This is a genomic window from Gordonia alkaliphila (genome assembly GCF_039542465.1).
Taxonomy (GTDB): Bacteria; Actinomycetota; Actinomycetes; order Mycobacteriales; family Mycobacteriaceae; genus Gordonia; species Gordonia alkaliphila.
On record NZ_BAABIE010000014.1, the window covers coordinates 57,672 to 98,692 of the forward strand.

The following is a 41,021-nucleotide window of genomic DNA, read 5'->3' on the forward strand; positions in this document are numbered from 1 at the left end:
TGCACATGGACAACGCCGACCCGGACAACGACACCTTCGGTGCGGGCAAGATCGAGGACTTCACGTGGAAGGGCCTGCTCGACTTCACCACCTGTACTGAATGTGGCCGTTGCCAAAGTCAGTGTCCGGCGTGGAACACCGGTAAGCCGCTGTCGCCGAAGCTGATGATGATGTCGCTGCGTGAGCAGGCACTCGGCGTGGCCCCGTACCTGATCGCCGGCGGCAAGAAGGACATGAGCGGCGAGGAGATCGGCCTGCTCGATGCCGACGGCAATCCCGACGAGGCCGCACTCGCCAAGATCCCGGAATCCGCTCGCATCGCCGCCGACCGCAAGCTGGTCGGCGAGTCCGAGGGTCTGACCGGCGCCGTCATCGACGCCGAAGCACTCTGGAGCTGCACCACCTGTGGCGCCTGCGTCGAGCAGTGCCCGGTCGACATCGAGCACATCGACCACTTCGTCGACATGCGCCGCTACCAGGTCCTGATCGAATCGGACTTCCCGACCGAGCTGGCCGGCCTGTTCAAGAACCTGGAGAACAAGGGCAACCCCTGGGGCCAGAACCAGTCCCAGCGCACCGCCTGGATCGACGAGCTCGACTTCCACGTCCCCGTCTACGGGCAGGACGTCGAGTCGTACGAGGGCTACGAATACCTCTTCTGGGTCGGCTGCGCCGGCGCCTACGAGGACCGCGCCAAGAAGACCACCAAGGCCGTCGCCGAACTGCTGAACATCGCCGCCGTCGACTTCATGGTCCTCGGCCAGGGCGAGACCTGCACCGGCGACTCCGCCCGACGCGCGGGCAACGAGTTCCTGTTCCAGATGCTGGCGCAGCAGAACATCGAGACCTTCAACGAGCTGTTCGGCACCGCGCCGACCCAGCGCAAGAAGATCGTCGTGACCTGTGCACACTGCTTCAACACCATCTACAACGAGTACCCGCAGGTCGCGGCTCTCGACGGCGGTCAGGCCAGCGCCGGCCAGTACGAAGTGGTCCACCACACCCAGCTGCTCAACCGCCTCGTGCGCGAGAAGCGACTGGTTCCGGTGGCCCCGGTCGGCGGCCGCGAAGTGACCTACCACGACCCGTGCTACCTGGGCCGCCACAACACCATCTACGACGCTCCGCGTGAACTGATGGAAGCGTCCGGTTCCACCCTCACCGAGATGCCGCGCCACGGCTCGCGCTCGATGTGCTGTGGCGCCGGTGGCGCCCGGATGTGGATGGAAGAGCAGATCGGCAAGCGCATCAACGTCGACCGCGTCGACGAGGCGCTCGACACGCTGGCCAGCACGCCCACCAAGGACGACACCAAGCTCATCGCGACCGGCTGCCCGTTCTGCCGCGTGATGCTCACCGACGGTGTCGACGCCCAGACCGCGGGCACCGAGCAGGAAGACAAGATCGAGGTGGTCGACGTCGCCCAGATGATTCTGGAAGGCGTCAAGCGCGGTCAGCTCGAGGGGATCACCCGCGGCGACAAGTTCCACGGTCCGAAGCACAAGGCCAAGCCCGAGCCCGAGCCGGTGAAGGCGGCTGCTCCGGCAGCGGCCGTCGCTGCTCCGGCAGCGGCCCCGGCCACCGGTGGCGCAGCCAAGCCTGCGGCCGGCGGTCTTGCACCCAAGGGCGGCCTGAAGAAGCCGGGCGGGTTGAAGAAGCCCGGCGGCGCAGCCGCTCCGGCTGCTGCAGCCCCTGCCGCTGCCGCCGAGACGGCCGCACCGGCCGAAGGCGGCCTGGCGGTCAAGGGCGGACTGAAGAAGCCCGGCGGCCTCAAGAAGCCGGGCGGGATCAAGAAGCCCGGCGCCGCAGCCGCTCCGGCTGCGGCAACCCCTGCCGCTGCCGCTCCCGCCGCACCGACCTCCGACGAGGCCGAGTCCGGCGTGACCACCACGGCCTCGACCGAGGGCAAGGCGAAGGGCTTCGGCATGGCCGGCGGCCTGAAGAAGCCGGGCATCAAGAAGCCGGGCGCACCCAAGCCCGCCGCGGCAGCTCCGGCCGCTGAGACCCCCGCTGCGGACGCACCCGCGACCGAGGCGCCTGCCACCGAAGCTCCCGCAGAGGCGGCGGCACCGGCGGCTGCGGCCACCACCGCTGCCACGCAGGGCGCGGCCAAGGGCTTCGGCATGGCCGGCGGCCTCAAGAAGCCGGGCATCAAGAAGCCAGGTGCGCCCAAGGCTCCGGCCGCCGCCGCACCGGCAGCGGCGCCCGCCGAGGCACCGGCTGCTGAAGCGCCGGCTGCGGAAGCACCTGCTGAGGCTCCCGCTGCTGAGGCACCGGCTGCCGAGGCTCCGGCCGCGGCTCCGGAAGCCGCTGCCACCGAGGCGGCCACCACCGAAGGCACCGCCGGCAAGGCCAAGGGCTTCGGGATGGCCGCGGGCAAGAAGCGCCCCGGCAAGTAGTCAGCACGGCAGAAGTTCCTGCACCGGGCGGCCCCGCACTCCTCGCGAGTGCGGGGCCGCCCGCATCTGCGGTCACTGACTACGGTGGTCCGCATGACTGGGCAGACCACCGCCGCGCCTGCATCGAACGCGTTCCGCCTCACCGATCCGCGCATCGGTGTGCTGCTGGCCGCCTTGCTCGGCACCACGGCGCTGACCGCCGTCCTCGGCATCACCGACACCGCCGCGCCGCTGAGCTACCCGAGCCGGTTCCTGGTCTGGAATCTCTTCCTCGCTTGGATTCCGCTGGGCTTCGCTTTCGCGTTCGTCGGCGTCCGTCGGCGGATCTGGCTGGTGCCCCTCGGCGTCGCCTGGCTCGCGTTCCTCCCCAACGCGCCCTACCTGGTGACCGACCTGGTCCACCTTCGTCACGGCTACGAACTGTGGCGGCACGTCCTGCAGTACGGTTTCGCGGCCTGGACCGGGATCGTGCTCGGCGTGGTGTCCATGCGGCTGATCCACCGCCGCCTGACCGCCGAGTTCGGCCGCGCGGTCGGCTGGGCCGCGATGGCGGTGACGGTGGCCCTGTGCGCCGTAGGCGTGGTGATCGGCCGGTTCCAGCGCTGGAACTCGTGGGACCTGGTGCACCGACCCGAGGCAGTAGTGGCCGGCACCTTCGACTGGGTGCGCAATCCGTTCTCCCACGTGGAATCCACCGGCGTGGGCCTGGCGGTCGCCGCCTTCCTCGCCCTGGCCTACCTGACGCTCTGGGCCTACGAAGCGGTCGCCGCCCTGCCCCGCCGCACCCCTGACCTCCCGCACCAGCCCCTGAGCTGAGTTTCATGTCCTCGAAAGCACCCGTCAGGTGCCTCCGCGGACGCAAAACTCCCGGCGGGAACGCTGCCCGCAGGCAGACCCGCGATCAGCACCGCCCGCACGGTCCTTGGCAGCACACAAGAAGCCCGGGCGACCAGTACAGACCTGGCTCGACAGTCACCAGCGCGAACCACTGCCGCTGCCCCTATCCCCGGCCACCTCGCCCCCGCAGAAGTTCCACGTCCCCGGAAGCACCCCGGACGTGCCTCCGCGGACACACAACTTTCAGCTCGGACGGAACCGCAGCGAGGCCGCCCGCGTCTAATCCACATGAACGCCGATCTCCGCGCACTCCTGGCCGCCAACGACGGCGTGCTCACTCTCGCCCAGGCCCACGCCTGCGGCCTGACGCGTCGGCAGATCCAAGGGCACGTGAAGCGGAAGGACTGGGAGCGGTACGGGCGCGGCGTCTACCTCTCCACCTCGCACGAGTTCACCGACCGTGCGAAGGTGCGCGCAGTGGTGGCCGCTCACCTCTGCGGTGTCGCCGACCGGCTCACCGCGGCCTGGTGGTTCGGCATGATCGCCCCGCAACCCGGCTCGGACACCGCACCGCTGCCGGCGCCACTGACGGTGTGCGTTCCGCCTACTCGCCACCAAGCGCCCCGACTTCCCGAAGAGGTTAGTGTCCTGCGCCGGGCGATCGCTGCGGAGGACCTGACCGAACGCCACGGACTGGCGATCACCGCGAAGCCGCTCACGGTCTTGGCCGCCGCCGGCCTCATGCCCAGTCCCGCCGGCTTCCTCGACCGCGTCCTCGCCCAGAAGACGGTGACCGTGCCCGAGCTGACCCGGACCGCCGAACGCAATGCGCGCATGCACGGCCTGCGGCCGGCGCGCGACCTGCTCGCCTCGCTCCAGGAGGGCACGGAGTCGGAGGCGGAACGGATCTTCGTGGAGTTGCTGCGCCTGCACCGGATCACCGGGTGGGTGCAGCAACATCGCTTCGGGAAATGGCGGCTGGACGTGGCATGGCCGGCCGAGCGCGTCTCGGTGGAGATCAACGGGTGGGCCTATCACCGCGACAGCGAGCGCTTCGAGCGCGACAACGCGAAGGCCGCCGAGCTCGCCGCCGCCGGATGGTTGCCGCTGAGCTTCACCTGGAGGCAGCTCACCGAGGAGCCCGAGACCTGCATCGCCCGCGTGGCCGCGGCACTGGCACTGCGCCGCGCCTGATCTCACTCCCGGTAGCGCACCAGCAGCGGGGCGTGGTCGGAGAGCCGCTGGTCGGCCGCGGGTTCCTTGTCGACGCTCACCGACACCGCGCGCCGCGCCAACCCCGGGGTCGCCAGCTGGTGATCGATCCGCCAGCCCACGTCCTTGGTGAACGACTCCCCCGCCCAACTCCACCAGGTCAGCGGTCCGGGACGGTCCCCGTGCAGGCGGCGCACCACGTCCACCAGCGTCCGCGGACCGGTGACGGCACCGAACCACTCGCGCTCCTCCGGCAGAAAGCCCTCCATCTTGCGCGCCGCACGCCAGTTGGTCACGTCATGCTCGAGGTACGCCACGTTCAAGTCGCCGACCAGCACGAACTCCCGCCCCGCGCGCAGCGCCGCCAGCCGTGACCGCTGCAGTTCCCGCGCGAAGCCCGCGAGGAACCGCATTTTCCGAGCATGCTTCGCGCCGCCGTCCGGCTTCTCCCGCATGGAACCCGGCCGCTGCAGCTCGGCCGGCAGCCCGCCCTTCGGGAGGTACAGGTTCGCCACCGTGAGCGGACGGTCCGCCAGGTCCACCTCGATGTACCGTCCCTCGGCGGCGAACTCGCCGAGCCCGCGCGCCCGCGGCGGCGTCGTCGCCCAGGTGCGGACGGCCGCGGGTTCGTCGCGGGTCAGCACAGCCACCCCGTTGCGGCCGGGGATCGACCCCACGTCGACGGCGGCGACGTAGCCGGGGAACTCGCCCACCTTCTCTGCGCTGCACCGCAATTCCTGGATCGCGACCACGTCCGGCTGCCGCCGAGCAAGCCACTCGTCGAACCCCCGACGACGCGCCGCCCGGATCCCGTTCACATTGAACGACGCGACGGTGAACCCCGCGCCGGGGTCCGAATCCAGCGGCGGCGGCGTGAACTGCGTCATGGCGTTCACCCTGCCGCACCGGGTTTGCGGAATCCACTTGCGTCCGACTGACAGAATGGAACCCGTGAGCCGACCGTATGTATCCCACCAGAACCTGAACCTGCGCACCCTCGAGCAGTCCGACAAGCTCAAGAACGTGTGCTACGAGATCCGCGGTCCGGTGCACGAGCACGCAGCACGGATGGAGGCCGAAGGCCATCGCATCCTCAAGCTGAACATCGGCAACCCCGCCCTCTTCGGCTTCGAGGCCCCCGACGTGATCATGCGCGACATGATCCACGCCCTGCCGTTCTCCCAGGGCTACTCCGATTCGCTCGGCATCCTGCCCGCCCGCCGCGCGATCGTCACCCGCTACGAGCTCATCGACGACTTCCCGTACTTCGACGTCGACGACGTCCTGCTCGGCAACGGTGTCTCCGAGCTCATCACCATGACCATGCAGGCCCTGCTGAACGACGGCGACGAGGTCCTCATCCCCTCGCCCGACTACCCGCTGTGGACGGCCATGACGGCCCTGTCCGGCGGCACCCCGGTGCACTACCGGTGCGACGAGGACAACGACTGGAACCCGAGCCTCGAGGACATCGAAGCCAAGATCACCGATCGCACCAAGGCCATCGTGGTGATCAACCCGAACAACCCCACCGGCGCGGTCTACTCCCCCGAGATCCTCAAGGGCATGGTCGACCTCGCCCGCAAGCACTCGCTGCTGATCCTGGCCGACGAGATCTATGACAAGATCCTGTACGACGACGCCGTCCACACCTCCATCGCCACCCTCGCCCCGGACATGCTGGTGCTGACGTTCAACGGCCTGAGCAAGGCCTACCGCGTCTGCGGCTACCGCGCCGGCTGGGTGGTGATCACCGGCCCCAAGGACCACGCGCGCGGCTTCATCGAGGGCCTGCACACCCTGGCCTCGACCCGACTGTGCAGCAACGTGCCCGGTCAGCACGCCATCCAGGTGGCGCTCGGCGGCTACCAGAGCATCGACGCCCTCTGCGAGCCGGACGGCCGCCTGTACAGGCAGCGCACGGTGACCTGGGAGAAGCTCAACGAGATTCCGGGTGTCAGCTGTGTGAAGCCGATGGGTGCCCTCTACGCGTTCCCCCGCCTCGACCCCGAGGTCTACGAGATCCACAACGACGAGAAGTTCGTCCAGGACCTGCTCCTGCAGGAGAAGATCCTGGTGGTGCAGGGCAGCGGTTTCAACCTCCCCGACACCAACCACTTCCGGATCGTGACGCTGCCGTGGCGCCAGGATCTGGCGGAAGCGATCGACCGGATCGGTAACTTCCTGTCGTCGTACCGGCAGTGACCTGCGCGTATGCGGCCCCTCCCGGCCGCATACGCGCCACCCGACCCGGGTGCTAACTAGAGCTAGCAGTTCACTGTTACGAGTGGTAACGTGCATCGCACCAACTCATTCGGCAGAAGGTGAACGCACATGGTGTCGTGGAATCGCTCCTCGGTCAGCAGTGACGGAATGGACCTCGCGGTCTTCGAACTCGAGGCGCCCGACGCTCCAGCCGATCGCCCCACCGCGGTCCTGGTGCACGGCTGGCCCGACTCCCATCACCTCTGGGACAACGTCGCCCCGCTGCTGGCCGACGACGTGCGCGTGATCTCGTACGACACCCGCGGCTACGGCGAGAGCACCCGCCCCGACCAGGTCGAGGCCTACCGCCTCGAGCACCTCGCGCAGGATCTGTTCGCCGTGATCGACGCCGTGAGCCCCGGCGTCCCGGTACACGTGATCGGGCACGACTGGGGTTCGGTGCAGGCCTGGGAGGCCGTCACCACGCCCGGTGCCGAGGACCGGATCAAGAGCTTCACCTCGGTGTCCGGTCCCAACCTGGACTTCCTCGGCGAGTGGGCGCACGCCAACATCACCCGCCCCACCCCGGGCAACGTGGGTCGCGCGCTCTCGCAGGTCGCGTCGTCGGCCTACACCGCCTTCTTCCAGCTGCCGGTCCTCCCCCAGGCCTTCTTCTCCGCGTTCGGTTCGGAGAAGGTGTGGACCGAGTTCCTGCACGCGGTCGAGGGCACCCCGCGCGAGAACGTCTCGTTCGCGCCGACCCTGCGCGAGGACATGATCTCCGGCCTGCGCTTCTACAGCGCGAACATCCGCGAGAAGCTGGCCCGCCCCAACCCGCGACCCACCGTCGTGCCGGTGCTGGAAGTGGTCAATGAGCGCGACATCGCGCTGCGTCCGGCCATCTACGACCTGACCCACACCCACGCGAACAAGCTATGGCGCAAGAACTCCGCCACCGGCCACTGGCTGCCGTACACCAACCCGACCTACCTGGCCGACACCGCGCGCGAGTTCATCGCGATGATCGAGAACGGCACGTCGAGCGCGCCCAACACCATCGATCGAGCGCGTCGTCTCGGCCCGCCGCAGAAGCTCGGCGGCAAGCTCGCCGTGATCACCGGCGCGGGCAGCGGCATCGGTCGCGAGACCGCGTACGCACTGGCCGAGCTGGGCTGCGAAGTGGTCCTGGCCGACATCAACGTGGCCGGTGCGGAAGAGACCGCGACCGAGTGCAAGGCCAAGGGCGTGCTCAGCCACGTCTACGACCTCGACGTCTCGAGCACCACCGCGGTCAACGAGTTCGCCGAGAACGTCCGACGGGCCCACGGCGTCCCGGACATCGTGGTCAACAACGCGGGCATCGCCCTGGCCGGCTCCGCCCTGGCCGCGTCCGACGCGCAGGTGGACCGCCTCTTCGACATCAACCTGCGCGGCGTGATCAGCGGCAGCCGCGCCTTCGGCAAGCAGATGGTGGAGCGCGGCACCGGCGGGCACATCGTCAATCTGGCGTCGGCCGCGGCGTTCACGCCGTCGCGCGAACTGGGGCTGTACTCGGCCAGCAAGGCCGGGGTCCTGATGTTCTGCGAGTCGCTGCGCGCCGAATTGGCCGAGCACAAGATCGGTGTCACCGCGATCTGCCCGGGCATCGTGCACACCAACATCACCTCGGTCACCGAGATCGCCGGCACCGACGACGAAGAGGGCAACCGCAAGCGGATCGACGCCTTCTACGCCAAGCGCGGCTTCACCCCGGACAAGGTGGCCCGCGACATCGTGAAGGCCGTCCTCGCGAACAAGGCCGTGGTCCCGGTGACCCCGGAAGCCAAGTTCGGCTACCGCTCGTACCGATTCTTCCCCTGGGCCTCGCGGATCGCCGCGCGCCAGAAGCTGACGAAGTAAGGATGTCGACGATGACCACCACCCAGCCGACGCATTCCACCCCCGAGACCGATCCGGGCAAGGTGGAACTGCACGCCCGCAACGTCGAGTTCGATCTGAGCCAGACGCCGCTGCACTGGATCCCCGGCCACCCGGTCGCCTCCAACTTCATCACCGTGCTGAACCTGCTGCTGCCCGAGGGCGAGCGCTGGTTCGTGGAGACCTTCAACGAGGCACTGCCGATGATCAAGGACGAGGAGCTCGCCGCCGACATGCGCGGGTTCATCGGCCAGGAGGCCATGCACGCGGAGGCGCACGACCGCGCCGTCGAGGAGTGGCTGAACCGCCACGGCATCGACGCCAAGCCGTACACCGACCAGATGGAGTGGATCTTCCGCCGCGTCTTGGGCCCCAGGGAGGGTGGCACGCCGGAGCAGCGTCAGAAGCACCTCGTCGAGCGCCTGTGGCTGGTCGCCGCGATCGAGCACTACACCGCGATCCTCGGCGACTTCGCCCTGAACTGCACGTGGGCCGAGAACGGCGCCGACCCGAACATGATGGACCTGTTCGTCTGGCACGGCGCCGAAGAGGTGGAGCACCGCGCGGTGGCGCACGACGCCGCCGCCTACTTCACCGACACCATGTTCAACCGCGCCCGCGCCATGGGTCTGGCCCTGCCGTTCCTCGCGCTGCTGCTGGTCCGCGGCTTCCGGTTCATCATGAACGAAGACGGCTCGGTCAGCATCGGCCCGATCGGCAAGGTCGCCGGCTACTACCGCGGCGGTCGCGCCGGGGTGCTGCCGAAGATCCGGCACCTGCTGGGTGCCACGTTCAGCTACTTCAAGCCGAGCTTCCACCCGCACGACATCGGCGACACCGCCCAGGCCGTCGCGTACCTCGCCTCTTCCCCGGGCGCGCGCCGAGCAGCATAAGGCGGACGATGAACCACATCTTCCACGAGCACGAGACCTCGCTGACCACGGAGCCGCCGCACCTGTACGGGCGGTGGCGCCGGGACCCGCTGATGCGGGTCACCACCGGTCTGCGCAAGGTCTGGTTCCCGCTCTTCGCGAAGTTCGAACGCGTCCGGACGCTGTCGGAGGACGACGGCATGCTGACGCTGGAGATCATCGGCCGCGACGTGGTGGCGCGCGACGACAACGTCATCGCCCTCACTCTCGCCGCCCCGAACGGGGCCGTACTGCCCCAGTGGCACCCGGGCGCGCACCTGGATCTGCATCTGGACTCGGGACGGATGCGGTCGTACTCGCTGTGCGGCGATCCCGGTGATCGACGGTCCTACCGCATCGCGGTGCGCCGGATCCCCGACGGCGGCGGTGGTTCGATCGAGGTGCACGACACCCTGAACGTGGGCGACACCGTCTCGATTCGCGGCCCGCGCAACGCTTTTCCGCTCGCCCTGCCCGGTTACGGTTCGTCGGCGCGCACGCTGCGCTTCGTCGCCGCGGGCATCGGCATCACGCCGATCCTGCCCATGTTGGCGATGGCCGACCGCTACGGACTCGAGTGGACGATGATCTACTGCGGCCGCAGCGCCGAGTCGATCCCGTTCATCGACGAGCTCGCGCGCTACGGCGACAAGGTCACCGTGCGCACCGACGACGTCGACGGCCTGCCGACGATGGACGAGCTGGTGGGCCCGCAGCTCGCCGCGAACGCCGAGCTCGCGATCTACACCTGCGGCCCGGTCCCGATGCTGGAGGGTCTGCGGACCCACCTAGCCGGCCGCGGCGACATCGAGCTGCACTTCGAACGCTTCTCGCCGCCGCCGATCCTCGACGGCACCGCGTTCGACGTGACGCTCAACTCCACCGGCGAGACGATCACCGTCGCCGCCGACGAGTCGGTGCTGACCGCGATCCGCGCGGTCCGGCCGGGCGTCCCGTACTCGTGCCAGCAGGGCTTCTGCGGCACCTGCAAGATGCTCACCACCTCCGGCGACGTCGATCATCGGGACGGACTGCTGACCGAACCCGAGCGGGCGGCGGGCTACTTCCTGCCGTGCGTCTCGCGGTGCGACTCCGCCGAATTGGCCGTAGACGCCTGATCGTCGTACGGCCGGTCGTCGTCCTCTACAGCGTCGTCCTCTGCGACAATCGGCCGTATGACCGAGTACCGGATCGACGACCTCGCCCGCGCCGCTGGCACGACGGTCCGCAACGTGCGCGGATACCAGGATCGCGGCCTGATTCCGCGCCCGGTCCGACGCGGACGGGTCGCGATCTACACCGATCAGCACCTCGACCGACTGCGGGTGATCAACGATCTGCTGGGCCGCGGTTTCACGATGGCGCACATCGCGGAGTTCGTGGCCGGCGTGGAGCGCGGCGACGACCTCGTCGAGGTACTCGGCCTGGAGGGGCTGATCACCGAGCCGATCGAGCGGACGCCCACCGCGCAGGTGCCCGCCGCGGAATTGAGCGAACAGCTCGGCGACCCCGAGCCCGAAGTGCTGCAAGAACTTCGGGCGTTCGGACTGATCAGCCCGATCGACGACGACCCCGTCACCGAGTACCTCGTGCACGACACCGAGACCCTGGATGCCTACCGGTCGATGATGGCGATCGGCATTGAACTGCCCTACATCCTCGGTCTGCAGCGGCAGCTCGAGGACGACCTGGCCGTCGCCGCCCGCACGCTGATCACCGCAGGCCGCGGCGCGATCACCGAGGGTCGCTTCGACGGCTGGATCCCGGAGAGCGACGAGGAGTCCGACTGGGCGGCGTCGTTCATCCAACAGCTGCGCCACACCGGCCGGGTCACCGCCCACAACAGCCTCAATCGCGCCCTCGACCGTGAACTGACGCGCCAGCTCGACGACTACCTCTCCATCGCCCGTTCCCGCCGCCGATAGCCGATCTCCCGCCCGAAAACCTTTCCCACCTGCACGAATAGCGATCTGTACAAACGTACATGTACATTTGTACAGATCCATTCCCCCAGGCGAGGACCCCCGATGAACACCGCCCCGCGCGAGCCGAACCCTCGTCGCCAGCAGATCGTCGCCGCCGCGGCCGACCTCCTGCGCAACGGCGAAGGCAAGCTCACCCACCGCCGCGTCGCCGAGCACGCCGGCGTCCCGCTGGGCTCGACGACCTACTATTTCGCCTCGCTCGACGACCTCGTGGCAGACGCCTTCGCGCACCTCGCCGCCGAGGTGGAGACTGATCTCGCCGAAACAGCCCAGCTCATCGAGGACAGCGACCGCACCCCCGAGGCGATCGCCGGACTCCTGCACGGCTACCTGTCCGATCAGCAGCAGGTACGTGCCGAGGCCGCCCTCTACGCCGCCGCCCTGGTGCGCCCCGAACTCGCACACCTGAGCCGACTGTGGTTCGACGGGATCGTCGAGGTCCTCAGCGGCCTCACCGACCGCGACTCCGCGCGGCTCATGGCCGTCTTCCTCGACGGCGCCTGCATGCACGCCGCCATCAACGACACCCCCCTCGAGCTGCGACTGCTCGAAGACCTCTCCCGCACCCTGATGCCCGAAGCAGGACAATCGTGAACCTTCTCGCCACCCCCGCCAGCCGTCCGGACGGCACCCTGACCGCCGACCTCCCCGCATGGCGACGCTGGTCCGCGCTCGGCGTGCTGTCGTTGGCGCTGCTGACCGTCGTGATGGACCTGACGGTCCTGAACGTCGCCCTGCCGTCGATCAGCGCCGAACTGAGACCGTCTGCGACACAACAGCTCTGGATGGTCGACGCTTACTCCCTGGTGTTGGCCGGGCTCCTGATCTCGATGAGCGGGCTCGCCGACCGATGGGGCCGACGGCTCCTCCTGATGTGCGGCTTCGCGGTCTTCGGCCTCGCCTCGCTCCTCATCCTGTGGGCCGACTCGTCGGGCGGCGTGATCGCGCTGCGCGCCCTGCTCGGCCTCGGCGGCGCGATGATCATGCCGACCACCCTGTCCATGCTGCGGGTGCTCTTCACCGACACCCGCGAACGCACCCTGGCCATCGGAGTCTGGGCCGCGGTCTCCGCGGCCGGCGCCGCCGTCGGCCCCATCATCGGCGGCTTCCTGCTGGAGCACTTCTCCTGGCACGCGGCCTTCCTGGTCAACGTGCCGCCGATGGTGCTCGCGCTCATCGGTGCCGTGGTGCTACTCCCCGAGTCGCGGGTGGCCACCACCGCCCGCTGGGACGGACTCGGCTCGGTGCTGTCGATCAGCGGCGTCGCGGCGCTGGTGTGGTCGATGAAGGAGTTCGGCAAGCGCTTCGTGAACGACGGCCTGGCCAATCCCGCAGCCTGGATCGCCCTGATCGCCGCGGTCCTGCTGCTCACCTGGTTCGTGCTCCGGTGCCTGCGCATTCCCGACCCGCTCCTCGAGGTCCGGCTGTTCCTGCGGCCGCAGCTGACCGCAGGCGTGCTGGCCGCGCTGTTCTCGATGATCGCGATGGGCGGTGGGCTGCTCCTGCTGGCGCAGTGGCTGCAGCTGGTGGAGGGCTACACCCCGCTGGAGGCCGGCCTCCGGCTCATGCCGTTCGCCGGCGGCGCGATCATCACTTCCATCTCCGCCCAGTACCTTTCCGACAAGCTCGGCGCACGCGCCGTCATGGGCATCGCGATGCTCCTCCCGGCAGTCGGGTTCGGACTGCTCTACCTCGCCCCCACACCGCTGGGCTACGGCTGGGTGGCCGTCGCGATGATCCTCCAGGGTGCCGGTGCCGGAGCCCTCACCATCGGGTCGGCCATGATCATGGGCGCCAGTCCGCAGGAGAAGGCCGGCAATGCGGCCGCCATCGAGGAGACGGCCTACGACCTGGGCAACGTCTTCGGCGTCGCCTTCCTCGGCACCATCGCCGCGGTGCTCTTCAGTTCCAAGGTAGGGCCCGACGTCCCCGGCGCCGACCAGTCCCTGGCCGCCGCACTGGAGATCGCGCAGGCCACGGGTTCGGCCGAGCTCGCAGCCGTGGCCCAGTCGTCGTTCACCGAGGCCATCAGCTTGGTCGGCCTGATCGGCGCCGTCCTCTTAGCCGCAGCCGCCGTCGCCGTCTACCTGCTGACCCCACGCGGCCTGGACCTCGACGTCCAGCACTGATCAGGCCGGTTCGAGGTCGGAAGCCTCCTCGTCGACGGCGGCAGTACGACTGACAGCCCAGCCGAAGGCCGGGGCCACGATGTACATCAGGATCGAGTAGACCGCCGCCGGGATCGCCACCATCGCGTTGTCGAGCACGCTCAGCGCGATGGTCAGGGCGATGGTGGTGTTGTGGATGCCCACCTCCATCGAGGTGGCGATCGCCTGCGGCCGCGACAGCCGCAGCGCCAACGCCAAACCGTAGCCCGCGGACAGACTGAGCAGGCAGAACAAACCGGTGACCAGTCCGACCTGGCGCGCATAGTCGAGGACGTTCTCGCGCTCCCCGACGATCGCGCCGATGGTCACCGCGACCAGCACGATGATCGAGAACAACCGGACCGGCTTATCGGCCTGCTTGGCGAAGTCCTCCCAGCGGGCGCGCACGATCATGCCGATCACCACCGGCACCAGGACCAGCGCGATCACCTGGGCGACCTTGCCGAACTGCAGACCAAGCTCGCCGTCGACGTCGAAGTAACCGATCGCCAGGTTGGTGATCAGCGGAATGCTGAACGCGGCGAGCACCGAGTTGATCGCGGTCAACGAGATGTTCAGCGCCACGTCGCCGCGGAACAAGTGGCTGAACAGGTTCGCGGTGGTGCCGCCCGGCGAGGCCGCCAGCAGCATCACGCCCACGGCCAGCATCGCCGGCAGGTCGAAGGCCAGCACCAGCCCGAAGGCCACCCCCGGGAGCACCACGATCTGCAGGATCAGCGCGCCGACCACCGCGCGCGGCGACCGGGCGACGCGCGCGAAGTCGGCGGTGGTGAGCGAAAGCCCCAAACCGAACATGATGATCGCCAGCGCGATCGGCAGCCCCGTGGTGATCAATGCCGAATCCTGCACCGCAGGCTCCTCGTCTCCCGTCCACCGTCGATCACAGTGATCTGCGTCGGCGTCGGGTCAGACGAGATCCCCGTCACCCTAACTGGTGACGGACTCAGCGGCGATAGGTGGTGGTGTACGCGGCCCGGGCCTCCGGCTTGTCGGCGGCCACCTCGTACACATTCAGGGTGAGCGACGACGGTTGCACGTCCATCGTCATGAAGCCGCGGTCGGTGTAATTCTCGTACTTCGCCCGGAACTCGCCGCTCGACTTGCTGTGCACCGTCTTGGCCGCCGCACCCGAGACGATCTGCTTGGTCCCCTTGAAGCCGGGTACCGCGTCGATCACCTGCTGGCTGTGGTCGTGGCCGGACAGCAGGAAGTGCGCCCGTCCCGCCACGTGCTTGTCGAAGAACTCCTTGAGCGGCTGCCCGTTCATCGGCGCGGGCAGGCCGTCGTAGGCGCCGGCCGGGCCGTGCGGCCCGTTGTTGGCGTACGGATGGTGGGTGCACACCAGCTTCCACGGCGCCTTCGAGGTCGCCAGCGCCCGGTCCAGCCACTTCGCTTGCCGCGTCATGTAGTGCCCGCCCGGCTCCCACTCCGGCGAGAGGAACGGCGGAATGTAGGCGGCCAAGGGGTTGCCGTCGACGACGAAGATCTCGGCGACACCGAGGTTCACCGAGTAATAGCGCGCCGGCATGTAGAACCGCCGCGACCGCTTGGCGTAGTCCACTTCCTCGTTGCCGCGCAGCAGCCAGCCGCCGTCGCCGGGGAACACCGCCGTGTTGTCGTGGTTGCCCAGCGCCATCAGCCAGGGAAAGTCCAAGCCCGCGTTGGGCTTCTCGAACTTGGTGTGGAACTGGGCGTCGTCCGGCCCGTCCGGGCCGCTCTCGTAGATGTTGTCGCCGAGGCCCACCGCGATGTCGAAGGGTTTGGCCGCGTGGATCTTTCGCGCCGCCTTGGTCACCGCGTACTGCGGCGCCTCGCCGGTACCCGCGTCGCCGGTCACCAGGATGTGCAGGCTCTGGGTGTCCGAGCCGGGCATCGGGAAGCGGGGGGCCGCCGAGGCCGTGCCGGACGAGAACTTGCCGAAGGTGGCCGCGGCACCGGCCGCTGCGGCGGCGCCGACCAGGAACGAACGGCGCTTCACGCCGGAGTCGGCCGGCTGGGGAATGTTGTCGGTCATGTCCGGAATGGTGCCACGGACAGGTGAACGACGACCGCGCTTCCTCGTCGTCGGCCGGCTACTCGTCGTTCACTTCGCGGGCACCGAGTCGTGCCCACTGCAGAACCCGCCATCGGCGGGAACTAGCCGAGAAACAGGTAGACGAGCAGCAGGCCCCACCCGACGACCATCGCCCCCCAGCACCAGGTACAGGGCCCGGCGGTTCTCCTCGGCGGTGGCGCTGACGGTGAGCGTGGGTCCGCCGAAGCCGCCGAACGCGTAATTCATCTCCAACAGGGCACCCGGCACCACCTCGGCGTCCAACTCCGCCAGGTGCTTGATCTCCGGCCCGTTCCGAATGAAGACCCGGAAGTGGTACCGCCCCGGAAGCACCGGCACCTCGATGCGCCCCCATCGCACCGGCACCAGTTCGTAGCCGTTGAGTTCGATGCTGACCAACGACGTCGCGAGCACCGGGTTGAAGACCCGACCGAAGGCGCAGTTGATCGCCGCACCCTCGGTGATGCGCTGGTCGAGCGGCATCTTGCCGGGCGAGATCGGCAGCGGCGACGGAATGGGCCAGAAGAGAGCCGGTGACGGGAATCGAACCCGCGACGGCTGCTTGGGAAGCAGCAGCGTTACCACTACGCCACACCGGCACTGCACCGTGAGAACGTCGTGCGACGGACCCGCGGGGTGCGCCCGCAACACTAGCAAACCCGCGGCGGCCGGGTGCGCACCGACCACGTCCGATAACCTCGAGTCGTGCTGCTTTCCGACCGCGACATCCGCTCCGAAATCCAGGCCGGGCGCCTGGGAATCGATCCCTACGCTGCCGACCTCGTGCAGCCGTCGAGCGTCGACGTCCGGCTCGACAGTCTGTTCCGCGTCTTCAACAACACGCGGTACACCCACATCGACCCGGCCCAGCAGCAGGACGAACTGACCACCCTGGTGGAACCCGCCGAGGGCGAACCCTTCGTCCTGCACCCCGGCGAGTTCGTGCTCGGCTCCACCCTCGAAGTGTGCAGCCTGCCCGACGACCTGGCCGGACGCCTGGAGGGCAAGTCGTCCCTCGGCCGCCTGGGACTGCTGACGCACTCCACCGCGGGTTTCATCGACCCCGGCTTCTCCGGCCACATCACGCTGGAGCTGTCCAACGTCGCGAACCTGCCGATCACTCTCTGGCCGGGCATGAAGATCGGCCAGCTGTGCCTGATCAAGCTCTCCTCTCCGGCGGAGAACCCGTACGGCTCCGCGGCCGTCGGCTCCAAGTACCAGGGGCAGCGCGGCCCCACCCCGTCCAAGGCGTATCTGAACTTCCAGAAGTGACCGTGCGACGACGATGACCGAACCCACCCCGCAGCGCCCCGTCTGGCTCGACGATTTCACGATCCCGGCCGACGCCGCGGGCGCCGTGGTGGCCGTCGACTTCGGCGACGACGGACTCTGGGCCGCCCGAATGGGCGCCGACGGCCGGGTGGAACAGGTGGCCGTCGAACCGCGGATCACGCCCTCGGTGCTCGACATCCGTGTGGCGTCCTATCTGCACCACGGCGAGGCGGTCCCCGGCACCGACGACCCGCAGGTGTTCGCCGAACTGCTCGACCTCTGCCGCCGGGCCCGCACCGTCCTGATCGAGCGCGACAGCGTGATCCTGATGGGCACCGAACACCTGCGCCTGGTGACGATCACGCTCGACACCGCGATGGCCGCCACCGTGCCGGAAGTGAACCGCGCCAACGGATTGATCGTCGAACTCGCCGGCCGCGAACCCGTCGCCGCGGTCTTCCTCGGCCCGGGGATGGACCTGTGGCCCGGCCTGTGGGAGACCCTCACCGATCGCGGCTTCGCGCTCCTCGGACCCGACGATCCGTTCCCGGAGACCTTCGTCGGCGACGACGAGGCCACCCGCGCCCTGGAAGCGCTCCCGGAAACACCGACCTCGCTGGCGTGGGCCACGGCACCGGCCGAAGCACTGCCCGACGCAGCGGCTGCGGCGGAGTTCGCCGAGCGGGCGCCGTCGGCCGCCGCCGCCCGCCGCACCCGGGCGCTGCTGACCGCTGCGGCCCTTGCCGTCATCGCCCTCGGCGGTATCGGGCTGGCCGCCGCGACGATGACCGGCGACGACGATTCTCCACCAGCCGCGGCGGAATCCGGCGCGACGGCCGTCTCGACCCCCGAGCAGGGCGGCGACGAGGCGCCGATCGCCGCCTCGCCCAGCGAACTGCGGGCCGCACGAGCGCCGATGAAGCGGTACGTGCCGCCCAAACCCACATCGAGTTCGACCACCAAGACGTCCGAGGCGCCGCTGGGACCGCAGCCGCGGCCCCGCCCGCGGCCGGACAATCGCCGCACCATTCCCAATCCGATTCCGGGTCTGCCGCCGATCATCATCGGCTGACGTCGCCGGCGAGCTTCCCCGCCGGCGGCGTCCGTCGTCAGGCCGGGCGCGACACCTTGGTGAGGCGTCGCGAACCGGCGGCCACCTTCCACGACTGGCCGTGTCGGAACGGCGAGCGGCGCACGGATCGGTCCGTGACGAAGTACCAATCCATCTGCGCCGCAACCGGACTCACCGTCAACACGGCATAGCCGTGCGCGTCGGTGTCCACCCAGCGCGTGTGCCGGTTGGTCGCCATCAGCGCCGCCGACGCCGGCGCGCCCAGGGCCTGTTCGGGTACCGACACCATGTCGTCGAGGTTGTTCGACGTCACCGACGTCACCACGAACTCGGTGGCGAGGCTGCCGGCGCCCGGATAGTTCGCGGGCTCGCGCGGCACCTCGCACGCCCACGACATGTGGATGTCGCCGGTGAGGAAGACCGCGTTGCCGCCGGTGCGCTGCGCGATCGCGGCGAGCAGCGTGCGACGGTCCGCGGTGTAGCCGTCCCAGGCGTCGGCGTTGAGGGACACCCCGTTGCGCGGCAGACCCAGCAGTTCGGTGAGGATCCGACTGCGCTCGGGATCGAGCGGCGGCAGCAGGATCGGGGAGATCATCACCGGATTCCCGATCAGCTGCCAGGTGGTCGGCGAGCTCTCGATCCCGCCGGTGAGCCAGGTCATCTGTTTCCGGCCGGTGATCGACGACGACGCCGAGTCCGTCTTCGACGACGTGGCCGGCACCTGCTTGTCCCGGTAGCTGCGCAGATCCAGCATCGACAGCTCCAGCAGCGTGCCGTAGCGCAGGCGCCGGTACAGGTGCCGCCCGGTGCCGTCGACCTGCGGCCGCACCGGCATCCACTCGTAGTAGGCCTGCTCGGCGGCGGCCTTGCGCGCCGCCCATGCGCCCTGGGTCTTCGGGTCGTGGTTCTCGGCGCCGCGCAGCCACGCGTTGTCGGCCGACTCGTGGTCGTCCCAGGTGCAGATGAACGGGTGCGCCGCGTGCGCGGCCTGCAGGTCGGGGTCGGTCTTGTACTGCGCGTGCCGGATCCGGTAGTCCGCCAGCGAGACGATGTCGCGCGCGGGCTGGTGGGTGCGGACCGGGCCGTGCTTGCCGCCGTACTCGCCGGGCCCGTACTCGTAAAGGTAGTCGCCGAGGTGCACCACCGCGTCGAGTTCATCGCGCTGCGCCAACTCCCGGTAGGCGCCGAAGTAGCCGGCCTCCCAGTTGGCGCAGCTGGCCACGCCGAACTGCACGCGGCGCACGTCGTCGCCGGCGGCCGGGGCAGTCTTGGTGCGCCCCACCGGGGACACCTGGCCCGCGGCCGCGCCGTCGAGCACCCGGAACCGGTACCAGTAGGCGGTCTTGGGAGCCAGGCCCGCGGCGTCGACCTTGACCGTGTGGTCGCTCGCGGCCGTGGTGACCACGGTGCCGGTCGCCGCGATCGACGTGAACTCGCGCGCAGTGGACATCTCCCAGCGCAGGTTCACCGGTCCCCCGCGGCCCGAGCCGGGAGCGGCAGCCGCCTCCGGCGTGACACGCGTCCACAGAATCACCCGATCGGCGAGCGGATCGCCGGACGCCACCCCGTGGACGAAAGCACCGCGGCCGCGCGCGGGGCGCGCCCCGGCGGGAACCGCGTCCACCGCCCCGACACCGAGCACCCCGACACCGGCGGCACCGGCCGCGGCGACGAAGGTACGACGAGAAAGGTTGGCCGAGAGTCGATTTCGCACGCGGCCCACCTTGGCCACCCGAGGTGACGCGTCGGTAACCTCCGCGCGTCTCGGCGGTGGCCCTACCCTGAAGAGATGGTCGACGTCAGCACTCTGCGCGCAGCCCTGCCCGAGACGATGGTGGTGACCGACCCGGACATCTTGGCCGCCTACCGCTTCGATCGGGCCGAGGATCCGACCGCCGGGACCCCGCTCGCCCTGGTCCGGCCGCACACCACCGCCGACGTGCAGACCGCGGTGCGCTGGTGCGCCGAGCACCGCGTCCCGATCATCACCCGCGGCGCGGGCACGAGCCTGTCCGGAGGCGCCACCGCGGTCAGCGGCGCGGTGATGATCACCACCGAGAAGATGCGCGGTGTGCAGGTCGACACCACCACGCGCACCGCCGCCTGCGCGCCGGGCATGCTCAACGCCGAAGTGAAGGCGGCGGCCGCCGAGCACGGCCTCTGGTATCCGCCGGACCCGTCGTCGTTCGAGATCTGCACCATCGGCGGCAACGCGGCGACCAACGCCGGCGGGCTGTGCTGCGTCAAGTACGGCGTGACCGTCGACTACGTCCTGGGCCTGGAAGTGGTTCTCGCCGACGGTCGCGCGGTGCGCCTGGGCGGCAAGCAGCTCAAGGATTCGGCGGGCCTGTCCCTGACCCGCCTGTTCGTCGGCAGCGAGGGCCTGCTCGGCATCCTCACCGAGGTCACCGTCCGGCTGCTCCCGCCGCAGCCCGCCGCGTGCACCGTGGTCGGCGTGTTTCCGACGGTGCGCGCAGCGAGCCAGGCGGTGCTGGCGGTCACCGCGCAGACCCGTCCGGCGATGCTCGAGTTCATGGACCACACCTCCATCAACGCGGTCGAGGACATGCTCAACATGGGCCTGGACCGGTCCGCCGGCGCGATGTTGATCGCCCAGTCCGATGCCCCCGGCCCGGCTGGCGTCGCCGAGGTGGCGCTGATCGAGGAGGCGTTCCGCGCCCATCAGGCGGACGAGGTGTTCACCACCGACGACCCGGAGGAGGGCGAGGCCTTCACCGTCGCCCGCCGGGTCGCCATCCCCGCGGTGGAACGACGCGGGTCACTGCTGCTGGAGGACGTCGGCGTTCCCCTTCCGGCGCTGCCCGATCTGGTCGACGGCGTCGCCGCCATCGCCGCCGACAACCGCGTCACGATCGCGGTGATCGCCCACGCCGGGGACGGCAACACCCATCCGCTGATCGTCTTCGATCCCACCGACGCCGACGAGGCCGGCCGCGCACAGCTCGCCTTCGACCAGATCATGGGGTTGGCCGTCGAGATGGGCGGCACCATCACCGGCGAGCACGGCGTCGGCCGGTTGAAGAAGGGCTGGCTGCCCGCCCAGGTCGGCGCCGACGTGATGGAGCTGACCGCGACCATCAAGCAGGCGCTGGATCCGCACGGACTACTCAACCCCGGCGTGATGCTGTAGTTCGCGCCGATCCGTACCGGGGTCGGCCACTTCTCGGTCAGAATGTCCGAATGGCCATCCTGACCGCGGTGATCGTCATCGCGACCCTGATCGCGATGACCAGTGGCCGGATGCCCGCGGTCTTGGCGTTGATCATCGCCCTCCTGGTCGCGGGCGTCGTCGGAATCGCCACCCCCGCACAGCTTTTCGCCGGGTTGAGCAACGGCGGTGTGATCACCATCGCCGCCATGCTGGTGATCGCGAAGGGCGTGCTGGCGACCGGCGTGGTCTCCCGCGTCACCTTCCGACTTCTGGCGACCGTCACGACGCCGCGTCAGACACTGCGGCGGATCGTCCCGCCGATCGGCATCATCAGCTCGCTCATCAACACCACGCCGATCGTGGCCATGCTGATTCCGGCCACCAAGGAGTTGCAGCAGCGGTCGGGGGTGCCGGCCCGGTCGGTCCTGCTGCCGGTGGCCCATGCCACCACCCTGGCCGGTTCGATGACCCTGATCGGCACCAGCTCCAACCTGATCATCGCGGGCATGGCCGCCCCGTACGGCGTGAACATCACCATGTTCTCGTTCGTGCCGGTGGCGGCATCGCCGTGATCGTGAGCTCGCGGTACCTGTTGAAGGGCAAGCCGAAACCCCCGACGAAAGACCTGCGCTGGCGCGCCGAGATCCCGCTGTCCAGCCGCTCGGTGAGCGTCGGCCGCACCGCCGCCGATGTCGGGATCGCGCGCACCGGCGAATACGAGTTGATCGACGTCCGCCGGTGGGGCAAGTCGGTGGTGACCGACAGCGTTCTCGAAGAGGGCGACGTGCTGGTGTACCGGACCAGCGAAACCGGCGTGCGGATGCTGTGGGAGAGCCCCCACTTCGGACAGGCAAGGCGCCGCAGCCGGGCAAGACCTGGATCGCCCTGGGCGTGCTGCTCGGCGAATCGTGGCCGCCTCGTTCGGTCTGGCCCCGGTGGAGTTGGCGTCGTCGATCGGTGCGGTGGCGATGGTGGTGACCGGAGTGCTGACACCGCGGTCGGCGGTGCGCGCCCTGGACTGGAACATCCTCGCCATCATCGCCGGTTCCATCGGTCTCGGCGTGATGGTGATCGAGAGCGGCCTCGGCGGCTATCTGTCCGACGCCATCATCTACCTGTCGGCGGGCAGCATCCCGTTGATGGTGACGGTGATCGCGCTCGGCACCACGCTGCTGACCAACCTCGTGACCAACGCCGCGGCGGCGAGCATTCTGACGCCCGTAGCCATCACCGTCGCGAACTCCATGGGCCTGAACCCGATGGTCGTGCTCATCCGCATCGGCACCTGTATCTCGTTCACCTTCCTCAACCCGTTCAGTCACCAGTCGAACCTGATGGTGATGGAGCCGGGCAAGTACACCGTCGCGACGTTCGTGCGCTTCGGCGTTCCGATCACCCTGGTGAGCCTGGCCACCGCGTTCGGCGTGGCCTGGCCGCTGCTCGAGTTCTGGGCCTGATCGCTCGAACTCACCGCGCCGACGCTGAGCGGCGGCCACACTCGCACTCATGCGGACACTCTTCCGGACCACGCTCATCGCCCTGACGATCTGTCTCGTCGCCGTCCTCGCGACGGTGACGCCGGGCCGCGCGCACGCCGTCGGACCGCTGCCCGACGATTTCCTGTGGGGCGTCGCCAGTTCCGGATTCCAGACCGAGGGCTCCTCGCCGGACAGCAACTGGCGGCGCTATGCCCGGGCGGCGGCGAAGCCGGGGGCGTCGTTCCCCGACGGCGTCGGATCGTCGGTCGACTTCCGGCACCGCTACCGCGAGGACGTCCGGCTCGCCGCGGGCATGGGCGTGACGGTCTACCGCGTGGGTATCGAATGGGCGCGGCTGGAACCTCGCCCGGGGTACGACGAGGCGCGCGAATGGGCCTACTACGACGACCTGGTGGCCGCGATCGTCGAGGCCGGGATGCGCCCCATGCTGACCCTGGACCATTGGGTCTATCCCGGTTGGATCGCCGACCGCGGCGGGTGGGCCGACGCCCGGACCCCGGCGGCCTGGCTGCGGCATCAGCGCCGCGTCGTCGACCGCTACGCGCACCACCGTCCGCTGTGGATCACCGTCAACGAAGCCACCGCGTATCTGATGAAGGAGGTCCAGCACGGTGGGCTGCCGCCGCACCTGGCGCCCGTGATGCTCGATCGTCTGGTCGGCGTGCACCGCGCCATCTACGACCACATCCACCGGCGCGATCCCGGCGCGCTGGTCTCCTCCAACGCCGCCTACATCCCCACGGTGCAGCCGGCGCTGGACCAGACCTTCCTGGACCGCGTGCGCGACAAGCTCGACTTCGTCGGCTTCGACTATTACTACTCGGTGTCGCCGACGCAGCTGGGCGCCGCGCAGATCCTCGCCGACCGTTCGTGGGAGGCCCCGGTGTCCGCCGACGGCCTGTACTACGCCTTCCGCGACTACGCGCGCCGCTTCCCCGGCAAACCCCTCTACGTGATCGAGACCGGCATGCCGACGCAGAACGGCGCCCCGCGGCCCGACGGCTATCGCCGCGCCGACCACCTCCGCGACCTCATCTACTGGACGCAACGCGCCCGCGCCGACGGGATCGACGTGATGGGCCTGAACTACTGGAGCCTCACCGACAACTACGAATGGGGCAGCTACACACCCCGCTTCGGCCTCTACCGGGTCGACGTCCTCACCGACCCGACTCTGCATCGTGTCCCGACCCCGGCGGTCGCCGCGTACCGCCGGATCATCGCCGACGGCGGCGTCGGCCCGCACTACCGTCCGAGCCGCCCGGCCACCGTCTGTTCCCTGGTCGCGGCGCCGTCGAGCTGCACCCAGCCCGTTCGCTGAGGTCCGCTCAGGTCTGCAGCGGAGGCGGCGGCTTCGGCGCGCCGACCGGCGGCGGGATCTTCGGGTAGCGCCGACCTGCGGCCACCATGTTCGGATTCCCCGGTCCCGGCGGATCGCCCGCACCCGGCATCGGCCGTCCGGGCGACGGATCCCAGTCGGTCTCCACCAGCTTCTTCTGCACCACCACGGCGAGGACCAGGATCACTGCACCGATCGCGATCATCACGAGCACGCCGGGCACCCCGCCGATCTTGGCGGCGTTGCCGAGCAGGAGTCCGTACCAGCCGAAGTCCGCGTCGCCGAAGGTGGTGTTCTCCTCGCCGAAGCCGCCGAGCACCCCCACCAGCAGGGCCGGCAGGAAGGTGATCAGCAGACCGTTCGCGAAGGCACCGTTGATGGCGCCGAAGCGGCCACCGGTGGCGTTGCCGTACACACCGGCCGCACCGCCGGTGAAGAAGTGCGGCACCAGACCCGGCAGCACCAGCGCCCAGCCGAACGTCGGCCCCAGCCAGGACGCGAGGATCGCGAGGCCCACGAGACCCGCGGCGAAGCTGGAGAGGAAGCCGATCAGGACGGCGTTCTGGGCGTACGGGAAGACGATCGGCGCGTCCAGTGCGGGGACCGCACCCGGCACCACGCGCTCGGCGATGCCCTGGAACGCGGGTACCAGTTCACCGAGAATGGGCCTGCTGGGGATCGTCGATCCCGACGTGGGCGTCGAACACCGCGTGCACGGCGGCGCCGAGCCGGCGCTCGGCCGGCACCAGCGCCTCGCGCAGTTCCGCGTTGGTCCTCGAGGCCGTCCACAACTCCATCGCCGCCTGGAACGGCGGACCGGCCATCGCCTCGCGCACCGCCTGCACCATCCGGCGCAGGCCGTCCGGGGGGTCCGGCCCGCGACGTCGCCCGAGGCGCTATTTCACTTCGTTCGTCATCACCCGGTACACGCCGAGCAGACCCGGCAGACCGATCCAGATCACCGCGCACACCAGCACCTGCCCCCAGTCCTGGGCGTCGGGAGCCACTTGGCCGATACCCGACAACGCCTCCCGCGGGTACACCCACGGCGCCACCTTCTCGAAGAGGGTGCCCTCGCCGGCAGTGGTTCCGATCGAGCCGAGCAACAGCACCGTCGGCACGATCACTTCCGGCACCACCAGGTAAGTCACCATCGCGCCCGCGGTGTTCAGGATGGCGATCGCGATCGCGAAGGCCATCAGGACGTCGAACAGCGCCCGGATCCCGTCACCCCGGATCGCATCGGCGGCGTCGGCGAACGAGGCGCCGCGAATCGCCACGATCAGGCTGGTCAGAACCAGCATGCCGGCGAAGATCACGGCCGCCCCGATCACCGCGGCGGTGAGCTTGGCCAGCAGCACCCGTTCCCGTCGCGGCTCGAGCGTGAAGGCCGTCACCACCGAGCGCTGGCCCCATTCGGAGGTCACCAGCAGGATCGCCAAGACGCCCACAAAGATCCGGGTCATCACGCCGAACGACGTCAACAACTCGCCGAAACTTCCGAGCGTGCCCGTCGACAGAGCCACCGCGCAGACCCCGAGCCAGACCAGCCCCAGCACGCCCAGCACGATCCACGGACCGCGCGTACCCACCGACTTGCGCAGTTCGACGAGCACCTCGCGCCGGAACGGGATCGACGCCAGGTTCGGATCGATGCCCTTGACGGTCATCGGTGCGCTCATGCTGTTCCTCCCGGAAATTGCTGTGACTGCGGGCCCGGATAATGGGGTTGCCCCGGATAGCCGGGTTGCCCCGGAGGTTGCATCTGCCCGGGCGGCATCATCGGCCCCGCCGGGAGCGGTCCGCGCTGCGCCGCTGCGGTCAACTGGAGGTAGGTCTGCTCGAGCCCGCCGGTGGACGCGGACCCCAGTTCTGTGAGCACCAGTCCGGCGGCCGCGGCTACCTCGCCCACCTGCAGGGTCGACGCGTCCACCACGATCCCGCCGCTCGTTCCCGGTCGGCACGGCAGACCGGCGGCGCCGAGCGCAGCGGCCAGCGCCGTCTCATCCACGGCGCGGACCTGCGTGCCGGGCATTCCGGCCAGCGACTCCTTGGTGCCCTGCGCCATCACCCGGCCGCCGCCGATCACGACGATGTGGTCGGCGATCAGTTCGATCTCGTGAAGCAGGTGTGAGCTGAGCAGAACGGTGCCGCCGGCGTCGGCGAACCCGCGCAGCACGCCGCGCATCCAGTGGATGCCTGCCGGATCGAGACCGTTGACCGGCTCGTCCAGGATCAGCACGCTCGGATCGCCGAGCAACGCGTTCGCCACGCCGAGCCGCTGCCGCATGCCCAGCGAATAGTTGGCCACCCGGCGCCCCGCCTCGGACGGCGACAGCCCCACCACGGCGAGCATCTCGTCCACCCGAGACGTCGGCAGGCCCATCATCTGCGCACTCAGCCGCAGCGTCTCCCGCGCGCTGCGCCCGGAGTGGAACGCCGACGCGTCGAGCAGCGTGCCGACCTGCATCGCGGGATTGGGAATGTCCCGGTACTGATAGCCGCCGATGGTCGCCGACCCCGCCGTGGCCGGCGTGAGCCCGGTGAGCACGCGCAGCGTGGTGGACTTGCCCGCGCCGTTCGGTCCGAGGAAGCCCACCACCTGCCCCGGCTGACAGGTGAACGAGACGTCGTCGACGGCGACGAACGGTCCGTACCTCTTGGTCAAACGTTCCACAACGATCATCACCGCATCATGCCCCGCGCGGCGCGTGCACGCGCGCCGCCGACCTCCCGCGCGCCGCGCCCCCGATGTCTAGACTCGGTCCGGTGTCAGAGAGCAACCGCGTCGTCCTGCCCACCGGCGTCACTCTGCTGGCCGGCCTCGCCGGAACCGGCGACGGACCGTTCGTCCTCCTCAATCCCGGCATGGCGATGCCCAAGTCCACCTGGGACCTCACCGGTGTCACCGGCCAGTTGGTGGACGCCGGCTTCCGTGTGCTGTCGTACAGCGCCCGCGGAGTGGCCGGCTCGGATGCGCCGCCGCCGCCGTACGACATCCCGACCATGGCTGACGACGCCGCCGGGCTGCTGGACCACTTCGACATCGACCGCGCCATCGTCGTCGGTTATTCGATGGGGTGCTACGTCACGCAGGCTCTGTTGGAGCGCCGACCCGGCACCGCGCTCGGCGTCGTGATGTGCGCGGGCCTGCGCTCGTCGCCGATCAGCGCGCTGGTCAACGAGATGGAACTGGCCCTGTTCGAACGCCTCGGGGAACTGCCCAAGACGGTCTCGGCCTTCGAGACCCTGATGACCACGCTCGACCGCGCCTCACTGCAGGATCCGGCCACGGTCCGCGGTTGGCGGGACATGCTGGTCGACGGTGCCAGCTCGTGGACCTCGCCGCAGGGACAGCACGGTCAGCTCGCCGCATCGCAGTCGTGGGTGCTGGCGGGCGAGCCCAGCGAAGCCCGACTGGCGACCATCGATGTGCCGACGCTCGTGATGTCCTTCTCGGAAGACCTGTTCTTCCCGCCGACCACGTCCCGCGCCGCGGCCGCCCTGATCCCGGACGCGGAGTTCATCCAGATCGACGGTTTCGCGCACGGCGGCCTGATGTTGGACCCGAACCGCACCGCCCCCGGGCACATCGTCGACTTCTGTCGCCGGGTGCGGGACGGCTCACGCTAGCGCGTCGCGCTCAGATCTGGTGCCCGTCCCACTCGTGGTCGTGCATGAAGCCGCCGGCCAGGCCGACTCGGTACCGGACACTGTGGCGCAGGATGTTCCCGTAGGCAGCCACCAGCATCACGGCCGGCTTCATGTCGCCCTTCTCGGCGATCACGTCGTCGGCCGCCCGGAAGTCCCGGACGAACTGACGGAAGTTGTTGCCGGGCAAGGAATCCTTGCGCCAGCCGTACAGCGCCATGCCGATACCGATCATGCGGACGCGTCCGGTCGGCGGGTAGATCACCTCGTCGTTCTCCCCGAAGAAGGCGCGATCGACGCGACTCTCCGGCGTGAACATCATGATGCCGCTGGTGGCTCGCGGGTTCGCTTCAATGGTGACCAGTCCGCGGTCGGGATGGTCGATGAAGTCGAAACCGATGTGACCGGTGAAGCCGGTCCGCCGAATCACGTCGCGCACCCACTCCTCGATGCCCGCATGCCGCACCTGTTCGAAGGTGAGGCACGACGATCCGCCGATCGCGTACTTCACCGGGTAGGTGGCGTGCGCGAAGACTTCGCCGTCACGGCAGATGGAGTAGGTGCAGTAGCGATCGCCTTCCAGCCACTCCTGGGCGATCCACGGGTTGGTCGGATCGAAGGTCAGCTGCTTCAGCTCGTCGCCGGGGTAGGCCTTGATCACCAGCTGCGAACCGCGTGAATAGGCTTGTTTCACGGCGAACGGCGTATCGAAGTCGAGCTCGGCGATGTCCTCCGGCCCGGTGATCGACGCGAACTTGAGCGTCTCGATCCCCATCTCCACCAGGGCCTGCTGGAACTTCAGCTTGTTGTGCAGCGTGTCCTCGAGGGCGAAGTCGGACAGGAAGAGCTCGCACGACGGCGGGAACAGGCCCGCCATCATCGCCAGGATGTCGGTCTCCTCGTGAATCGGGATCACCAGGTCGATGCCCTCGGCTTCGACGATCGCCGCGATCTCCCGGCAGTACTTCTGGGGCTGATACTTGGGCGGGCTGACGCGATGGAAGCCGGCCACGGCCTTGGAGAATCGACTCACGGCGATCGGCACACTATCCGCGGTGCTGACCCGATGTCCCGCGGCGGCGAGCAGTCGGGCCAGATTCAGCGTCAGGAACGAACGCCCGAACGTGATGAGAATGTGCTTATGCTGCCCTTGGTCCACGACCGCAAGCGTAGCCCGTCCGGTCAGGGCCTCCTGATACCGTTCACTGGCAACCGACGTGCACTCGCCTCCGCTGAGGTGGCCGAACGACGCCTCGGTCGCTCTATTGACCTGCGAACCAAAGGATCCGACGTTGTACGCACTCGGCATCATCGCAGGCATGATGGCAGCCGTCGCGTACGGCATGTCGACCGTCCTGCGCGCTCTCGGTGCGCGCCGCGTCGCCGTCGCCGAACGTGCAGCCGCAGGTGAGAGTGCCGCTTCGGCGCCCACCGACGATTCCTCGCCGCCGTCGATGTCGTCGACGGTGGCCACGCTGGGCGACCCCGCCTTCATCCTCGGCACCGTGATGGTGGTGATCGGCTTCGCCGGCGGCGCCGTCGCCGCGCGCTTCCTGCCGCTGTTCCTGGCGCAGTCGATCGTCTCGGCCAACCTGGTGGTCACCGCTCTCGTGGCCACCTTCATGCTCAATATCACGCTGCACACGCGCGACTGGGTGGCCATCTGGATGGTGGTCCTCTCCCTGTGCCTGCTCGGCATCTCCTCGGCTCCGCACGCCGAGGACCATGCGGCACGCTCCTTCCACTGGTGGCTGCTGGCCGCAGCTTTCGTCGTCGGGGCCATCGGCCTGTGGGGCGTGTACAAGTTCGGCAAGCTCGCACCGGTGGTCGGCGGCTTCGCCGGCGGCCTCCAGTTCGGCATCATCGCGATGGCCGTGCGCGTGCTCGACGGCGTGGCGCCATTCGACGCGACGGCACTGCTCACCGACCCGGCGGCCTGGGCGATCGCCGTGGCCGGCGCGAGCGGCTTCTACATCCAGACGGTGGCGCTGCAGGTGGGCGCGGTCAACGGCGTGACGGCCGTGCTGGTGGTGGGCGAGACCGCGGGGCCGAGCATCATCGGCGTCCTCTTCCTCGGCGACCACGCCCAGGCCGGACTCGGCTGGCTGGCCGTCGCCGGTTTCATCGGCGCGGTGGTCGGCGCGATCCTCGTCGCCTGGTACGGCAGCGGCGACCCCGATCACTTCGGCGAAGCACCGGAGGAGATCGGCGGCTGGCGGCGCGGCCGCGCCGACCCGCCCACCGTCTGATCTCGCCCTCCGGCCCCTTCCCGCGTGTCGCGACCCCGTTCCCAAGTCGCTTTTCGGGCTCGCGGAGCGAGGCGCGAACAGGGTCGCGACTCGGCCAGCAGGGTTCGCGTCAGGGAGTGGTGGGCGACGACGCCTGCGCCCAGAAGCGCTTCGGGATCCGGCCCGCACCGGCGGCGAGTCGTCCGGCCCGCACCGCGTGCGACATGGCGCGGGCCATCGTCACCGGGTCGTGGGCCCGGGTCACGGCGGTCGCGAGAAGCACTGCGTCGCAACCCAATTCCATCGCGAGCGCGGCATCGCTGGCCGTGCCGATCCCGGCGTCGAGCACCACCGGGACGCCCGCTCGGGCCACGATCATCTCGATGTTGTGCGGGTTCGAGATGCCCAGGCCGGTACCGATCGGCGAGCCGAGCGGCATCACCGCGGCCACCCCGGTGTCCTCGAGCTTGCGGGCCAGCACCGGGTCGTCGTTGGTGTAGGCCAGCACGGAGAACCCGTCGGCCACCATGGCGGCGGCGGCGTCGACCAGTTCCAGGGGATCCGGCAGCAGCGTGTGGTCGTCGGCCACCACCTCGAGTTTGATCAGGTCGGTGCCGGTGGCTTCCCGCGCCAGCTGCGCCACCAGCAGGGCCTCGGCCGCCGTGTGACACCCGGCCGTGTTCGGCAGCACCTGAATCTGCAAGCGCCGCAACAGATCCAGCAGCCCGGTGCCGGATCCGGGGCTGACCCGACGCATGGCGACCGTGGTCAGTTCAGTGCCCGACGCCGCCAACGCCTCCTCCAGAACGGCCAGGTTGGGCGCCCCGCCGGTGCCCATGATGAGCCGGGAGGACAGGGTGCGGCCGGCGATCACCAGCGGATCGTCAGCCACCCTGCACCGCCGTCAGGATGTCGACCACCGCGTACGGCGCGATCGGCTCGGACCACCGCGACTGCGGTCGCACCACGCCGTCGATCGCCACCGCGACCCCGGTGTCCGGCAGGTCGAGATGGGCCAGCAGACCGGTGACGTCGAACGCCGACGGCAACGTCACGACGTCCCCGTTCACCGTCAGCTCCACCGGCTCGGACACGTTCGGATTCGGCACGCTCATCGTGCACTCCTCTCCTCTCGGCGGGCCCGGGCTCGTTCTCCGTGAGCTCCGGCGCCCAGCAGTTCCAGCACGCGCCGGGATGTCCCCGGCGCCAACGCGATGCCGTTCCGGCCGTGGCCGGCGGCCACCAGCAGCCGCTCGTCGATCCGGCGGACGATCGGCAGGCCGTCCGCCGACATCGGCCGGATCCCCGCGGCGGCCTCGGTCAGTTCGTAGGTCCGCAGTCCGGGGAACACCTCGCAGGCATCGGCCAGCAGATCGGCGACGCCACCGGCCTGCGGGCTGCGGTCGTCGACGTCGAGCGCCTCGTATTGCGTGGCGCCCACGACGACGCCGTCGGCACGCGGCACCAGGTAGACGTTGCGGGTGCGCCAGCGGGCGCGCACCACCTGCCGCGGCGGCGCGACCGACCACGTCGTCCGGCGCAGTCGCAGGATCTCGCCCTTCTCGCCGCGCAGTCCGTCGAGTCCGCCCGGCAGCACCGCGCCGGAGTCCAGCCCGGAGGCCACCAGGATCTGGTCCGCCGGAAGGGCCACCGGATCGGTGACGTGCTGATCGATCAGTTCCGCGCCGGCACTCGTCAGCGCCGCGCGCAGCGCCCGGAGCAGCCGCCGGTTGTCCACCGCACCCTCCCCCACCAGGCGATACCCGCCGACCGCCGGCCGCGTCAGTCCGGGCTCGAGGCCGCGAAGTCCTGTGCCGGACAGTTCCTCGATCGCCGCCCCCGCCACACCGCGCGCGCCGGCCACGGCCTCGTCGAGGTACGCGCGGTCGGCGACGTCCGCGGCCACCAGCAGGGTGTCGTCGGCCACCGACACCTCGGGGTCGTCGAGCCGTCGCAACAGCGCCGGCCAGTGCGCCACCGACGCCGCCGACGCCGCGAGCAGCGGCTCCTCGCCCGGTCGCGCCTCGCCGAGACAGCCGAGCATGCCGCCGGCCACCTGCGCGGCCCGGCGCTGCGGACCGGCGTCGTACACCTGGACGCGCCAGCCGTCGTCGACCGCGGCCAAGGCGCAGACCAACCCGACGGCACCGCCGCCGACCACCGCCAACAGCGGTGCTGCACTGAACTTTTCAAGCACGTGAGGACCTTCCTTCGCCGGCATTATCCGGATCAGGTGCGACGGTCCGCGGCGGCGATTCCGCGATCTCAGCCCGGCGGTCCTCCGGGCACCCGTGTCGTTTCTGTGTGCCAGCTAGCCTACCGTTGGCGCCATGAACCTCCGTCGCCGCTTGGCCGATGCGCGCCTCTACCTGTGCACCGACGCTCGCCGGGAACGCGGCGACCTCACCGAATTCGTCGCGGCGGCCCTGGCCGGCGGCGTCGACATCGTGCAACTGCGCGACAAGGGATCGCCGGGCGCCCAGCAGTTCGGCACACTCGAAGCCGCGCAGGAACTGGAATTGCTCGCTGCGCTGCGCGAGCTGACCCGTGCGGCCGGTGCGCTACTGGCCGTCAACGATCGCGCCGACATCGCCGCCGCCGCCGAGGCCGACGTCTTGCACCTGGGCCAGGGCGATCTGCCGCCGACCACCGCGCGAGGCATCGTCGGCGCCGACATGATCATCGGTCGCTCCACGCACGACGAGGAGCAGATGCGAGCCGCGGTGGCCGACGACGCAGTCGACTACTTCTGCACCGGCCCCTGCTGGTCCACGCCCACCAAACCCGGGCGCACCGCCACCGGCCTCGACCTGGTGCGCGCGACCGCCGCCACCGGCACCGACAAGCCGTGGTTCGCCATCGGCGGCATCGATCTGGCGCGTGTCCCGGAGACCGCTGCGGCCGGCGCCTCCCGCATCGTGGTGGTCCGTGCGCTCACCGCTGCGGCGGATCCGACCGCTGCGGCCCGTGCCTTGCGCGCCGCCCGGTAGTCGCCGAGCGGCGGCCCTACTCGGTTGCAGAACCGTCGGATCCGGGTAGGCTGAACGGCATCATGTCGTGGCACAAGCTTCTCGTAACCCGCCGCAGCGGGGTCTGATTCGACCGACCCCCCGCTGCGGGTCGTCGTGCTTTCCACCATCTTTCGTCGGTCATCTCCCTGTCGACTGAAATGAATCGTCACGATGCCCATAATTCTGAACGCTCGTCAAAGCTGTACTCGTGAACACCACGACAGCTCACCGAGGACCCACAACTTCCGTCCCCGCCCGCCGCGCTGGTTTCCCGCGGGGGCCGCGCGCATGAGCGCCGAGCGCTTCGCGAGCGCCTTCGCCCCGTCCGGCTCGATCACCTTGCAGCACTTGCAGATTCACACCGAGGTCGGTGACACCGTCCGCTGCCGGGCCACCCTGATCGTCGACCAGCGGGAACTGCACCTGGAGACCAGCGCCCACGGCACGATCGGCGCGATGAGCGAGATGCTCTACGGCCTGGGCCTGGGCGTCGAGATCGTCGGGCTGTACCACCAGAACGACGGCGCCGAGGTCACCGCGTATCTGCAGTGCCTGCGCGACGGCGAACGCTGCTGGTCGTACGGTCGCGCCGCCACCGGCGACGAGGCCACCGTCCACGCCCTGATCGCCGCGGCCAATCAGCTCACCGGCCGCCTGCAGGCCGCCTGACCCGCAGACGTTTGCCCCGCCGCGTCAGCGCAATCGTTTACCCCGCCGCGTCAGCGCAATCGTTTACGCAGCGTCGGCCAGGCGTGACCGAAGCCGGGGTGCAGCGGCAGGTGTTCGACGTCCGTCTCGTCCACCCACCGCAATTCCGCGGACTCGCCGTTGGCGACGGTGGCGATCGGTTCGGCGACCCGGGCCAGCACGGTGGTGTAGGTCCAGCCGCTGACCGCCTCGTGGGTCACCTCGGTCTCGAGCACCTCGATCGCGGACTCGTCGATCCCGGCTTCCTCATGGGCTTCCCGGACCGCGGCGTCCACCGCCGACTCGTGCGAGTCCCGGGCGCCGCCCGGCAGACCCCAGGTGCCGCCCTGGTGCGACCAAACCGCGCGATGCTGCAGCAGCACGCCGAGTCCACCGTCGGGCAGGCGGGTACACAGCAGCAACCCCGCCGCTCCGTGCCGACCCCAGTACCGAGCACCGTCGGGGTCGAACACCCAACCGTCGCCATCTCCGCGCACGCGCCGACCTCTCTTTCCAGACCCACCGTACCGGGTGCCGCAGTGACACAGGCCGTTCGCCGACTAGGGTTGTGACACGACAGAAAGGCACCCATTCGTGAGCGGCCAAGACACGTCAGTACGCAGTGCGCTGACGCATGCCGGTCGCCGGGTGTTGCCGGAGAGCACGCAGGCCAATCCGCGCCTGCGGCAGGTGATCGCCGACCGCCGCGAAATCGCTGCGATGACCCGCGATCGGGTGAGCTCGCCGATCACCGCGTTCAAGTTCTACGCCTTGACCACCCCGGGGAAGCTCGGCGTGATCATGTTCGCGATGGTCCTCGCGTGCGCCCTCACCGGTTTCTACGCGTCGTCGAACCTGAACCAGCGCAGCGCGACGATGGAATCGCTGATCGAAAGCAGCGAGCCGCTCGCCGAGGCGGCGGAGGTGTTGTACAGCTCGCTGTCGGTGGCCGACGCGGCCGCGAACTCGGCGTTCATCTCGGGCGGCCGGGAGTCGCCGGACCTGCGCCACCAGTACGCCGACGCGATCGCGAGTTCGGGCACCGCGCTGGTCGCCTCGGCCGACGGCGGCGACCTCGGCGCGACGACCGGACCCTCCGCGGGCGTCTCGGTGCGCGACGACCTGGACACGATGGCCGTGCAGATCCCGTCGTACACGGGCGTGATCGAGACCGCCCGCACCAATAATCGCCTGGGCAATCCGGTCGGATCGGCCTACCTCGTGCAGGCCTCGGCCATCATGCAGGGCAATATCCTGCCCGCCGCCGAACGGCTGTACAACCAGCGGTCGGCCGCCATCTCCGAGCCGCAGCGCACCCTCACCGTGCCGCCGTGGGGCGTGTACGTCGCACTGTTCACCACCATCGCCATGCTGGTGATCTCCGGCCGCTACCTCGCCCGACGCACCCGGCGCCACTTCAACCTCGGCCTGGTCGCCGCCCTCGTCGCCCTCGGCTTCGGCACCGTCTGGCTGTTGGGGACGGGCCTGGCCTCGGTGGCCGCCGCCAACACGGCCAAGACGTCGGGCGCGGAACCGCTGCACGAGCTCACCACCATGCGCATCCTCACCCAGCAGGCCCGCTCGGTGGAGACCCTGAGCCTGGTCCGGCGCGGCGATCCGGGGCAGCTGGACCGCGACTTCAATTCCGCGATCAATCAGATCCGCGGCACCACCGCGAACCTGCTCGCCGACCACGACGATTCCGACATCGTGACGCCCCTGAAGCAGGTGCAGGACTCGCTCGTCCTCTGGGAGCGCGCGCATCGGGAGGTGACGCAGCGGCTGGCCGCCGGCGATTTCAACGCCGCCCGCGCCCTGACCATCGGCACCGGCGACATCAGCACGGCCTCCGGATACGAGCAGGTCAACACCTCGCTGCTGTCGGCGATCGACGAAGCCCGCGACACGTTCCGGAACAACATCAACACCGCCCAGAAACTCCTCGGCTACACCGGAACGGTCATCGGCTGGCTGTGCGTGGTGGCCGGCATCGCGGTGATCGGCGGCCTGGTGGCACGTATTCGGGAGTACCGATGAGAACGGGCGTGCGGGCCTCGGCCGCGGTGGTGATGGCCCTGATGCTGGCCCTCACCGGCTGTTCGACGCAGGAACTCGCAGCGAACGATCCGCCCACGACCAGCGCCGAACTCCCCATCCCGCCGGGCGCGTCGTTCGGGGTGCAGCCGGTCGAGGGCACCGACGCGCAGTCCTGCGATGCCACCACCAGCCTGCGTCCGCTCTCACCCATGCCCGATCCGGGGCAGATGCCGCGCGGATCGACGATGGCCCGGATCGCCGCCCGCGGCCGACTCGTGGTGGGCACCGACATCGGCAGCAACCCGCTCAGCTTCCGCAATCCGATCTCCGGCGACATCGAGGGCTTCGACATCGCCGTCGCCCACTGGATCTCCGATGCGATCTTCGGCGACGTCCGCGTCGAGTATCGGATCCTGTCGGCCGGCGACCGGGTGGAAGCACTGCGCGGCGGCGACGTCGACGTGGTCCTCAAATCCCTGAGCATCACCTGCGAGCGCCGCCAGAGCATCGACTTCTCCGCCCCGTACTACGTGGCCTCGCAGCGGATCCTGGTGTACCGCAACTCCGGCATCGAGACCGTCGCGGGACTGGCGCACAAGTCGGTGTGCGCCACCCGGAACTCCACCGCCGTCAGCCGGATCCAGAACCGGGTGCCCAGCGCGCAGATGGTCAGCACCAACACGTGGGCCGACTGCCTGGTCCTCATGCAGCAGGGCCAGGTGGACGCCGTCGTCGGCGACGCCCCCATCCTGTCCGGAATCGCGGCCCAGGACCCGTGGGTCCGTATCGTCGGCGACCCGATCGGTACCGAGTATTACGGCGTGGGCATTCCGCAGGGCGAGAACGATATGGTGCGATTCGTGAACGGCGTCTTGGAGCAGCGCAGGGCCGACGGCAGTTGGCAACGCGCCTACGACCAATGGCTGTCGGTGCTGGGTCCATCGTCCCCTCCGGCCGTCTCCTATCGGGACTGATGCCGTGACCGATTCCGACCCGGATCTCGACGAGCAGCACCTCGACGGGCAGCAGCTCGACGACCAGGTAGACGACGAGCAGTCGTACTCGCACGAGACCGCCCGCACCCAAGCCGCCGTCCCGTTCTCCCTCGACGACTACGACGATGACGACGACCATCTGCCGACCCAGGCGACGCCGAGCGGCAGCCTCTTCGAGGATCGCCCGTCGTCGCCCACGCTGCGCCGACCGCGCCGCGGCGCCTTCCCCGTGCACGACCGCCGTCTCGGCAGCGACCTGGTGCAGCTGCCGCCGCTGCAGGACATCGATCCGGACGACGCGGTGCTGTCGAATCCGGTCATCGTGGAGAGCAAGCGGTTCTGTTGGAACTGCGGCAAACCGGTCGGCCGCAGCTCCGGCCCCCACAAGGGCCCACTGTCGGGGTACTGCCCGCACTGCGGTTCCCGCTACTCGTTCGTGCCCGGTCTCCAACGCGGCACCATGGTGGCCGACCAGTACGAGATCGCCGGCGCCATCGCGCACGGCGGCATGGGGTGGATCTATCTGGCCGTCGACCACAACGTGTCCGACCGCCCCGTCGTCCTCAAGGGCCTGCTGAATTCGTCGGATTCGGCGGCCCGCGCCGTCGCGATCGCGGAACGACAGTTCCTGGCCTCGGTGAACGACCCCGGCGTGGTCAAGATCTACAACTTCGTCGAGTACACCGACTCCGAGGATCGGCAGCTCGGCTACATCGTCATGGAGTACGTGGGCGGTCACACGCTCAAGCAGCTCACCACCGGGCCCGACGGCGCCAAGGTGAATCTGCCCATCGAGCAGGCGATGGCCTACATCCTCGAGGTGCTCTCGGCCGTCGGGCATCTGCATTCGCTCGGCTTGGCCTACAACGACGTCAAGCCGGACAACATCATGATCACCAGTGACGAGGTGAAGCTGATCGACATGGGTGCGGTGTCGACCATCAACGGCTACGGGCACCTGTACGGCACCCCCGGTTTCCAGGCGCCGGAGATCGTCGAGACCGGCCCACAGGTGGTCACCGACATCTACAGCATCGGTCGCACGCTGGCCGCGCTGACCCTGGACCTGCCGATGACGCAGGGGCGGTACGACGACGGGCTGCCCGACCCGGAGACCACCGAGCTGCTGGCCGCCAATCCGTCGTACTACTACCTGCTGCAGCGGGCCACCTCGCCTGATCCGGCCGAGCGTTTCGAGTCCACCGAGGAAATGACCACGCAGGTGATGGCGGTCCTGCGGGAGACCGTCGCACTCCACACCGGCGTGCCCCGGCCGGCGATGTCGAAGGTCTTCACCCCGCAGCGCTCCACCTTCGGCACCAACCTGATCCTGCGACCGATCGACGGCTTCTTCGACCCGAGTCAGGCCGCCGAACCCGACCCGGCCGACATCGCTCGCGCCCTGCCCGTGCCGCTCGTCGACCCCGAGGATCCGGCCGCCGGCCTGCTCAGCTCGGCCGCGCTGAGTTACCCGCGGCAGGCGCTCGACAGCATCCAGGTGGCCCGGGCCGAGGGCTTCCCCGGCATGCCCGCCGGTTCCACCGAATCGTCCTGCGCCGAGCCGCCGCAGCATCCGTCACCGGAAGTGGATCTCGCGGAGGCGCGTGCCCACCTGGAACTGGGCAACCTCATGATCGCGCAACGACTGCTCGACGAGGTCTCGCGGAACCACGGCGAGTCGTGGCGGCTGCACTGGTATCTCGGCATGTACGCGTTGAAGGACGGCGACGCCGAACTCGCCTACGAACGCTTTCAGACCGTGCTGGAAGCGCTGCCCGGCGAGGTGGCGCCGAAGCTGGCGGTGGCCGGGACCGCCGAGCTGATCGGCTACTGGCTGTCCGAGCAGGACGACACCTCCAACGAGCAGATCGCTCAGATCGAGCACTGGTACGACATCGCTCGGCACCACTACCACGACCTGTGGCTGACCGATCATTCGATCGTCACCGCGGCTTTCGGCCTCGCGCGCATGTTGATCGCCGACGGCCGCCACTTGGAAGCCATCGAACCGCTCGACGAAGTGCCCACCACCAGCCGCCACTACGGGGTGGCGCAGGAGAGCGCGATCCTCTGCCTGGTGCACGGCCGGCCGCCGAGCGAGGTGGCGCGTGAGGAATTGTTCGAGGCGGCCGACCGGCTGGCGCAGCTGCACGACGAGGACCGGCGGCTCGGGCGTCTGCGGCTGATCGTCCTGGGCACCACGCTGGGCTGGATCGACACGCACCGCGAGCAGATCGAAGCGGAGGAGAACGACGGCGACTCCCCCGACGACTTCCTCGGCTTCCCGTTCACCGAGCACGGTCTGCGGGCCGGGACCGAGCGGTCGCTGCGCGAGCTGGCCCGCCGTACCCGGGACAACCGGGCCCACCGATTCCTCCTGGTAGACCTCGCGAATCTGGTTCGCCCCGCCACCCTGTTCTGAGGCTGCAGCCGGAAATATCGGACAGTACGCCCGATCACACGTCCGGCGATATGGTGAGCATCGTGACTGACGCTCCCTCCGCTGCGACCGCTGACTCGGCCGCAGACGAAAGGCCCACCGTCGAGATCAATCGCCGCCTGGTCTACATCATCTACGCGGCCTTGATGGCCGCGATGTTCCTGTCGTCGATGGACCAGTCGGTGGTCAGCACCGCGCTGCCGACCATCGTCGGCGACCTGGGCGCGGTGGCGCACGAGGGCTGGATCATCACCTCGTACCTACTGGCCATCGCCATCGTGATGCCTATCTACGGCAAGATCGGCGACCTCTACGGTCGTCGTTGGCCGTTCCTGTTCGCCATCACGATCTTCGTGATCGGTTCGTTGGCGTCGGCCCTGGCCGGATCGTTCTGGATCCTGGTCGCGGCCCGCACCTTCCAAGGCCTGGGCGCCGGCGGCCTGGTGATCCTGTCGCAGGCGATCATCGCCGACATCGTCTCGGCGCGCGATCGCGGTAAGTACATGGGCCCGATGGGCGCCATCTTCGGTGTCGCCTCGGTGGCCGGTCCGCTGCTGGGCGGCTACTTCACCGAGGGCCCGGGCTGGCGCTGGTGCTTCTGGCTGAACGTGCCGATCGGCCTCACCGCGCTGGTGGTGGCGTTCTTCGCGCTGAAGCTGCCGATGCAGAAGTCCACGCGGCCGTTCGACTGGTGGGGCACCATCCTGCTGACCCTGTTCACGTCGGGCATCGTCTTCCTGACCAGCTGGACCAGCGTGGCCCCGAGCGGCAAGTACGACTGGTCCAACCCGTGGCTCGGCGCCCTGCTGGTGGCCACCATCGTCGCCTTCGGCCTGTTCATCCTGGTCGAAACCCGCGTCGACGAGCCCCTCGTGCCGCTGCGCCTGTTCCGCAGTTCGGTGTTCACCGTCTCGGTCCTCGTCGCGCTGATCCTGGGCATCACGATGTTCGCGGCCCTGAGCTACCTGCCGACCTTCCTGCAGATGGCCCGCGGCGCCGGCCCCACCGATTCGGGTCTGCTCATGTTGCCGATGACCGCCGGCGTCATGCTGACCGCCGTGGTCTCCGGTCTGTTGATCACCAAGACCGGCAAGTACCGGATCTACCCGATCATGGGTATGGCGATCACCACCGCGGGCATCGCCTGGCTCACCCGACTCACCGGCAGCATGTCGATGATCCTCTTCGGCGCCATGATCTTCGTCCTCGGCTTCGGCATGGGCCTGGTGATCCAGACCATCGTCATCGCCGTGCAGAACGCCGTGGATCCGAGCGAAGTCGGTACCGCGACCTCCACGAACAACTTCCTGCGCGAGATCGGCGCGGCCGTCGGCACCTCGATCTTCGGCACCCTGTTCACCAGCAGACTGACCACCAACCTGCACGACGTGATGGACAAGATCCCGCCGGAGGACCTGCCCAAGGGGCTGCTCGACGGCGACCTCACCCCCACCGTGGTCAAGAACCTGCCCGAGCCCCTGCACACGCAGGTGGTCGACGCCTACGTCAACGCCATGGCCCCCACCTTCTGGTTCCTGGTGCCCATCGCCGCGATCGGCTTCATCCTCTCGCTGTTCCTGCGCAACAAGGCCCTCTCCACCCAGGCCGGCCTCGTCGCCAAGGGTCAGGTGGACGAACCCGATGCCCCCTTCAAGGACGCGGCGCCCGCCCCCGCCTCCTAACGTCGCTCGCCCGCCGTTCGCGGCACCGACCAACACCCGCGTCACCCGACACCAAAGGCGGCAGCCCCGGCTGCCGCCTTTGCCCGTCACGGCAGCATTTGTCGTGCACTGCCTCCTGACCTGACCTGAGTTGGACCTCCTGAGCTGATTTTCGGGGGCGGTTCTTGGATCGGTGCAGGCCAGGGCTGTTCGGGTGGTCAGTTTCGGGCACTAAATGGTCGGGTATGTTCGGTGGGTGCCTCCGTATGT

General features: G+C 69.3%; 37 protein-coding genes, 1 tRNA gene, 1 pseudogene and 1 riboswitch (1 of these 40 only partly in view). Of the genes and pseudogenes, 24 read left to right on the plus strand and 15 right to left on the minus strand.

Going from position 1 to position 41,021, the window contains the following annotated elements:
* The 3 genes from ABD989_RS14480 to ABD989_RS14490 form a co-directional block, all read left to right on the plus strand.
* Positions 1-2,399: the 3' portion of a (Fe-S)-binding protein gene (locus tag ABD989_RS14480; RefSeq protein ID WP_345314024.1), read on the plus strand. Its footprint begins 808 nt before the window's first position; only the last 2,399 of its 3,207 coding nucleotides appear in the window; its start codon lies off the left edge, out of view; its stop codon occupies positions 2,397-2,399.
* Between the two features lie 93 nt (positions 2,400-2,492).
* On the plus strand, positions 2,493-3,215 hold the full coding sequence (locus tag ABD989_RS14485; RefSeq protein ID WP_345314025.1) for a DUF1361 domain-containing protein: 723 nt from the start codon (positions 2,493-2,495) through the stop codon (positions 3,213-3,215).
* A gap of 309 nt (positions 3,216-3,524) precedes the next feature.
* Positions 3,525-4,430 carry a type IV toxin-antitoxin system AbiEi family antitoxin domain-containing protein gene (locus ABD989_RS14490; RefSeq protein ID WP_345314026.1) on the plus strand — a complete coding sequence of 302 codons (906 nt, stop codon included), beginning with the start codon at positions 3,525-3,527 and terminating at the stop codon, positions 4,428-4,430.
* 2 nt (positions 4,431-4,432) lie between these two features.
* On the opposite strand, the gene ABD989_RS14495 is transcribed toward ABD989_RS14490, so the two are convergent.
* On the minus strand, positions 4,433-5,335 hold the full coding sequence (locus tag ABD989_RS14495) for an exodeoxyribonuclease III (protein ID WP_345314027.1): 903 nt from the start codon (positions 5,333-5,335) through the stop codon (positions 4,433-4,435).
* 64 nt (positions 5,336-5,399) lie between these two features.
* On the opposite strand from ABD989_RS14495, the gene ABD989_RS14500 reads away from it, so the two are divergent.
* The 7 genes from ABD989_RS14500 (at position 5,400) to ABD989_RS14530 (ending at position 13,595) form a co-directional block, all read left to right on the plus strand.
* Positions 5,400-6,653, plus strand: coding sequence for a pyridoxal phosphate-dependent aminotransferase (locus ABD989_RS14500; protein WP_345314028.1), 1,254 nt, complete (start codon positions 5,400-5,402; stop codon positions 6,651-6,653).
* A 129-nt stretch (positions 6,654-6,782) separates the two neighbouring features.
* The gene (locus ABD989_RS14505) at positions 6,783-8,552 is read left to right on the plus strand and encodes an SDR family oxidoreductase (RefSeq protein ID WP_345314029.1); all 1,770 of its coding nucleotides are present in this window, start codon (positions 6,783-6,785) and stop codon (positions 8,550-8,552) included.
* Between the two features lie 11 nt (positions 8,553-8,563).
* The gene (locus ABD989_RS14510; protein ID WP_246993639.1) at positions 8,564-9,463 is read left to right on the plus strand and encodes a metal-dependent hydrolase; all 900 of its coding nucleotides are present in this window, start codon (positions 8,564-8,566) and stop codon (positions 9,461-9,463) included.
* An 8-nt stretch (positions 9,464-9,471) separates the two neighbouring features.
* Entirely contained in the window at positions 9,472-10,599 is a 1,128-nt protein-coding gene (locus ABD989_RS14515) for a PDR/VanB family oxidoreductase (RefSeq protein WP_246993638.1), read from the plus strand.
* Positions 10,600-10,656: 57 nt separating this feature from the next.
* Positions 10,657-11,406: a MerR family transcriptional regulator gene (locus tag ABD989_RS14520; RefSeq protein ID WP_246993637.1), complete on the plus strand. Its 750-nt coding sequence runs from the start codon at positions 10,657-10,659 to the stop codon at positions 11,404-11,406.
* A gap of 102 nt (positions 11,407-11,508) precedes the next feature.
* Positions 11,509-12,060, plus strand: coding sequence for a TetR/AcrR family transcriptional regulator (locus ABD989_RS14525; protein WP_246993636.1), 552 nt, complete (start codon positions 11,509-11,511; stop codon positions 12,058-12,060).
* Complete coding sequence (locus ABD989_RS14530) at positions 12,057-13,595, plus strand: MFS transporter (RefSeq protein ID WP_308221342.1); 1,539 nt, start codon at positions 12,057-12,059, stop codon at positions 13,593-13,595. The genes ABD989_RS14525 and ABD989_RS14530 overlap by 4 nt, the downstream gene beginning before the upstream one ends.
* Here the strand turns inward: ABD989_RS14530 and ABD989_RS14535 are convergent, their stop codons facing one another.
* The 4 genes from ABD989_RS14535 to ABD989_RS14550 form a co-directional block, all read right to left on the minus strand.
* Positions 13,596-14,483 (minus strand): bile acid:sodium symporter family protein, encoded by an 888-nt coding sequence (locus tag ABD989_RS14535; RefSeq protein WP_246993635.1) that lies wholly within the window; start codon positions 14,481-14,483, stop codon positions 13,596-13,598.
* 94 nt (positions 14,484-14,577) lie between these two features.
* A complete protein-coding gene (locus ABD989_RS14540) occupies positions 14,578-15,648 on the minus strand; it encodes a metallophosphoesterase (RefSeq protein WP_345314030.1) in 1,071 nt (356 codons plus the stop codon).
* Positions 15,649-15,717: 69 nt separating this feature from the next.
* The gene (locus tag ABD989_RS14545; protein WP_345314031.1) at positions 15,718-16,170 is read right to left on the minus strand and encodes a hypothetical protein; all 453 of its coding nucleotides are present in this window, start codon (positions 16,168-16,170) and stop codon (positions 15,718-15,720) included.
* Positions 16,171-16,215: 45 nt separating this feature from the next.
* Positions 16,216-16,286, minus strand: a tRNA-Gly gene (locus ABD989_RS14550).
* A gap of 106 nt (positions 16,287-16,392) precedes the next feature.
* On the opposite strand from ABD989_RS14550, the gene dcd reads away from it, so the two are divergent.
* Positions 16,393-16,959 (plus strand): dCTP deaminase, encoded by a 567-nt coding sequence (gene dcd / locus ABD989_RS14555; protein WP_246993632.1) that lies wholly within the window; start codon positions 16,393-16,395, stop codon positions 16,957-16,959.
* A 13-nt stretch (positions 16,960-16,972) separates the two neighbouring features.
* Complete coding sequence (locus ABD989_RS14560) at positions 16,973-18,031, plus strand: hypothetical protein (protein WP_246993631.1); 1,059 nt, start codon at positions 16,973-16,975, stop codon at positions 18,029-18,031.
* 37 nt (positions 18,032-18,068) lie between these two features.
* On the opposite strand, the gene ABD989_RS14565 is transcribed toward ABD989_RS14560, so the two are convergent.
* The gene (locus ABD989_RS14565) at positions 18,069-19,745 is read right to left on the minus strand and encodes an alkaline phosphatase D family protein (RefSeq protein WP_345314032.1); all 1,677 of its coding nucleotides are present in this window, start codon (positions 19,743-19,745) and stop codon (positions 18,069-18,071) included.
* Between the two features lie 75 nt (positions 19,746-19,820).
* Between ABD989_RS14565 and ABD989_RS14570 the strand changes: the two genes are divergently transcribed.
* From ABD989_RS14570 to ABD989_RS14585, 4 genes are all read left to right on the plus strand, one after another.
* Complete coding sequence (locus ABD989_RS14570; RefSeq protein ID WP_345314033.1) at positions 19,821-21,182, plus strand: FAD-binding oxidoreductase; 1,362 nt, start codon at positions 19,821-19,823, stop codon at positions 21,180-21,182.
* 50 nt (positions 21,183-21,232) lie between these two features.
* Positions 21,233-21,775: an SLC13 family permease gene (locus ABD989_RS14575; protein WP_345314034.1), complete on the plus strand. Its 543-nt coding sequence runs from the start codon at positions 21,233-21,235 to the stop codon at positions 21,773-21,775.
* 336 nt (positions 21,776-22,111) lie between these two features.
* Positions 22,112-22,660, plus strand: coding sequence for an SLC13 family permease (locus ABD989_RS14580; RefSeq protein ID WP_345314035.1), 549 nt, complete (start codon positions 22,112-22,114; stop codon positions 22,658-22,660).
* A 49-nt stretch (positions 22,661-22,709) separates the two neighbouring features.
* Positions 22,710-24,023: a family 1 glycosylhydrolase gene (locus ABD989_RS14585; protein ID WP_345314036.1), complete on the plus strand. Its 1,314-nt coding sequence runs from the start codon at positions 22,710-22,712 to the stop codon at positions 24,021-24,023.
* 7 nt (positions 24,024-24,030) lie between these two features.
* Here ABD989_RS14585 and ABD989_RS14590 read toward each other — a convergent pair.
* From ABD989_RS14590 to ABD989_RS14605, 4 genes and pseudogenes are all read right to left on the minus strand, one after another.
* Positions 24,031-24,711, minus strand: a pseudogene (locus ABD989_RS14590) (PTS transporter subunit IIC); the annotation flags it as partial.
* Complete coding sequence (locus ABD989_RS14595; protein ID WP_345314037.1) at positions 24,695-24,877, minus strand: hypothetical protein; 183 nt, start codon at positions 24,875-24,877, stop codon at positions 24,695-24,697. The gene ABD989_RS14595 and the pseudogene ABD989_RS14590, both read right to left, overlap by 17 nt.
* Before the next feature lie 60 nt (positions 24,878-24,937).
* Entirely contained in the window at positions 24,938-25,723 is a 786-nt protein-coding gene (locus ABD989_RS14600) for a hypothetical protein (protein WP_345314038.1), read from the minus strand.
* Positions 25,720-26,727: an ABC transporter ATP-binding protein gene (locus tag ABD989_RS14605; protein WP_345314039.1), complete on the minus strand. Its 1,008-nt coding sequence runs from the start codon at positions 26,725-26,727 to the stop codon at positions 25,720-25,722. Before ABD989_RS14605 ends, ABD989_RS14600 begins: the two co-directional genes overlap by 4 nt.
* An 83-nt stretch (positions 26,728-26,810) precedes the next feature.
* Between ABD989_RS14605 and ABD989_RS14610 the strand changes: the two genes are divergently transcribed.
* On the plus strand, positions 26,811-27,674 hold the full coding sequence (locus tag ABD989_RS14610; RefSeq protein ID WP_345314040.1) for an alpha/beta fold hydrolase: 864 nt from the start codon (positions 26,811-26,813) through the stop codon (positions 27,672-27,674).
* Positions 27,675-27,684: 10 nt separating this feature from the next.
* Here ABD989_RS14610 and ABD989_RS14615 read toward each other — a convergent pair whose 3' ends face one another.
* Positions 27,685-28,851 carry an ATP-grasp domain-containing protein gene (locus tag ABD989_RS14615; protein ID WP_345314041.1) on the minus strand — a complete coding sequence of 389 codons (1,167 nt, stop codon included), beginning with the start codon at positions 28,849-28,851 and terminating at the stop codon, positions 27,685-27,687.
* Positions 28,852-28,984: 133 nt separating this feature from the next.
* On the opposite strand from ABD989_RS14615, the gene ABD989_RS14620 reads away from it, so the two are divergent.
* Complete coding sequence (locus tag ABD989_RS14620) at positions 28,985-29,941, plus strand: EamA/RhaT family transporter (protein WP_345314042.1); 957 nt, start codon at positions 28,985-28,987, stop codon at positions 29,939-29,941.
* A gap of 109 nt (positions 29,942-30,050) precedes the next feature.
* Here the strand turns inward: ABD989_RS14620 and thiG are convergent, their stop codons facing one another.
* The 3 genes from thiG to ABD989_RS14635 all read right to left on the minus strand — a co-directional run bounded on the left by thiG (position 30,051) and on the right by ABD989_RS14635 (position 32,117).
* Positions 30,051-30,812, minus strand: a complete 762-nt coding sequence (thiG, locus tag ABD989_RS14625; RefSeq protein WP_345314043.1) for a thiazole synthase — start codon at positions 30,810-30,812, stop codon at positions 30,051-30,053.
* Positions 30,805-31,035: a sulfur carrier protein ThiS gene (thiS, locus tag ABD989_RS14630; RefSeq protein ID WP_345314044.1), complete on the minus strand. Its 231-nt coding sequence runs from the start codon at positions 31,033-31,035 to the stop codon at positions 30,805-30,807. The genes thiG and thiS overlap by 8 nt, the downstream gene beginning before the upstream one ends.
* Complete coding sequence (locus ABD989_RS14635; protein ID WP_345314045.1) at positions 31,032-32,117, minus strand: FAD-dependent oxidoreductase; 1,086 nt, start codon at positions 32,115-32,117, stop codon at positions 31,032-31,034. The genes thiS and ABD989_RS14635 overlap by 4 nt, the downstream gene beginning before the upstream one ends.
* A riboswitch (TPP riboswitch) is annotated at positions 32,109-32,223 on the minus strand. (Overlaps the previous gene by 9 nt.)
* A gap of 27 nt (positions 32,224-32,250) precedes the next feature.
* On the opposite strand from ABD989_RS14635, the gene thiE reads away from it, so the two are divergent.
* Positions 32,251-32,910: a thiamine phosphate synthase gene (gene thiE / locus ABD989_RS14640; RefSeq protein ID WP_345314046.1), complete on the plus strand. Its 660-nt coding sequence runs from the start codon at positions 32,251-32,253 to the stop codon at positions 32,908-32,910.
* 309 nt (positions 32,911-33,219) lie between these two features.
* Positions 33,220-33,600, plus strand: coding sequence for a 2-isopropylmalate synthase (locus tag ABD989_RS14645; protein WP_246993613.1), 381 nt, complete (start codon positions 33,220-33,222; stop codon positions 33,598-33,600).
* Positions 33,601-33,650: 50 nt separating this feature from the next.
* Here the strand turns inward: ABD989_RS14645 and ABD989_RS14650 are convergent, their stop codons facing one another.
* Positions 33,651-34,115: an NUDIX hydrolase gene (locus tag ABD989_RS14650; RefSeq protein ID WP_246993612.1), complete on the minus strand. Its 465-nt coding sequence runs from the start codon at positions 34,113-34,115 to the stop codon at positions 33,651-33,653.
* Between the two features lie 97 nt (positions 34,116-34,212).
* Between ABD989_RS14650 and ABD989_RS14655 the strand changes: the two genes are divergently transcribed.
* The 4 genes from ABD989_RS14655 (at position 34,213) to ABD989_RS14670 (ending at position 40,772) form a co-directional block, all read left to right on the plus strand.
* Entirely contained in the window at positions 34,213-35,655 is a 1,443-nt protein-coding gene (locus ABD989_RS14655; RefSeq protein ID WP_246993611.1) for a hypothetical protein, read from the plus strand.
* The gene (locus tag ABD989_RS14660) at positions 35,652-36,629 is read left to right on the plus strand and encodes a glutamate ABC transporter substrate-binding protein (RefSeq protein ID WP_345314047.1); all 978 of its coding nucleotides are present in this window, start codon (positions 35,652-35,654) and stop codon (positions 36,627-36,629) included. Before ABD989_RS14655 ends, ABD989_RS14660 begins: the two co-directional genes overlap by 4 nt.
* On the plus strand, positions 36,619-39,072 hold the full coding sequence (locus tag ABD989_RS14665) for a serine/threonine-protein kinase (RefSeq protein WP_425556542.1): 2,454 nt from the start codon (positions 36,619-36,621) through the stop codon (positions 39,070-39,072). Before ABD989_RS14660 ends, ABD989_RS14665 begins: the two co-directional genes overlap by 11 nt.
* A 62-nt stretch (positions 39,073-39,134) precedes the next feature.
* A complete protein-coding gene (locus tag ABD989_RS14670) occupies positions 39,135-40,772 on the plus strand; it encodes an MDR family MFS transporter (protein ID WP_345314049.1) in 1,638 nt (545 codons plus the stop codon).
* The last annotated feature ends 249 nt before the right edge of the window (positions 40,773-41,021 follow it).

Bases quoted from the DNA above. Each gene is read 5' to 3' on its own strand.
- ABD989_RS14585 (WP_345314036.1), top strand. From the start codon at position 22,710: ATGCGGACACTCTTCCGGACCACGCTCATCGCCCTGACGATCTGTCTC.
- ABD989_RS14660 (WP_345314047.1), top strand. From the start codon at position 35,652: ATGAGAACGGGCGTGCGGGCCTCGGCCGCGGTGGTGATGGCCCTGATG.
- ABD989_RS14540 (WP_345314030.1), bottom strand. From the start codon at position 15,648: ATGACCGACAACATTCCCCAGCCGGCCGACTCCGGCGTGAAGCGCCGT.
- ABD989_RS14495 (WP_345314027.1), bottom strand. From the start codon at position 5,335: ATGACGCAGTTCACGCCGCCGCCGCTGGATTCGGACCCCGGCGCGGGG.
- ABD989_RS14560 (WP_246993631.1), top strand. From the start codon at position 16,973: ATGACCGAACCCACCCCGCAGCGCCCCGTCTGGCTCGACGATTTCACG.
- ABD989_RS14510 (WP_246993639.1), top strand. From the start codon at position 8,564: ATGACCACCACCCAGCCGACGCATTCCACCCCCGAGACCGATCCGGGC.
- ABD989_RS14605 (WP_345314039.1), bottom strand. From the start codon at position 26,727: ATGATCGTTGTGGAACGTTTGACCAAGAGGTACGGACCGTTCGTCGCC.
- thiS (WP_345314044.1), bottom strand. From the start codon at position 31,035: ATGAGCGTGCCGAATCCGAACGTGTCCGAGCCGGTGGAGCTGACGGTG.
- ABD989_RS14645 (WP_246993613.1), top strand. From the start codon at position 33,220: ATGAGCGCCGAGCGCTTCGCGAGCGCCTTCGCCCCGTCCGGCTCGATC.
- ABD989_RS14600 (WP_345314038.1), bottom strand. From the start codon at position 25,723: ATGAGCGCACCGATGACCGTCAAGGGCATCGATCCGAACCTGGCGTCG.
- ABD989_RS14515 (WP_246993638.1), top strand. From the start codon at position 9,472: ATGAACCACATCTTCCACGAGCACGAGACCTCGCTGACCACGGAGCCG.
- thiE (WP_345314046.1), top strand. From the start codon at position 32,251: ATGAACCTCCGTCGCCGCTTGGCCGATGCGCGCCTCTACCTGTGCACC.
- ABD989_RS14570 (WP_345314033.1), top strand. From the start codon at position 19,821: ATGGTCGACGTCAGCACTCTGCGCGCAGCCCTGCCCGAGACGATGGTG.
- ABD989_RS14485 (WP_345314025.1), top strand. From the start codon at position 2,493: ATGACTGGGCAGACCACCGCCGCGCCTGCATCGAACGCGTTCCGCCTC.
- ABD989_RS14520 (WP_246993637.1), top strand. From the start codon at position 10,657: ATGACCGAGTACCGGATCGACGACCTCGCCCGCGCCGCTGGCACGACG.
- ABD989_RS14545 (WP_345314031.1), bottom strand. From the start codon at position 16,170: ATGCCGCTCGACCAGCGCATCACCGAGGGTGCGGCGATCAACTGCGCC.
- ABD989_RS14525 (WP_246993636.1), top strand. From the start codon at position 11,509: ATGAACACCGCCCCGCGCGAGCCGAACCCTCGTCGCCAGCAGATCGTC.
- ABD989_RS14575 (WP_345314034.1), top strand. From the start codon at position 21,233: ATGGCCATCCTGACCGCGGTGATCGTCATCGCGACCCTGATCGCGATG.
- ABD989_RS14490 (WP_345314026.1), top strand. From the start codon at position 3,525: ATGAACGCCGATCTCCGCGCACTCCTGGCCGCCAACGACGGCGTGCTC.
- ABD989_RS14505 (WP_345314029.1), top strand. From the start codon at position 6,783: ATGGTGTCGTGGAATCGCTCCTCGGTCAGCAGTGACGGAATGGACCTC.